Origin of the sequence: Microbacterium sp. LBN7 (assembly GCF_045690345.1) — a bacterium.
Taxonomy (GTDB): Bacteria; Actinomycetota; Actinomycetes; order Actinomycetales; family Microbacteriaceae; genus Microbacterium.
On sequence record NZ_CP147856.1, the window covers coordinates 336,570 to 393,250 of the forward strand.

General features: G+C 69.9%; 52 protein-coding genes (2 of these 52 cut by a window edge). 23 read left to right on the forward strand and 29 right to left on the reverse strand.

The window, feature by feature from the left end; all coding sequences use genetic code 11:
* On the forward strand, positions 1-108 hold the 3' portion of the coding sequence (locus tag LBN7_RS01680) for a hypothetical protein (protein ID WP_116635338.1). The gene continues 504 nt to the left of window position 1, outside the view; only the last 108 of its 612 coding nucleotides appear in the window; its start codon lies off the left edge, out of view; it ends in the stop codon at positions 106-108.
* Here LBN7_RS01680 and LBN7_RS01685 read toward each other — a convergent pair.
* Positions 96-374, reverse strand: coding sequence for a helix-turn-helix domain-containing protein (locus LBN7_RS01685; RefSeq protein WP_116635339.1), 279 nt, complete (start codon positions 372-374; stop codon positions 96-98). The genes LBN7_RS01680 and LBN7_RS01685 overlap by 13 nt on opposite strands.
* Positions 375-471: 97 nt before the next feature.
* On the opposite strand from LBN7_RS01685, the gene LBN7_RS01690 reads away from it, so the two are divergent.
* Positions 472-1,092: an SAF domain-containing protein gene (locus LBN7_RS01690; protein ID WP_341945743.1), complete on the forward strand. Its 621-nt coding sequence runs from the start codon at positions 472-474 to the stop codon at positions 1,090-1,092.
* The gene (locus tag LBN7_RS01695) at positions 1,089-2,330 is read left to right on the forward strand and encodes a CpaE family protein (RefSeq protein WP_407360775.1); all 1,242 of its coding nucleotides are present in this window, start codon (positions 1,089-1,091) and stop codon (positions 2,328-2,330) included. Before LBN7_RS01690 ends, LBN7_RS01695 begins: the two co-directional genes overlap by 4 nt.
* Here the strand turns inward: LBN7_RS01695 and LBN7_RS01700 are convergent.
* Entirely contained in the window at positions 2,254-3,480 is a 1,227-nt protein-coding gene (locus LBN7_RS01700) for a pyridoxal phosphate-dependent aminotransferase (protein ID WP_116635342.1), read from the reverse strand. The genes LBN7_RS01695 and LBN7_RS01700 overlap by 77 nt on opposite strands.
* A gap of 76 nt (positions 3,481-3,556) precedes the next feature.
* The gene (secA, locus tag LBN7_RS01705) at positions 3,557-6,361 is read right to left on the reverse strand and encodes a preprotein translocase subunit SecA (RefSeq protein ID WP_407360776.1); all 2,805 of its coding nucleotides are present in this window, start codon (positions 6,359-6,361) and stop codon (positions 3,557-3,559) included.
* Positions 6,362-6,549: 188 nt separating this feature from the next.
* Between secA and LBN7_RS01710 the strand changes: the two genes are divergently transcribed.
* Positions 6,550-7,152 (forward strand): PadR family transcriptional regulator, encoded by a 603-nt coding sequence (locus tag LBN7_RS01710; RefSeq protein WP_407360777.1) that lies wholly within the window; start codon positions 6,550-6,552, stop codon positions 7,150-7,152.
* Between the two features lie 74 nt (positions 7,153-7,226).
* Positions 7,227-8,564, forward strand: coding sequence for a hypothetical protein (locus LBN7_RS01715; protein ID WP_116635344.1), 1,338 nt, complete (start codon positions 7,227-7,229; stop codon positions 8,562-8,564).
* 64 nt (positions 8,565-8,628) lie between these two features.
* Here the strand turns inward: LBN7_RS01715 and hpf are convergent, their stop codons facing one another.
* The 5 genes from hpf to mtrA all read right to left on the reverse strand — a co-directional run bounded on the left by hpf (position 8,629) and on the right by mtrA (position 14,243).
* Positions 8,629-9,285, reverse strand: coding sequence for a ribosome hibernation-promoting factor, HPF/YfiA family (gene hpf / locus LBN7_RS01720; RefSeq protein ID WP_116635345.1), 657 nt, complete (start codon positions 9,283-9,285; stop codon positions 8,629-8,631).
* Between the two features lie 87 nt (positions 9,286-9,372).
* A complete protein-coding gene (locus LBN7_RS01725) occupies positions 9,373-10,065 on the reverse strand; it encodes a ComF family protein (protein ID WP_407360778.1) in 693 nt (230 codons plus the stop codon).
* Positions 10,066-10,161: 96 nt separating this feature from the next.
* A complete protein-coding gene (locus LBN7_RS01730) occupies positions 10,162-11,880 on the reverse strand; it encodes an LpqB family beta-propeller domain-containing protein (RefSeq protein WP_407360779.1) in 1,719 nt (572 codons plus the stop codon).
* Positions 11,873-13,555, reverse strand: coding sequence for an MtrAB system histidine kinase MtrB (mtrB, locus tag LBN7_RS01735; protein ID WP_116635348.1), 1,683 nt, complete (start codon positions 13,553-13,555; stop codon positions 11,873-11,875). The genes LBN7_RS01730 and mtrB overlap by 8 nt, the downstream gene beginning before the upstream one ends.
* Before the next feature lie 7 nt (positions 13,556-13,562).
* Complete coding sequence (gene mtrA / locus LBN7_RS01740; protein WP_116635349.1) at positions 13,563-14,243, reverse strand: MtrAB system response regulator MtrA; 681 nt, start codon at positions 14,241-14,243, stop codon at positions 13,563-13,565.
* A gap of 96 nt (positions 14,244-14,339) precedes the next feature.
* Between mtrA and LBN7_RS01745 the strand changes: the two genes are divergently transcribed.
* The 5 genes from LBN7_RS01745 (at position 14,340) to LBN7_RS01765 (ending at position 19,968) form a co-directional block, all read left to right on the forward strand.
* On the forward strand, positions 14,340-15,818 hold the full coding sequence (locus LBN7_RS01745) for a glycerophosphoryl diester phosphodiesterase membrane domain-containing protein (RefSeq protein ID WP_407360780.1): 1,479 nt from the start codon (positions 14,340-14,342) through the stop codon (positions 15,816-15,818).
* A complete protein-coding gene (locus LBN7_RS01750) occupies positions 15,815-16,456 on the forward strand; it encodes a DUF4129 domain-containing protein (protein ID WP_407360781.1) in 642 nt (213 codons plus the stop codon). The genes LBN7_RS01745 and LBN7_RS01750 overlap by 4 nt, the downstream gene beginning before the upstream one ends.
* On the forward strand, positions 16,453-17,637 hold the full coding sequence (locus LBN7_RS01755) for a DUF4350 domain-containing protein (RefSeq protein ID WP_116635352.1): 1,185 nt from the start codon (positions 16,453-16,455) through the stop codon (positions 17,635-17,637). The genes LBN7_RS01750 and LBN7_RS01755 overlap by 4 nt, the downstream gene beginning before the upstream one ends.
* A 99-nt stretch (positions 17,638-17,736) precedes the next feature.
* Entirely contained in the window at positions 17,737-18,660 is a 924-nt protein-coding gene (locus tag LBN7_RS01760; protein WP_243408905.1) for a MoxR family ATPase, read from the forward strand.
* A complete protein-coding gene (locus LBN7_RS01765) occupies positions 18,661-19,968 on the forward strand; it encodes a DUF58 domain-containing protein (RefSeq protein ID WP_407360782.1) in 1,308 nt (435 codons plus the stop codon). It abuts the gene before it with no gap.
* A 15-nt stretch (positions 19,969-19,983) separates the two neighbouring features.
* Here the strand turns inward: LBN7_RS01765 and LBN7_RS01770 are convergent, their stop codons facing one another.
* Positions 19,984-20,976, reverse strand: a complete 993-nt coding sequence (locus LBN7_RS01770) for a stage II sporulation protein M (RefSeq protein ID WP_116635355.1) — start codon at positions 20,974-20,976, stop codon at positions 19,984-19,986.
* A gap of 16 nt (positions 20,977-20,992) precedes the next feature.
* Between LBN7_RS01770 and LBN7_RS01775 the strand changes: the two genes are divergently transcribed.
* Entirely contained in the window at positions 20,993-21,802 is an 810-nt protein-coding gene (locus tag LBN7_RS01775) for an RDD family protein (protein WP_116635356.1), read from the forward strand.
* A 30-nt stretch (positions 21,803-21,832) separates the two neighbouring features.
* Here LBN7_RS01775 and ahcY read toward each other — a convergent pair whose 3' ends face one another.
* The 5 genes from ahcY to LBN7_RS01800 all read right to left on the reverse strand — a co-directional run bounded on the left by ahcY (position 21,833) and on the right by LBN7_RS01800 (position 26,513).
* The gene (gene ahcY, locus LBN7_RS01780) at positions 21,833-23,278 is read right to left on the reverse strand and encodes an adenosylhomocysteinase (protein ID WP_407360783.1); all 1,446 of its coding nucleotides are present in this window, start codon (positions 23,276-23,278) and stop codon (positions 21,833-21,835) included.
* Between the two features lie 40 nt (positions 23,279-23,318).
* A complete protein-coding gene (locus LBN7_RS01785; RefSeq protein WP_341945755.1) occupies positions 23,319-24,533 on the reverse strand; it encodes an ABC transporter permease in 1,215 nt (404 codons plus the stop codon).
* Entirely contained in the window at positions 24,530-25,282 is a 753-nt protein-coding gene (locus LBN7_RS01790) for an ABC transporter ATP-binding protein (protein ID WP_341945756.1), read from the reverse strand. The genes LBN7_RS01785 and LBN7_RS01790 overlap by 4 nt, the downstream gene beginning before the upstream one ends.
* Positions 25,279-26,205, reverse strand: coding sequence for an efflux RND transporter periplasmic adaptor subunit (locus tag LBN7_RS01795; protein ID WP_407360784.1), 927 nt, complete (start codon positions 26,203-26,205; stop codon positions 25,279-25,281). The genes LBN7_RS01790 and LBN7_RS01795 overlap by 4 nt, the downstream gene beginning before the upstream one ends.
* A gap of 101 nt (positions 26,206-26,306) precedes the next feature.
* On the reverse strand, positions 26,307-26,513 hold the full coding sequence (locus LBN7_RS01800) for a DUF3499 family protein (RefSeq protein WP_116635361.1): 207 nt from the start codon (positions 26,511-26,513) through the stop codon (positions 26,307-26,309).
* Between the two features lie 77 nt (positions 26,514-26,590).
* Here LBN7_RS01800 and LBN7_RS01805 point away from each other — a divergent pair, with 77 nt between their 5' ends.
* Positions 26,591-27,019, forward strand: coding sequence for a hypothetical protein (locus LBN7_RS01805; RefSeq protein ID WP_341945758.1), 429 nt, complete (start codon positions 26,591-26,593; stop codon positions 27,017-27,019).
* Positions 27,020-27,054: 35 nt separating this feature from the next.
* Here LBN7_RS01805 and LBN7_RS01810 read toward each other — a convergent pair whose 3' ends face one another.
* The 4 genes from LBN7_RS01810 to manA all read right to left on the reverse strand — a co-directional run bounded on the left by LBN7_RS01810 (position 27,055) and on the right by manA (position 33,292).
* On the reverse strand, positions 27,055-28,437 hold the full coding sequence (locus LBN7_RS01810; RefSeq protein ID WP_407360785.1) for a DUF5719 family protein: 1,383 nt from the start codon (positions 28,435-28,437) through the stop codon (positions 27,055-27,057).
* Positions 28,434-31,637 carry a glycosyltransferase gene (locus tag LBN7_RS01815; RefSeq protein ID WP_407360786.1) on the reverse strand — a complete coding sequence of 1,068 codons (3,204 nt, stop codon included), beginning with the start codon at positions 31,635-31,637 and terminating at the stop codon, positions 28,434-28,436. Before LBN7_RS01815 ends, LBN7_RS01810 begins: the two co-directional genes overlap by 4 nt.
* Before the next feature lie 74 nt (positions 31,638-31,711).
* On the reverse strand, positions 31,712-32,029 hold the full coding sequence (locus LBN7_RS01820) for a WhiB family transcriptional regulator (RefSeq protein WP_116635434.1): 318 nt from the start codon (positions 32,027-32,029) through the stop codon (positions 31,712-31,714).
* Between the two features lie 108 nt (positions 32,030-32,137).
* Positions 32,138-33,292, reverse strand: coding sequence for a mannose-6-phosphate isomerase, class I (gene manA / locus LBN7_RS01825; protein WP_407360787.1), 1,155 nt, complete (start codon positions 33,290-33,292; stop codon positions 32,138-32,140).
* Between the two features lie 69 nt (positions 33,293-33,361).
* Here manA and LBN7_RS01830 point away from each other — a divergent pair, with 69 nt between their 5' ends.
* Complete coding sequence (locus LBN7_RS01830; RefSeq protein WP_116635364.1) at positions 33,362-34,777, forward strand: O-antigen ligase; 1,416 nt, start codon at positions 33,362-33,364, stop codon at positions 34,775-34,777.
* Positions 34,774-36,072, forward strand: coding sequence for an O-antigen ligase (locus LBN7_RS01835; protein WP_116635365.1), 1,299 nt, complete (start codon positions 34,774-34,776; stop codon positions 36,070-36,072). The genes LBN7_RS01830 and LBN7_RS01835 overlap by 4 nt, the downstream gene beginning before the upstream one ends.
* A 35-nt stretch (positions 36,073-36,107) precedes the next feature.
* Here the strand turns inward: LBN7_RS01835 and galE are convergent, their stop codons facing one another.
* A complete protein-coding gene (gene galE, locus LBN7_RS01840) occupies positions 36,108-37,097 on the reverse strand; it encodes a UDP-glucose 4-epimerase GalE (protein ID WP_116635366.1) in 990 nt (329 codons plus the stop codon).
* Positions 37,098-37,247: 150 nt separating this feature from the next.
* Between galE and LBN7_RS01845 the strand changes: the two genes are divergently transcribed.
* The 3 genes from LBN7_RS01845 to LBN7_RS01855 are packed head-to-tail and all read left to right on the forward strand — an operon-like array spanning position 37,248 to position 40,713.
* Positions 37,248-39,158, forward strand: a complete 1,911-nt coding sequence (locus LBN7_RS01845; RefSeq protein WP_407360788.1) for a glycosyltransferase — start codon at positions 37,248-37,250, stop codon at positions 39,156-39,158.
* The gene (locus LBN7_RS01850) at positions 39,155-40,117 is read left to right on the forward strand and encodes a glycosyltransferase (protein ID WP_407360789.1); all 963 of its coding nucleotides are present in this window, start codon (positions 39,155-39,157) and stop codon (positions 40,115-40,117) included. The genes LBN7_RS01845 and LBN7_RS01850 overlap by 4 nt, the downstream gene beginning before the upstream one ends.
* A 2-nt stretch (positions 40,118-40,119) precedes the next feature.
* Positions 40,120-40,713 carry a hypothetical protein gene (locus LBN7_RS01855; protein WP_407360790.1) on the forward strand — a complete coding sequence of 198 codons (594 nt, stop codon included), beginning with the start codon at positions 40,120-40,122 and terminating at the stop codon, positions 40,711-40,713.
* 15 nt (positions 40,714-40,728) lie between these two features.
* Here the strand turns inward: LBN7_RS01855 and LBN7_RS01860 are convergent, their stop codons facing one another.
* The 10 genes from LBN7_RS01860 to LBN7_RS01905 form a co-directional block, all read right to left on the reverse strand.
* A complete protein-coding gene (locus LBN7_RS01860) occupies positions 40,729-41,280 on the reverse strand; it encodes a hypothetical protein (RefSeq protein WP_407360791.1) in 552 nt (183 codons plus the stop codon).
* On the reverse strand, positions 41,277-41,879 hold the full coding sequence (locus LBN7_RS01865; protein ID WP_407360792.1) for an RNA polymerase sigma factor: 603 nt from the start codon (positions 41,877-41,879) through the stop codon (positions 41,277-41,279). The genes LBN7_RS01860 and LBN7_RS01865 overlap by 4 nt, the downstream gene beginning before the upstream one ends.
* A gap of 7 nt (positions 41,880-41,886) precedes the next feature.
* Positions 41,887-42,816: a hypothetical protein gene (locus LBN7_RS01870; protein WP_341945765.1), complete on the reverse strand. Its 930-nt coding sequence runs from the start codon at positions 42,814-42,816 to the stop codon at positions 41,887-41,889.
* Positions 42,817-42,905: 89 nt separating this feature from the next.
* On the reverse strand, positions 42,906-43,640 hold the full coding sequence (locus tag LBN7_RS01875; protein ID WP_116635373.1) for an ABC transporter ATP-binding protein: 735 nt from the start codon (positions 43,638-43,640) through the stop codon (positions 42,906-42,908).
* On the reverse strand, positions 43,640-44,431 hold the full coding sequence (locus LBN7_RS01880; protein ID WP_116635374.1) for an ABC transporter permease: 792 nt from the start codon (positions 44,429-44,431) through the stop codon (positions 43,640-43,642). The genes LBN7_RS01875 and LBN7_RS01880 overlap by 1 nt, the downstream gene beginning before the upstream one ends.
* Before the next feature lie 10 nt (positions 44,432-44,441).
* Positions 44,442-45,578 carry a UDP-galactopyranose mutase gene (gene glf / locus LBN7_RS01885; protein WP_116636492.1) on the reverse strand — a complete coding sequence of 379 codons (1,137 nt, stop codon included), beginning with the start codon at positions 45,576-45,578 and terminating at the stop codon, positions 44,442-44,444.
* Between the two features lie 32 nt (positions 45,579-45,610).
* The gene (locus LBN7_RS01890; RefSeq protein ID WP_407361691.1) at positions 45,611-47,770 is read right to left on the reverse strand and encodes an acyltransferase family protein; all 2,160 of its coding nucleotides are present in this window, start codon (positions 47,768-47,770) and stop codon (positions 45,611-45,613) included.
* A complete protein-coding gene (locus tag LBN7_RS01895) occupies positions 47,698-49,023 on the reverse strand; it encodes a nucleotide sugar dehydrogenase (protein WP_407360793.1) in 1,326 nt (441 codons plus the stop codon). Before LBN7_RS01895 ends, LBN7_RS01890 begins: the two co-directional genes overlap by 73 nt.
* A 108-nt stretch (positions 49,024-49,131) precedes the next feature.
* Positions 49,132-50,199: a non-hydrolyzing UDP-N-acetylglucosamine 2-epimerase gene (gene wecB / locus LBN7_RS01900; RefSeq protein ID WP_116636625.1), complete on the reverse strand. Its 1,068-nt coding sequence runs from the start codon at positions 50,197-50,199 to the stop codon at positions 49,132-49,134.
* Between the two features lie 40 nt (positions 50,200-50,239).
* Positions 50,240-50,692: an acyltransferase gene (locus LBN7_RS01905; protein ID WP_243408987.1), complete on the reverse strand. Its 453-nt coding sequence runs from the start codon at positions 50,690-50,692 to the stop codon at positions 50,240-50,242.
* A 91-nt stretch (positions 50,693-50,783) separates the two neighbouring features.
* On the opposite strand from LBN7_RS01905, the gene LBN7_RS01910 reads away from it, so the two are divergent.
* The 6 genes in view from LBN7_RS01910 to LBN7_RS01935 are tightly spaced (each overlapping or abutting the next) and all read left to right on the forward strand, a layout consistent with a single transcriptional unit that may run on beyond the window.
* Positions 50,784-51,749 carry a dTDP-glucose 4,6-dehydratase gene (locus tag LBN7_RS01910; RefSeq protein ID WP_116636496.1) on the forward strand — a complete coding sequence of 322 codons (966 nt, stop codon included), beginning with the start codon at positions 50,784-50,786 and terminating at the stop codon, positions 51,747-51,749.
* On the forward strand, positions 51,746-52,858 hold the full coding sequence (locus LBN7_RS01915) for a DegT/DnrJ/EryC1/StrS family aminotransferase (protein WP_407360794.1): 1,113 nt from the start codon (positions 51,746-51,748) through the stop codon (positions 52,856-52,858). Before LBN7_RS01910 ends, LBN7_RS01915 begins: the two co-directional genes overlap by 4 nt.
* The gene (hisH, locus tag LBN7_RS01920; protein WP_407360795.1) at positions 52,855-53,487 is read left to right on the forward strand and encodes an imidazole glycerol phosphate synthase subunit HisH; all 633 of its coding nucleotides are present in this window, start codon (positions 52,855-52,857) and stop codon (positions 53,485-53,487) included. The genes LBN7_RS01915 and hisH overlap by 4 nt, the downstream gene beginning before the upstream one ends.
* A complete protein-coding gene (locus LBN7_RS01925) occupies positions 53,487-55,472 on the forward strand; it encodes an N-acetyl sugar amidotransferase (protein WP_407360796.1) in 1,986 nt (661 codons plus the stop codon). Before hisH ends, LBN7_RS01925 begins: the two co-directional genes overlap by 1 nt.
* Complete coding sequence (locus LBN7_RS01930) at positions 55,472-56,659, forward strand: glycosyltransferase (protein WP_407360797.1); 1,188 nt, start codon at positions 55,472-55,474, stop codon at positions 56,657-56,659. The genes LBN7_RS01925 and LBN7_RS01930 overlap by 1 nt, the downstream gene beginning before the upstream one ends.
* Positions 56,656-56,681 carry the 5' portion of a D-glucuronyl C5-epimerase family protein gene (locus LBN7_RS01935; RefSeq protein ID WP_407360798.1) on the forward strand. The gene runs 985 nt beyond the window's last position, so the window shows 26 of its 1,011 coding nt (coding positions 1-26); its start codon is at positions 56,656-56,658; its stop codon lies beyond the right edge, outside the window. The genes LBN7_RS01930 and LBN7_RS01935 overlap by 4 nt, the downstream gene beginning before the upstream one ends.

Consider the following 56,681-nt stretch of genomic DNA (forward strand, 5'->3'; position numbering starts at 1 on the left):
GTGCACGACAGGGGAGACGCCCGACGTGCGTCCGCGGTCCATGGGTTTCGCGTCATCCCGTTCTCGCGGCTGGTCGCGGTGCGGACGCCGGGGACTCAGATGCCGTGAGCAGACGATGTTCCCCAGACCTCGGGGAAGCTCGCGGTCTGGGACTGACGCCACAGCGCCATGCGACGAGAGGTCTCGGACTGCTCGGCCAGGTAGTCCTGCAGGCTGGCTTCCTCGACGCGCCAGCGCGGCGGCGTTCCGAGCTGCGACCCGCGCAGGCGGCCTTCGTGGACGAGGGTGATCACCTCGTCGACGCCGATGCTCAGCAGCTCGGCGACCTGCGCAGGTGCGAGGAATCGCGGAGCGGACGCGAGCGGATCTGCCATGGCCCCATTGTCCCGCACTCCCCCGTGCCCGCATCGGCCGATCCGGCCCTGTGGATAACTCGACGGGCGTCGGCCGGATTTCTGTGACGATGTCGCCATGGCTGTCCTCTCCCGTCCTCGGCGCGCATTCTGGGGCGACGTGCGCTTCCTCGTCGGCATCGCCCTGGTCGTCGTCTCCATCACGGGCGTCTGGCTCATCGTCTCCGCCGCCGACGACGCCGCGCCCGTGCTTCAGGCCGGCCGCACCATCACCGAGGGCGAGGTCCTGACGTCGGGTGACTTCCAGGTCGTCGAGATCGGGCTCGGCGCACTCGCGGACGAATACCTCGGTCCCCAGGACCTCCAGCCGGGGCAGGTGGCATCCCGAACGCTGGAGAGAGGCGAGATCGTGCCCATCTCGGCGACGGCCGATGCCGCCGAGAGTCGCAGCACCACCATCGTGATCGAGAGCAGCACGGGCATCCCCGACGACGTGGAGAGCGGAGCGGTGGTCGAGGTATGGCAGGCGCCTCGACTCGAGGACGGGCGCTCGTTCGATGCTCCGCGCATCCTCGTCGCCGAGGCGAGCGTCCGCGAGGTGTTCGAGGACGACACCATGCTCGCCGACGCGGGCACCCGGGTCGAGATCGTGATCGCCCGCTCCGATGTCGCGGATGTCCTCGCCGCCGTCACGGGCGGCTCCTCGCTCTCGGTCGTCCCGATCCGGTCCGTACGATGACGTCGGTGATCCTCGCCATCCCTGAGCCGCGGGCCGCCGCACTCGCCGCAGAGCTCGATGCAGAGGAGATCCGCGTCGCCGCGATCGTGCCCCCGACCGCGGCGATCGATCTGCTGCCCGGCGTCGAAGCCATCGTGGTCCCCGCCACACGTGCGGTGCTGACCGCGAGCCTGATCGCCGCCTGCGATCGCGCCGGCGTGCGCATCCTCGCGCTCGGAGGCACGGAGACCCGCCTGCTCAGCCGACTCGGACTCGCCGCGGCGCTTCCGGCGGACGCCGCCGGATGGGAGGTCGCCGCAGCTCTGGCGGCGGAGACGCCTCGCCCGGCCCGTGTCCCCGACGCTGCTCCGCGTCGCGTCATCGCCGTGTGGGGCCCGCAGGGCGCACCAGGGCGATCGACCGTCGCGATCCAGCTCGCGGTCGAGCTCTCCCGTGCCGGTCGCACCACCGCGCTCGTCGACGCGGACTCGACGGCGCCCTCCCTCGCCCTGCTGCTCGGGCTCAGCGACGAGTCTCCCGGAATCGCGGCTGCGTGTCGGCGCGCCCAGCTCGGCGGTCTCGATGCGACGGAGCTGACGCGTCTGGCGACCACGATCTCCACCAGCGCCGGCGAGATCGAGGTCCTGCCGGGACTCAACCGTCCGAGTCGCTGGCCGGAGCTCTCAGCGGCGCGTCTCGGCGCCGCCCTGCGCGCCTGCCGCGAATGGGTCGACGAGACGGTCGTCGACGTCGCGGCGTCCTTCGACGCCGACGACGAGGTGACCAGCGATCTGGCAGGCCCGCGTCGCCACGCCGCCACGTCGACGGCGCTGCAGGAGGCCGACCTCATCGTCGCGGTCGCGTCGGCCGACCCGGTCGGGATCAGCCGATTCCTGCGCGACCATGCCGAGCTACGACGCCTGGTGTCGCCGACGCCCGTGACCGTCGTCGTGAACCAGATCCGCCCGGGGCCTCTGGGCCTCGACGCACGCGGTCAGGTGCGACGCACCCTCGAGCGGTTCGCCGGCATCACCGATCTGGAGTTCCTGCCTTTCGATCGACGCGCCGCCGACGCCGCCCTCCTGCATGCAAGGCCCCTCTGCGACGTCACACCACGATCCGCGCTCGTCGCCGCGGTGCGCCGGCTCGCAGTCTCTCTCGCGGGAGAAGGCCGGGGACCGGCTACTGCCGGTAGCTCGCGAGGAAGTTCCCCAGTCGCTCGACGGCTTCGCTCAGCACTCGCGGCTCGGGCAGAGTGACCAGGCGCAGGTGATCCGGCGTCGGCCAGTTGAATCCCGTTCCCTGCACCAGCAGGATGTGCTCCGAGACGAGCAGATCGTAGACGAGCTTCGCGTCGTCGCGGATCTCGTGGACGTTCGGGTCGAGTCGCGGGAAGGCGTACAGCGCCCCCTCCGGTTTGACGCACGAGACACCAGGGATGGCTTCCAAGCCCTCCCAGGCGATGTCGCGCTGCTCATGCAGGCGCCCGGTCGGCGCGATCAGCGCATCGATCGACTGCACTCCGGAGAGAGCCGCCTGCACGGCGTGCTGCGCAGGGACGTTCGGGCACAGCCGGGTCGACGCCAGCAGCGTGATCCCCTCGAGGAAGCCCTTGGCGTGATCCTGCGGCCCCGTGATCACCATCCAGCCCGAGCGGTAGCCGGCGACGCGGTAGGTCTTGGAGAGTCCGTTGAACGTCAGGCAGAGCAGATCGGGGGCGAGCGTCGCCGTCGGGATGTGCACGGCGCCGTCGAACAGGATGCGGTCGTAGATCTCGTCGGAGAGCAGCAGCAGCTGGTGCTCCCGCGCGATCTGCACGAGCCCCTCGAGGATCTCTCGGGAGTAGACGACACCCGTGGGGTTGTTGGGATTGATGATGACCATCGCCTTGGTGCGCGGCGTGATCTTCGAGCGGATGTCCTCGAGGTCGGGCTGCCAGCCGTCGTCCTCGTCGCACAGGTAGTGCACGGGCGTGCCGCCGGCGAGGCTCGTCATGGCCGTCCACAGCGGGTAGTCGGGCGCGGGGATGAGCACCTCGTCGCCCTCGTCGAGCAGCGCCTGCATCGTCATCGTGATCAGCTCGGACACGCCGTTGCCGAGGTAGACGTCGTCCGGATCGAATCGCGGGAAGCCCTCGATCTGCTCGTAGCGGCTGACGACGGCGCGGCGGGCCGAGATGATGCCCTTGCTGTCGCTGTAGCCGTGCGCCGTGGGAAGAGCTGCAAGCATGTCGTGCACGATCTGGTGCGGAGCGTCGAAGCCGAAGATCGCCGGATTGCCGGTGTTCAGCTTGAGGATCTTGTGCCCCTCGGCCTCCAGCCGCGCCGCCTCGACGAGCGCGTTTCCGCGGATCTCGTACAGGACGTTCTTGAGCTTCGACGACTGGTCGAAGTTGCGCGTTGGGGTCATCGACCAAGCCTACAGCGACGAAGAGAGGGCCAATCCACACGGAATGGCCCTCTCTTCGTCGCTACGGCGGACCGCGCTACTTCTTCTTCTTCTTCTCCTGCGCACGACGCTGCTCGCGGTTGCCCGCTGCCGGAGCGGCGGCATCCGTCCGCTGGCCGAAGGCACCGCGCGGTGCCTCCTCCGGCTCCTCCTGCGGAGCCTGGGCGCGTGCTGCCGCCGCCTGGCGGAGACGTTCGGTGGCGGCCTGCTGCACCTGGCCGCGGTCGTTGCGGACCTCGACCTCGCCGGCGTCGTTCGCGGCCGAGTACTCCAGACGCTGCTCGCCGCCGTCGGTCGCGAGGCCCTTGGCCTCGACCTCTGCGGTCTGCGAGTCCGCACGACGGACCTCGACCTCGAGGTTGTAGAGGTAGCCGACGGACTCCTCCTTGATCTGCCCCATCATCGACTGGAACATCGCGTAACCCTCGCGCTGATACTCGATCAGCGGGTCGCGCTGCGCCATCGCACGAAGGCCGATGCCGTCCTTGAGGTAGTCCATCTCGTACAGGTGGTCGCGCCAGCGGCGGTCCAGCACCTGCAGCACGACGCGACGCTCGAGCTCGCGCGTCGCGGCCTCGCCGAGCGACTCCTCGCGCTTCTCGTAGGCGATCTTCGCGTCGGAGAGCAGCTCGCGGGTGAGTCCGTCCGCGGTGATGCCGCCCTTGCGGCCTGCCGCCTCCGACACGACCTCGTCGATCGTGACGCCGACCGGGTAGAGCGTCTTCAGCTCGGTCCACAGGGCGTCGAAGTCCCAGCTCTCGTTGTGCCCCTCGCCGGTGTGGTCTCCCACGACTCCGCCGATGGCGTCCTCGATGAAGTGCTGCACGCGGCCGGCGATGTCGTCGCCCTGCAGGATGTGGCGGCGGTCGGCGTAGATCGCCTCGCGCTGGCGGTTCAGGACGTCGTCGTACTTGAGGACGTTCTTGCGCATCTCGGCGTTGCGGGACTCGACCTGGGACTGCGCGCTGCGGATCGCCCGCGAGACGAGACCCGATTCGATCGGCACGTCGTCCGGGAAGTTCGTACGCGACAGGATCGCCTCGGCCGCACCCGACTGGAACAGGCGCATCAGGTCGTCGGTGAGGCTCAGGTAGAAGCGGCTCTCACCGGGGTCGCCCTGACGTCCGGAGCGCCCGCGGAGCTGGTTGTCGATGCGACGGGACTCGTGACGCTCGGTCCCGAGCACGTAGAGTCCGCCGGCCTCGATGACCTTCTCGGACTCCTCCGCGACGACATCCTTCATCGCCTGGTAGGTCTCGTCCCAGGCGACCTCGTACTCCTCGGGCGTCTCGACCGGGTCGAGCCCCTTGCCCTTGAGCTCCTGCACGGCGAGGAACTCGGCATTGCCGCCGAGCATGATGTCGGTTCCACGACCGGCCATGTTGGTGGCGACGGTCACGGCGCCGAGGCGACCGGCGCGGGCCACGATCTCGGCCTCGCGCGCGTGGTTCTTCGCGTTGAGCACCTCGTGCTTGATGCCCTTCTTGGCGAGGAGGCGCGAGAGGTACTCGCTCTTCTCGACGCTCACCGTGCCGACCAGCACCGGCTGGCCGCTGTTGTGGCGCTCCGCGATGTCCTCGACGACCTGGGTGAACTTCGCCGTCTCGTTCTTGTAGACGAGGTCGGACTGGTCCTTGCGGATCATCGGCCGGTTGGTCGGGATCGGGATGACGCCGAGCTTGTAGGTCGACATGAACTCGGCGGCCTCGGTCTCGGCCGTTCCCGTCATGCCGGCGAGCTTGTCGTAGAGACGGAAGTAGTTCTGCAGCGTCACGGTGGCGAGGGTCTGGTTCTCGGCCTTGACCGGAACGCCCTCCTTGGCCTCGATCGCCTGGTGGATGCCCTCGTTGTAGCGACGACCGACCAGGATGCGGCCGGTGTGCTCGTCGACGATCATGACCTCGTCGTTCATGACGACGTAGTCGGTGTCCTTCTTGAAGAGGGCGAGCGCCTTGATCGAGTTGTTGAGGAACGAGATCAGCGGGGTGTTCGCGGACTCGTACAGGTTCTCGATGCCGAGATAGTCCTCGACCTTCTCGATGCCCGGCTCGAGCACGCCGACCGTGCGCTTCTTCTCGTCGACCTCGTAGTCCTCACCGGCCTCGAGCGTGCGCGCGATCTTGGCGAACTCGGCGAACCAGCGGTTGGCCTCGCCCGACGAGGGACCGGAGATGATCAGCGGGGTGCGGGCCTCGTCGATGAGGATCGAGTCCACCTCGTCGACGATCGCGAAGAAGTGCTCGCGCTGGACGAGGTCCTCCTTGCGCCACGCCATGTTGTCGCGCAGGTAGTCGAAGCCGAACTCGTTGTTCGTGCCGTAGGTGATGTCCGCGGCGTACTGCTCGCGGCGGACGGCCGGGGTCTGCCCGGAGACGATGATGCCGGTGGTCATTCCGAGGGCACGGAACACACGGCCCATCAGCTCCGCCTGGTAGCTCGCGAGGAAGTCGTTCACCGTGATGATGTGGACGCCCTTGCCGGCGATCGCGTTGAGGTAGGCCGGGAACGTCGCGACGAGGGTCTTGCCCTCACCGGTCTTCATCTCGGCGATGTTGCCGAGGTGCAGGGCGGCTCCACCCATGATCTGCACGTCGTAGGCGCGCATGCCGAGCGTGCGCTTGGCCGCCTCGCGCACAGCGGCGAACGCCTCGGGCATCAGCTGATCGAGCGTCTCGCCCTTTTCGAAGCGGGCGCGGAGCTCGGTCGTCTCGTTCCGCAGCTCGTCGTCGGTGAGCTTGGAGATGTCCTCTTCCAGCGCCCCCACTGCCTTGACCACCTGGTTCAGGCGACGGATGACCCGCCCCTCACCAGCACGCAGCAGCTTCTCAAGAGGATTGGCCACGGATGTCATCTCCCTGTCAGTGGGTAAATCGCCGGCCACCGGAAGGCGGTCGCCAGGCATACTTTGCCATGTTACCGGGCTGTGACCTGCACGTCGCCTGCACGCGCGGTCTGCGCGTCGGTCCGGATGGTTGCCCGGTATCCATATACTCGGTATCGCGTTCGACAACACGCGGTCGGGAGATCACCATGTCGGTCCGTCAGAGCCTGCTCGCCATCCTCGATCAGGGTCCGTGCTACGGCTATCAGCTGCGGCACGAGTTCGACCGTCGCACCGGTTCGACGTGGCCCCTCAACGTGGGCCAGATCTACAACACGCTCGAACGGCTCGAGCGCGACGGACTCGTGCAGCGCGGCGACACCGACGAGCACGGCCACGTCTACTGGCAGATCACGGATGCCGGATCGGCCGAGGTCGCGCAGTGGCTCTCCTCCCCCGTGGTCCGGACGCCGGCGACCCGCGACGAGCTGGCGATCAAGCTCGCGGTCGCCGCGACCCTGCCGGGAGTCGACGTGGCCGCCGCCCTCCAGGCGCAGCGCGAGGCCTCGCTGCGGCAGCTGCACGCGCTCCGGCACACACCCCGCCCCGAGATCGCAACCGACGGCCCTGAGGATCTGGCCTGGTCCCTCGTGCGGGACTCGATGATCTTCGCCGCCGAGGCCGAGCTGCGCTGGCTCGATCACGCCGGAGAACTGCTCGCACAGCATCCGCAGCATGCGATGGCTCTGGAGCTGGCCACCGAACGCCCCAAGCGCGGCCGACCCGCGACCCGCACTCCTGCGATCGCCTGACGCCGTCATCGAACCCCGTTCGCCCGGAGCGGATGCTCAGCCACCGCGACCGCAGGGGAAACTAGGATCGATCCATGGCTGGATTTTGGGGCAGACGCAAACGCGAACAGGAAGAACTCGCCGCACAGGACGCCGATCTGGCGCGTCGCGCGGAGCAGGCCCTGGTCGGCGCCGACGAGAGGATCCGCACCACCTCCGACGAGCTCGACTTCGCCGAAGCCGAGCTCGGAGCGTCGCTGACCGCCGACCTGCGCAAGGCCCTCGCCGCCGTGCGCACGCATCTGCGCGAGGCGTTCCAGCTGCACCAGCTGAACCACGACGAGATCCCCGACACGGCCGAGGAGCTGCGCACCCGCAACGCGCGCATCCTCCAGCTGTGCGACTGGGCACAGGACCTGCTCGATGAGAAGACGTCGGTGCTCGCCGCATCCGTCGCCAAGGTGCGCAGGGCGCCAGAGGTGATCGCACAGGTGCGAGCGGATGCCGCGGCGCTGAGCGCGCGCATCCCGCAGACGAACGAATCCGTCTCGCGGCTCTCGGCCCGCTACGCCGAGTCGGCCATGCACCAGATCACGGCCAGCGCCGCCGAGGCCGAGCAGCTGATCGCCTTCGCGACGCACAGCGCCGACATCTCCGAGCGCCGCCGCGCGGCCAAGCAGAACGAAGAGGCCAACCTCGCTCTCGAGACGGCGACCGAGGCCACCCGCCGCGCGTCCGCGCTGCTCGACGCCGTCGAGGACTTCGAGATCGAGGCTCTGCGCGCCGAGTCCACCCTCGCCGAGGTCGTGGCAGACTCCCGCGGCGATCTGATCGCCGCCCGCACCGCCCCGCAGGCTCCCGCGGTCGCCGAAGCGGTCTCCGCTCTCCAGGCCGCGCTGAGCGCGCTGACACCGTCCGGCACCCCCAACGACCCCTTCGCGGAGCTGTCGCAGCTCCGCACCGCGAACTCCGCGCTCGACGACGCGATCGCGAAGGCCCGCCACCGCGCCGAGAACCCCCTTCCGAGCATCCCTCAGGTGCAGCACGCGATCGACGACGCCGACCGGCAGCTGGGCGTGGCACGCGGACTCATCTCCGGCCACCGCGGGTGGATCGGTGCCGACGCGCGGACACGCCTCGCGGAGGCGGAACGGCTGCGAGTCGACCTGTCCGATCTGCTCCCGGCCGAGGACACGAGAGAAGAGGCGCTCGTCCAGGCCCGCCGTGTCGCGCACCTGGCATCCGAGGCCCTGCAGCTCGCGCAGCGCGACATCGACTCCTCCCGTCCCGACGACCAGGGCTGGGGTGGTGGCGGCGGCTACGGAGGCGGCGGCTGGGGCGGACGGCCGCGCGGAGGCGGTGGAGGCGACATCGCCTCGGGCATCCTCGGCGGGCTCGTGATCGGCAGCCTCCTCGACGGCATGTTCGACTGACCTCTCACGACCCAACGTCAGAACGGCCCGTCCCCTCAGGGACGGGCCGTTCTCTGGTCTCAGCTCAGGAAGCCAGTGCCTCCGACGGCGGCGCCTGCGTGCTCAGCGCGATCACACCGTAGTCCCAGCCCTTGCGGCGGTAGACGACGCTCGGGTGATCCGTGCGGACGTCGACGAAGAGGAAGAAGTCGTGGCCGACCAGCTCCATGCGGTCGACGGCCTCTTCGACCGTCATCCACTCCGCGTCGAAGCTCTTCGTGCGGATGACGACCGGCGAGTAGCTCTCCTCGTCATCGTTCTGCACCGGGATGGTGCCGGTGGCGACAGCGTGCAGGATGTCGGCGGATGCCGGCTGCACATCGATCCCCTCGAGCTCACCGGTGCCCTTCTCGAAGTGGGCACCGCGCGGGTGCTGGCGTCCGTCGACGCGCTTCTCCTTGGCACGACGCAGCTGCTCGGACATCTTGTCGATCGCGAGATCGAGTGCGACGAACTTGTCACCGTCCGTCGCCTCAGCGCGGACGACCGGACCCTTTCCGACGAGCGTGAGCTCGACCGTCTCCTCGGGGACGTGGCCGTTGCGGAAGACGCGGTGCGTGACCTTCACGTCCAGCCGTTGCGCTCGACCCGCGAGCGTCTCGACCCTGGCGATCTTCTCCTCGACAACGGTTCGGAAGCGATCGGTGATTCCCACTCCGACGCCGACGATGCTCGTTTCCATTGCTGTCTCCTTGTCCCGGTCCTCCCGGCCAAGGGCGGACCGTTGTCGCCTTGTGGTCCCCAACCGTAGTCCGCCTGCGAGTCGATGTCACTGGTGACTTTCGTCGTGTCGTCGATGAGTTCCCGATGAGTCTCCTTCGAATCCGGCGCGCCGCGGCGTGGCGGCGAGCGCGACCGCCGCGTTCACCCTGAACCCTGCCGCGCGGAGTGCGCGAGCCGCCTCGTCGAGCGTCGCCCCGGTCGTCACGACGTCGTCCACCAGAATCGCCTCGGCTCCGCGGCCGGCCCGTCGCGCACGCATCGCACCGCGGACGTTCAGTGTCCGCTCGCGCACCCCGAGACCGCGCTGATCGGCGGGTCTCGCCACGAGGGAGAGCACGCGCTGCGGCATGTGCCCGGCACGGCGGATGAGCATGTCGGGCACACGGTAGCCGCGCCGGCGGAACGCACTCCTCGCGGTGGGCACCGGCACGATCCACGTCGAGGACGACAGGACGGGCGCCAGGACGATGGCGAGCGCCGACCCGAGAGGACGGGCGAGCTGGGTCTCCCCTTCGCCCTTGAGGCGGCGGATGCAACGCGCTGCGACCCCCTCGTATCGGAGGGCGGCGTGCACGGGCAGTCCGCCCGGCGTCATCCCCCGTTGCGGCGTCGGCGCCAGCCGGTCATGACAGGACGGGCAGAGCAGCCGACCCGGCTCGTCGCACCCCGCGCACGAGGCGGCGAGCAGGAACGCGGCGATCTCGGCGCCGAGGGTGCGAAGAGCGGAAGCGGGCAGCATCCGCCGATCCTCTCGGATCAGGACAGCTCGACGAACGCACGCACGCCGCAGCCGGGGAGAACCGAACGGATCAGCCCGCCGTGCAGGAGGGGCGATTCACTCGCCCGCCCGGGTCGCGAGGACCGAGATCTCCGCGGCGATCTCCCGCCACGCCGAGCCCGCGTGGGCGAAGAGCTGTCCGCCGACGCCGACGACCCGGAGCCCGCCGACCGTCCGCGCGCCGGCGATCGACACGGCATCCTCCGGTGCTGCCTCAGCGGTCCCCGGCCCGCCCACCATCTGGGTGAGCACCTGCGGGCTCTGCGGATCGATGAGGATCCCCAGTCGCTCCGACCCGAGCCACGCCAGCCCGATCGCCGGAGCCGAGAGCTGCGTCACCTGCTTCACGTCGCCGAGCTCGACGGGGATTCCCGCCGGATCGCGCACCACCGCGGCGACCACGACCCAGCGCTGCTGCCCGACCGTGACCACGGCGGCCACCCTCGCCCCGTCCGCAGAGACCCGAAGATCGGAGATCGCCGAGGCCGTCGGCCAGGCGTTCGCCACCGGGTGTTCCACGACGTCGCTCCCCCGGGCGTGCACGGCGGTCGGAGCGCCTGCAGGAACCGTCCAGGTGTAGCCGTAGGGGTCCATCGACGGCTCGATCAGGCCCTGCCGCGCGTCGAGCTCGTCGACGCTCCCCTCGCTGACGAGGTAGACGTGATTGTCGGCCAGCTGCACCGCCGCCTGAGAGTCGTCGGTCGCGACGTCGATCGACACGATGGGCTGATCGATCGCGACGATGCCCTGGGTGATCCCGGGGATCGCGGTGACCTCGTCCCCGACGATCCTCCCGAACGCCCCGTTCTGCAGGACGAGCGTCCCGACGTCCGGCGGCGCGTCCACCAGCTCGACGACGCCGGCGTCGAGCGTGCGTCCGTCCACGGAGAAGCGCACCTGCGAGACGGACACGCCCGCGGCTTTGAGCGTGGCCTGCAGCTGTGTGCGCATGCGGGACAGGGTGAGCTGGTCGAGTCCGATCGCCGGGCGCGTGAGCGCGACCTCGGCCACCTGGTCGGTGATCAGCACGGCGTCCTGCGCCAGCTGCACGTCGGCCGGGAACGCGGTCTGGACGGCGGGGTCGAGCCAGGCGCTGGGCGATCCGTCGATCAGCGCCTGGGTGACGGTGGTCGCGGGACTCTGCCGACGCGGGAACCACCGCACATCCGGCACGAGCCGAGACCACTCTCCGTCGAAGTACTGCAGCGGGTACCCCTCGAAGACGTTCGAGAACCGGGGCTGGTCGATGACGATGCCGTCGGGCGCCTGCGTGATGCGCCACTCCCCGTCGTCCGTCCGCTCGAGGCTGAACTTCACGGGTGACGGCCCGAGGGCCTCCGCATACGCACCGGATTCGTCGACGCTCGCGACGAGGTCGAGGCGCACCTGCACCTCGGCGCTCTCCGCCTCCTCGACGGCATCCGCCGGGACGGAGGAGGTGAGCACGCGGGTCTCCGTGCCGACGTCGATCGACACTCCCGCGGCCGGACGCCAGGCGCGCTGCAGCGCAGGTGCGAGGAACTCGCGCGCCGTCGCCCAGTTCTCCGACGTGGTGATCCCCGCCTCGAGGAAGCCCTCGACGATCTCCTCCGGACCGGCGCCCGCGATCGGTCCCGACGCCACCGGGAGGAAGTCGACGTCCTGCGGCGACTCGCCGAGCACGAGTCCGACCGTGACGTCGCCGCTCGTCGGCAGCCCGGCGCACGCGGGCAGCAGCAGCGCCGCGACGATCAGCGCGATGCCGCGCAGCACCCGCGTGCCTCTCCGCTCAGTCATCGTCGTCCGGCTCCTTCAGCAGTCCGGGGAGCTCCGCCCAGGAGATGGGCTGGGTCGCGTCGCCGAGCTCGGCGAGCGGCTCCTGCGGCTCGATCGGGATCGGGCTCGGCCCGTCCAGGACCGCGCCGTGCCGCGGGATCGTGAGGACGAAGTTGGTCCCGACCCCGAGCTCCGACCACACCGCGAGGGTGCCGCCGTGCAGAGTCGCGTCGCCGAGCGCGATCGAGAGCCCCAGCCCCGTGCCCCCGAGGGTGCGCTGGCGCGAGGGATCGGCGCGCCAGAAGCGGTCGAAGACGCGTTCGGCGTCGGCGGGCTCCATGCCCAGACCGAAGTCCCGCACACCGGCGGCCACCGCGTGCTGGTTGCTGTCGACCGTCACCACGATCGGTCGTCCTTCACCGTGCTCGATCGCGTTCCCGATGAGATTGCGCAGCACACGGCGGACCCGACGAGGATCCATGTCCACCGGCGAGTAGCCGCCGGGGCCGACGAGTCTCAGCTCGGAACCGCGCCCCTCGGCGAGCGGACGCATCTGCTCGATGATGTCCTCGGCGAGGTGGGCGAGGCTCGTCGCCTCCAGCTCGAGCTGCACGGACCCCGCGTCGTAGCGGCTGATCTCGAGGAGATCGGCGAGCAGCGTGTCGAACCGCTGCACCTGGGTGTGCAGCAGCTCGGTCGTACGGGCGGTCGTCGGATCGAACTCCTCGCGCTGATCGTTGAGCATGTCCGCGGCGAGGCGGATCGTCGTCAGAGGCGTGCGCAGCTCGTGCGACACGTCGGACACGAAGCGCTGCTGCACCATCGACAGCTCGCCGAGCTCCTTGATCTGGGCCTCGATACTGTCGGCCATGGCGTTGAAGGACCGCCCGAGGGTGGCCAGCTCGTCCTCGCCGTGCACCTCCAGACGCACGCCGAGATCGCCCGCCGCGAGGCGCGCGCTCGTCTCGGCGGCCTGCACGATCGGCGTCGCCACCGCGCGGAGCACGATCCAGGAGATCGCCGCGACGATCGCGACGAGACCGATCCCGGCGATCCACAGCGTCCGCTGCACGAACACGAGGGTCTGATCCGCATCGGCGAGGTCGTAGGCGAAGTAGATCGCGAACGGTCCCGCCTCGGGCACGTTCAGCTGCTGTCCGACCACGATCCCCGGCACCTCGCCGCCATCCGCGACGGGAAGGGCCACCGACTGCCAGGCCTGACGATCGGCGAACTCCTCGACACGCGCCTCGATCTCCGGGCTGAGCCGGTTCCTGCTCAGCCCCGCGGTGAAGCCGTTCAGGCGCACGCCGTCCGACTCCGTGTCGATGCGGAAGCCGGCGAGCTGATCGGTGCTCGAGGTTCGCGCCAGGTTCGCCTGGATGCTGCTCCACAGATCGGCGAGAGCAGCCGGGTCGTCGCTCACCTCGGCGACGTCGAGGATGTCCTGCGCCTGGTCGACGGCGCGGCGGGCATCCTGGAGGGCGACGTTCTTGCGCGACACGAAGAGGTCGTTCTGGATGACGAGGGCCATCGTGACGCAGGTGATGAAGATCGCCAGCGACGTCGCGATCAGGGTGATGGTGAGCGTGCGAAACCGCAGCGACCGGCGCCAGAGCGCGGAGAGCACGGTCGGCCATCCGCGCCAGTCGCGGATGACAGCGACGGCCGTGGTGGTCGCTGTCGTCGCGTCCATCGTGCGCCTAACCGACGCTCCCGGCGCGATAGCCGACGCCACGCACCGTCATGACGATCTTGGGGTTGTCGGGGTCGAGCTCGACCTTGGCGCGCAGGCGCTGCACGTGCACGTTCACGAGTCGGGTGTCGGCCTTGTAGTGGTAGCCCCAGACCTGCTCGAGCAGCATCTCGCGGGAGAACACCTGCTGCGGCTTCGAGGCGAGCGCGACGAGCAGTTGGAACTCCAGCGGGGTGAGAGCGATGGGCGTCGTGCCACGACGCACCTCGTGCGCGTCGACGTCGACCGTGAGGTCGCCGACCTTCAGCTGCTCGCTCGTGGCCTGCGGCGTCGGACGCAGCCGGGTGCGGATGCGCGCGACCAGCTCCTTCGGGTTGAAGGGCTTCACCATGTAGTCGTCCGCCCCGACCTCGAGGCCGCGGACCACATCGGCGGTGTCGCTGCGCGCCGTCAGCATGAGGATGGGGACGCCCGACTCCGCTCTGATGCGCGTGCAGATCTCGATGCCGTCCATGCCGGGGAGCATGAGGTCGAGCAGCACCAGGTCGGGACGCTGCGTGCGCCACTCGTCGACCGCACGTGCGCCGTCGGCGCAGAAGACCGGCTCGAAACCCTCCGTGCGCAGCACGATGCCGATCATCTCGGCGAGCGCGGTGTCGTCGTCGACCACAAGAATGCGTGAGGTCATAACTGTTACCTTATGGCACCGAGTCCCGCGGTCCCCAGGTCTGCGCACCACGTACAGGGATATGACACGATGGGAGCGCTCGATGGAGGGAGTGCTGTGAGTGGTGCGACGTGGACCCCTGCCCCGAAGAAGGGTGTCATCCCCCTTCATCCGCTGACCTTCGGGATGCTGCTGGGGAAGGCCTTCGCTGCCCTCCGGCACAACCCGAAGGTGCTCTTCGGCTTCGCCGTCGTGATCCAGCTCGTCGTCGTGGTCGCCACGGCCGGCGTGATGGGTGTGGTGTTCTTCACCACGTTCTCGCGTCTGGAGACCGTGTCGCCGTCCTCCGCCGACTTCGAGGCCGTGCTCGCCGGCACGATCGCGATAAACATCATCGCGGGGCTCGCGGTCGGTCTGACCTCGATCGCCTTCACGGCGATGATGCAGGGAGTGGTCGCCGCAGAGATCGGCTATGCGTCGATCGGAGTGAAGGCGACGCTCGGGATGCTGTGGCGCAAGATGGCGCCCGCGTTCTGGCGTCTCGCCGGCTTCGCCTCGCTGTCGGTGATCGCGGTGTTCGGGTTCTTCGCGATCGTCGCCCTGATCATCGGGGCCTTCATCGCCGGCGGACTCGGCGGCAGCGTCGAGCTCATCGGGGTCGTCGTGCTGGTGGTCGTGCTCATCGGGCTGGCCTCGATCCCGCTGATCGTCTGGCTGAGCACCAAGCTGCTGCTGGTGCCCTCGATCCTCGTGCTCGAGAAGGCGCGCTTCCGCGAGGCGCTCGTGCGTTCCTGGCGCCTCACGCGCGGCCGGTTCTGGGTCGCGTTCGGCGTCACGTTCCTCATCAGCTTCATCATGGGTCTGGCGATGCAGGTCGTGAGCTTCCCCGTCGCGATGCTCAGCTCGCTCCTCGGGTCCGTGGTCGCTCCCACCGGCGAGTACGAGCCCGGCGCGGTCATCGGCTTCATCTTCACGCTCATCGCACCGCAGATCCTGCTCCTCGTGCTCCAGGCCATCACCCTGGTCGTGCAGAGCACGGGATCCGCCCTCGTGTACCTGGACTGCCGGATGCGCTACGAGGGGCTCGATCAGACGCTCATCTCGCACGTGGAGCGTCGTGAGCTCGGCTGGACCGAGGAGCAGCTGGGCGACCCCTTCGCCGTCGATCCGTCGCGGGCCGTGTCCAGCGCTCCTCCTCCCCGGCAGGTGCCGGAGCACGTGATGATGTCCCAGACGCCCGGCTACGCCCCGTACGGAGCGCCGCCTGCCCCGCAGGGCTACCCGCCGCAGCCGTACGCCGCGCAGCCCGGCGGCATGCCTCCCTACGCCGGACAGCCCTCCGCGCCGCCGCCGTACGTTCCATCGGCGTACACGCCACAGCCGTACGCACCGCAGCAGCCGGCCGGCGCGCCTCCCGCCGCGTTCGCGCCCGCGCCGCCTCCCGCTCCTGCCGCGCCTCCCGCTCCTGCCGCGCCTCCCGCTCCTGCGGCGCCTCCGGCGGCCTCCGCCCCTCCGGCGCCTCCGACCGACAGCCCGTGGGCCACTCCCGCGGACGGCGGCTGGGCCGCCCCGGGAAGCGGCGACGGCACGGCATGATCCGACCGTCCGACGATCTGTTCGTCCCCGACGGGGACGAGGCGCGGCGCTGGGCCGAGGAGGAGCTCTCCAATCCCCGCTACGCCGATGCGAAGCCGACCTGGTTCGATCTCGTCGCCCGCGACATCGGGAGATTCATCGCCGACCTCTTCACCTCCGACAACGGCGCGAACGTCGGGCCCTGGGCGCTCATCATCGTGACGACGATCATCGTCGCGGCACTCATCACCGCGCTCATCATCTGGGGACGCCCGCGGAGCTCGAGGGCCGTGCGCCGGGCGCGGACCGACCTCCTGGGCGAGCAGGACGACCGCACCGCCGCGCAGCTCAGAGCGGATGCCGAGCGCAGCGCCCGCGACGGAGACTGGGACACCGCCACGATCCTCCGTTACCGCGCGATCGCGCGCAGCCTGCTGGAGCGCGACCTCATCGATCCGGCGCCCGGGGCGACCGCGCAATCGATCGCCCGGGAGGCCAGCGCGGTGTTCGCCGACGAGGCCGGCGCGATGCGTCGCGCAGCGGTGTCCTTCGACGACGTGCGCTATCTGCGCCACCCCGCGACCGAGGAGAGCTACCGCGACCTCGCGGCCACGGATGAGCGACTGCGCGCGCGACGCCTCGAGGCGGTGCCCGCGTGACCTCGATCGAGCAGGCGAGTGCGGAGTCCACCGCAGACGCCCGACCCCGGCGCGTGCGCACGATCGTGGGATGGGTGATCGTCGTCGCGCTCGTCCTGCTCGTCGCGTTCGTCGCCCTCCGCGTGAGCGCGAGCGGCCCTGGCGCCCGCGGCACGCTCGATCCGGAAGGGCGCGACGACTCCGGCGCTCTCGCCCTCGCCGAGATCCTGCGCGACCAGGGTGTGGAGGTGTCGGTCGCCCGATCCCGTGCCGAGGCCCGCGCGGCGGTCGGCGACGACACGACCCTGGTGATGACGAACCCCTACACGCTGAGCGACGACGCCCTCGCCGAGCTGCTGGAGCCCGCCGACCGGATCGTCTTCCTCTCGACGGGCACGCACCTGCTGAACGTCCTCGACATCGGCGAGAACGCCCCGGGAAGCTCCGCGCCCGCGGATGCGGAGTGCGACGTCCCGGAGTTCGCCGAGGTCGGGACGATCCGCGCCGACCGGTTCTTCTCCCCCGCCGACGGCGTCGAGGCCTGCTTCGGCGACGCCGACGGCGCCGCGGTCCTCGTCGATGACCGCGCGGACCGCGACGTCCTCGTCGTGGAGGGCACGAAGCTCTTCAGCAACGCCTACCTCGCCGAGAACGGCAACGCCGCCCTCGCCCTCGCGCTCCTCGGTCAGACCGAGCGGGTCGTCTGGTACGTGCCGTCGTTCGGCGACACCGACATCGAGGGCCAGTCGCCCGACACGCTGGGCAGCCTCACACCTCCGTGGGTCACGCCCGTCATCCTGCTGCTCCTCGCCGCCGGGGTCGCCGCCGCGATCTGGCGCGGCCAGCGCTTCGGACCGCTCGTCGCCGAGACTCTTCCGGTGACCGTGCGCGCGTCCGAGACCATGCACGGGCGCGCGCGTCTCACGGCGAAGGCCGGCGACGCCCCCCACGCGGGACAGGCGCTCCGCGACGGTGCGCAGCGCCGTCTCGCCCGCCGCCTCGGGCTCGCGGTCCACGCCGGATCCGATGAGGTCGCCGACGCGGCATCCGATCGCCTCCGGATCCCCCGCGGCACGCTGCAGGCGCTGCTCGCGGGCCCGCTCCCCGCAGACGACGCCGCCCTCGTCGAGCTCGCCCGACGGCTCGACGAGCTCGAGGCCGCCGTGGAGGCGAGCATGCACACCACCAGGGGCGAGTCGTGATCCGCATCCGAACCGCCGTCCATCCATCCCCACGGAAGCCGAGGCCACCACGTGACCGTTGACAACCACTCCGCCGACGACGCCGCGCTGCGTCAGGCAATGCACCGGGTGCGCACCGAGGTCGACAAGGCCGTCGTCGGTCAGGCCGGCACAGTGACGGGCCTGCTCGTCTCGCTGCTCGCCCGAGGGCACGTGCTGCTCGAAGGCGTACCCGGTGTCGCGAAGACCCTGGTCGTGCGCTCGTTCGCGCGGGCTCTCGGGCTCGACACGAAGCGCGTGCAGTTCACGCCCGACCTCATGCCCGGCGACGTGACCGGCTCCCTCGTGTACGACGCGCGCACCGGGGAGTTCGACTTCCGTGCGGGCCCGGTGTTCACGAACATCCTGCTCGCCGACGAGATCAACCGCACGCCGCCGAAGACGCAGGCAGCTCTCCTCGAGGCGATGGAGGAACGCCAGGTCTCCGCTGACGGCGTGAGCCGGCCGCTGCCCGATCCGTTCCTCGTCGCGGCCACGCAGAACCCGATCGAGCACGAGGGGACGTACTCGCTGCCCGAGGCGCAGCTCGACCGCTTCCTCATGAAGCTCGTCGTCGGCATGCCGGAGCGCGATGCCGAGGTCTCCGTGCTGCGCCGGCACGCGGAGGGCTTCTCACCGCGCGACCTGACCGGCGTCGAGTCCGTCGTCACGGCAGACGAGATCCGCGCGGCGCAGGCGGCCGCGGGGCGCGTCGAGGTCACCGACGACGTCCTCGGCTACGTCGTCGATCTCGCCAGGGCGACGCGTCAGTCCCCGTCCGTCGAGCTCGGGGCGAGCCCGCGCGCGTCGACCGGGCTTCTCGCCGCCGCGAAGGCGTGGGCATGGCTCAACGCCTCCTCCGCCGTCACCCCCGACCACGTCCAGACCATGCTGGTGCCGGTCTGGCGCCATCGCCTGCAGCTGCGCCCTGACGCCCAGATGGAGGGCGTGTCGGCGGATGCCGTGCTCACCTCGGTCGTGCAGCAGACCAGGGTGCCGATCTAGGTGTTCGTCACCGGCCGCCTCGCTTTCGCCCTCGCCGTGGGCGTGATCCCGCTCGTCCTGGCCGGACTCGCGGGCTATCCGGCGTACGCGGTGCTCGGCGGATGGATCGCGCTCTGCCTCCTGCTGTCCGGGATCGACATCGCCCTCGCGGCCAGTCCTCGAAGTGTCACGGTGACGCGCCGCGTGCCGAAGCGCACGCGGATCGGCGAGCCGGTGCCGGTGAGCGTCGCCCTGCAGAATCACGGTGAGCGCACGCTGCACGCGGTGATCCGCGACGCCTGGCAGCCGACGGCCGGGGCATCGCCCGCGCGCCCGCAGCTGAGCATCCCTCCCGGGGAACGCGCACGGGTCGCGATCCCGCTGCTGCCTCGCCGCCGCGGCGAGCTGGTGAGCGAGTTCGTCATGATCCGCTCCCGCGGTCCGCTCGGCCTGGCCGGTCGGCAGACGCGGCACCGGGTGCGCGGGGCGATCCGTGTGCTGCCCGCCTTCTCCTCCCGCAAGCATCTCCCCTCGCGACTCGCGAGACTGCGCGAACTCGACGGCAACACGAGCATCCAGGTCCGCGGCCAGGGCACCGAGTTCGACTCGCTGCGCGAGTACGTGCGCGGCGACGACGTGCGGTCGATCGACTGGCGAGCGACCGCGCGCGCCGGAACGACCATGCTGCGCACCTGGCGGCCGGAGCGCGACCGTCACGTGGTCATCATCATCGACACCGGACGTACGGCGGCCGCACGGGTGGGCGACGGCACGCGCGTCGACGCGTCGCTCGAGGCGGCGCTCCTGCTCGCCGCGCTCGCCTCGCGCGCCGGGGATCACGTGCACCTGCTGATGTACGACCGTGTGGTGCGCGGCCGCGTCACCGGCGTCGACGGCACGGCCCTGCTCCCCGCCATGACCGACGCGATGGCCCCCGTGCATGCACGTCTGGTCGACACCGACTGGCACGGCGCATTCGCCGCCGTCCGCACGCTCACGACGCGCCCCTCGCTCATCGTCGTGCTCACCGCGCAGGACGCCGCGGAGTCCGCCAGGGCGTTCCTCGGTGCCTTCCCCGACGCATCTCGTGCGACGACGGTGCTGGTCGGATCGGTGACGGATGACGACATCGCGGATCTCGCCCGTCGGCGAGGCTCACGCGAGGAGATCTATCTCGCCGCGGCCGCCGAGCGCACGCTCAGGGATGCGGAGAACGTCGCGGACGCGATCCGTCGCGCCGGGGGCGAAGCGATCGCCGCAGACCCGGAGGAGCTTCCGCCGCGCATCGCCGACCGCTACCTCGAGCTCAAGGCCGCCGGCCGGCTCTGATCCGTCGGACCGGGGTCACCCGGCCACGAGTCGCGGCGTGCCGGCCTCGTACTCCACCAGATCGCCGGTCGCGCCTCGGCGGTGGGCCCGACCGCCGATCACGATCATGTAGATGAGGAACACGGCGAGCGCGGCCGCACCGATGCCGATCTTCACCGGCCAGGGCAGCGACCAGCCGGTGATGAAGCCCTCGACCAGGCCTGCGAGGAACAGCGCGAACACCAGCCCGAGCGCCACCGTCGCCAGCGACCTGCCCTCTTCCGCGAGCGCCTCGCCGCGGGAGCGGGGCCCTGGCGCGACCCAGGCCCAGAAGATGTGCAGACCGGCGGCCGCGGCGACGAAGATGCAGGTCAGCTCGAGCATGCCGTGCGGGAGGATGTAGAGCAGCATGACATCGGCCTTGTCGTGCGCGGCCATCACGGCGCCCGACAGACCGAGGCCCATCGCGTTCTGCACGAGCACGGCGATCGGCCAGATGCCGGTCACGCCGAAGAGCACGCACTGCATCGCGATCCAGGCGTTGTTCGTCCAGACCATCCCCATGAACTCGGCGGCGGGGTTCTCGGTGTAGTAGCCCGTGAAGCTCTCGTCCGCATACTGTTCGAGCGCATCCGGCGGACCGAGCGTCGCGATGAGCGCCGGATCGTTCGCGATCCACGCGGCGGTGCCGACGCCGATCGCGATGAACGACACGGCGATGATGGCCGTGGTCCAGCGCAGCCGGTACAGGGCTGCGGGCAGCTGGAGGCTGAAGAACCGCGCGGTCTGCGTCAGGATGCTGTCCGAGGCCCCGGTGAGGCGGAGCCGCGCGCGCACGAGGATCGTGGAGAGGTAGGCCCCCTGGGGCGACTCCCCCACCGAGGTCTTGAGCTCGGCGAGGTCCGCGGACGCCGCGCGGTAGCGCACGATCAGCTCGTCGACACCCGCCCCGTCCAGGCGGGCGCGGCTCAGCTCGTCCAAGCGCTCCCATTCGGCGCGGCGTGCATCAGACAGCGCATCGGCATCCACCTGATTTACTGTACTCATGTCCGTCCCGATCGATGCGTCCGACGAGGTGCTCTCCGGCGAGGCCGTCGCGATCGACGTGCAGCCGGTCGGCTTCCTGCTCCGCGCCTTGGGCGCCCTGATCGACATGGTGGTCGGGTTCGCCGTCTTCATCCTGTGGCTGTTCCTGCGCATCTGGCTGCTCGACGCCGGTGTGCTCGACGACGCCACGGACCGCATCGCGACGGTCGCCGCACTGGTGGTCAGCTTCGTGGTGCTGCCGATCACCGTGGAGGTCGCCACGAAGGGCCGCAGCCTCGGAAAACTCGCGGTCGGCGGGCGCATCGTGCGTGTCGACGGTGGCGCTGCGGGCTTCCGCCACGCGTTCATCCGCGCCCTGCTGGGTGTGCTGGAGATCTACGGCACGTTCGGCGGCGTCGCCGTCCTCACGGGCGCCTTCAACTCCCGTTCCCAGCGCCTGGGCGATCTGGTCGCGGGAACGTACAGCCAGCGTGTGCGCACCCCACGGCTCATCCCGATCGTGCCGGTCCTTCCGCCGGAGCTCGGCGGCTGGGCGCAGATCGCCGACGTGGCGCGACTTCCCGACCGGCTCGCGCGGCGCATCTCCCAGTTCCTGCAGAGCGCTCCTCGCCTGGTCCCTGCAGCGCGGGCCAGGGTCGCCCAGGACCTGCTCGCCGAGGCGACCCCCTACGTGTCGCCGATGCCTCCCGCGCATCCGGAGGCCGTGCTGATCGGCATCACCGTGCTGCGCAGGGAGCGGGAGCGCCGCGCGCTGGAGAACTCCGATCGGCGGGCCGAGAAGCTCACCGGTCGTCGCGTCGGGGTCTGAGCGGCTCTCGTCACCCGCCGCGCCGCGCGCTCAGTAGCGGTAGTGATCGAGCTTGTAGGGCCCGTCGACGGGAACCCCGATGTATGCGGCCTGTCCGTCGGTCAAGGTGGTCAGCTGCACGCCCAGGGCGTCGAGGTGCAGGCGCGCGACCTTCTCGTCCAGTGCCTTCGGCAGCGTGTACACGCCGGTCGGATACGCCTCGATGTTCGTGAACAGCTCGAGCTGCGCCAGCACCTGATTCGTGAACGACGCGCTCATCACGAACGATGGGTGGCCGGTGGCGTTGCCGAGGTTCATCAGGCGTCCCTCGCTGAGGACGAGCACGCTGCGACCGTTCGGCATCCGCCATTCGTGCACCTGCGGCTTGATCTCGATCTTCTCCGCGCCGGGCAGCGCCTCGAGCCCCGCCATGTCGATCTCGTTGTCGAAGTGGCCGACGTTCGCGACGATCGCCAGGTGCTTCAGCGCCTGCAGGTGCTCGGTGGTGACCACGTCGCGGTTCCCCGTGCCGGTCACGACGATGTCGACCTCGCCGGCCACATCGAGCAGCCGCGCCACCTGGAAGCCGTCCATCGCGGCCTGCAGCGCGCAGATCGGATCGACCTCGCTGACGATGACGCGCGCGCCCTGTCCGCGCAGCGCCTCGGCCGCTCCCTTGCCGACGTCGCCGTAGCCGCAGACGAAGGCGACCTTGCCGCCGATGAGCACGTCCGTGGCGCGGTTCAGTCCGTCGGGGAGGGAGTGGCGGATGCCGTACTTGTTGTCGAACTTGCTCTTGGTCACCGAGTCGTTGACGTTGATGGCCGGGAACAGCAGTCCGCCGGCCGCTGCGAGCTCGTACAGGCGGTGCACGCCCGTCGTGGTCTCCTCCGTGACGCCGAGGAGACCAGCGGCGACCTTGGTCCAGCGGTCCGGCGACGAGGCGAGCGAACGACGCAGCAGGTCGAGGATGATCGTGTACTCGTGCGAGTCGTCCGCTGTCGTCGCGGGAACAGCGCCCGCCTTCTCGGATTCCGCGCCCTTGTGCACGAGCAGTGTGGCGTCGCCGCCGTCGTCGAGGATCAGGTTCGGACCGTCGAAGCCCTCGGCGGACCAGTCGAAGATGCGCTCGGTGCAGGCCCAGTACTCCTCGAGGCTCTCACCCTTCCAGGCGAAGACGGGCACGCCGGCGGGGGCGTCGACCGTTCCGTCGGGCCCGACCACCACCGCGGCCGCGGCCTCGTCCTGCGTGGAGAAGATGTTGCAGCTGGCCCAGCGCACCTGCGCACCGAGCGCGACGAGCGTCTCGATCAGCACCGCGGTCTGCACGGTCATGTGCAGGGACCCGGCGATGCGGGCGCCCGTCAAGGGCTGCGCCGCGCCGAACTCCTCCCGGAGCGCCACGAGGCCAGGCATCTCGTTCTCCGCGAGTCGCAGCTGGTGCCGGCCGGCTTCGGCGAGGGACAGGTCGGCGACGCGGTACTCGAGCTCTGGCATGCCCCCATTGTTCCAGTCCCCCGCGGCGGACCGCCATGTGTCAGAAGCGGATCGCGTCGATCACCTTCACCCGCAGCGCGACGAGGGCGGGGATGAAGCCGGACACCGCACCGACGATGACCGAGGCGACGAGGCCGATCACCGCCGCCCGCATCGGGAACGGCGGCACATCCTGCATCCCGATGAACATCGTCGTGAGCAGCCAGTCCGAGCGGAGCACGGCGACGACGATCGCGATCCCGATCGCTCCCGCGACGGTCGTGGCCACGAGGCTCTCCAGGAACACCGAGAAGAACACCCGTCCCGAACTCGCTCCGAACGCACGACGGACGCCGATCTCGCGCACGCGCTGACGCATCGCCACGAGCTGGATGTTGATGAGGCTCAGTGCGCCGAGGGCGAGGATCACGGCGGCGATTCCGCCCGTCACCATCTCGAAGGTCGCCTGCGCATCCATCGTCCCCGGCTGAGCAGCCCAGTCCGACCGGCTCACCGAGACCGTCTGTCCCTCGGGGAGCCCGGCACGCAGGTCCATCGCGAGCACCGGACCGATCTCGTTCGCCTGTTCCGGGCCGACCCAGATCTCGTACTGCGACCAGGCGTCCTCGGGGAGCGCGTCGACGCGCTCGCGGTACGCGTCGTACAGCAGATCGATGCGGAGCTCCTCGTCGCCGAATCCCTGCCGCGGGACCACGCCGACGACCTGGTAGGTGCCGCCGCCCGCCCCGGTGAGCGTCACGATCGGATGCTCGGCGAGCGGCACGCGCCCGATGCGGTCCCACAGCGGCTCGGAGATGACGGCCGCGGGTGCCAGCGCCTCGATGTCGGAGTCGCGAAGCCAGCGCCCCTCCAGGAGCTTCTCGCGATGGATCTCCGAGTACACCGGATCCATCAATCGTGCGTTGACGTCGGTGATGCCCTCCGGGAGCCGGATTCCCACGGTCATCCCCTGCACGATGCGCGCGGTATGGCTGAAGGAGAATCGCTCGCCGACTCGTGCGAAGCGCTCGTCGAAGTCGTCTATGTCGACCGGGGCGCCCTCGTCTCCGCTCACGCCGACGACGATGGTCGCCGCCCTGCCGCCCCAGCGATCGGACTGCTCGGCCTGGTACTGGCGCTGATACTCGGAGATCGCGACGACCGCGGTGAGGGCGCCGACGGAGACGGCGATGCCGATCAGGCTGAGGAGGACGCGGAGCTTGTGGACGCGGATCTCGGCCCAGGCGTCGGCGAGCGCGCCGAGGAAGCCGGTCATGCGCGCGGTCCGTCCGGCGGGGCCGGCACTGCTGCGGCGAGTGTGGACGCCTCGAAGGCCCGACTGAGGTCGGCCGGTGCGAGAGCTCCGGCATCCAGTCGGTAGTGGCGCCGTGCGCGCGCGGCGACGTGCAGGTCGTGCGTGATCGTGACCAGCGCCGCCTCCGTCTCAGTGGCCACCTCGTCGAGGAGCGACATGACGGATGCTCCGGTGTCGATGTCGAGCGCACCGGTGGGCTCGTCGGCGAGGATCAGCACGGGCCTGCGCACCAGAGCGCGGGCGATCGCGACGCGCTGCTGCTCACCGCCCGACAGCCGATCAGCGACCTGGTCGACGCGATGCCCGAGCCCCACGCGCTCCAGCATGTCCGCGGCGATCTGCCGGCGGTTCCAGAACATCCGCCCCTTCGCGTGGCCGAGAGGCATCATGACGTTGTCGATCGCGGTGCGTCCCGGCAGCAGATTGAACTGCTGGAACACGAACCCGACGTTGTCACCCCGCAGCCGGTCGAGCCGTCCCGAACGCATGCGGCGCACCTCGCGGCCCTCGAAGGCGACCGTGCCCGACGTGGGCGCGTCGAGCATGCCGAGGATGTTGAGCAGTGTGGACTTGCCCGAGCCGGAGCGGCCGACGATCGAGACGTGGTCTCCTGCGCTCACCTCGAGATCGATGCCGCGGAGGATCTCGAGCCGCGAGTCGTCGGCCAGCAGCACGCTCTTCTCGACGTCCTGCAGAGCGACGAGCGTCACCAGTTCATCCCGCTGTCGCACTGCTCGACCCCGGGAGAGACCTCGTAGCAGAACTCCTCGACCGGAGCCACGAACCCCGGCACGAACTGCCGGATGCTGTCGCCCTCCTCGAGCCCCTCGACGACCTCGACCATGACGCCGTCGTTGACCCCGAGCTTCACCGCGCGTTCCTCCGGCTCGGTGCCGTCGCCGGCATCGACCCAGACGTTCCCGGTTCCGGCGCCGCCCTGCACGGCCGTGACGGGGATCACGAGCGCGTCCTCGACCTGGCCGAGGGCGAGATCCATGGTCGCGGGAAGACCGGCGAAGACCGTCTGATCGCCGGGGATGGCGCAGCGGACGCTCGCCGTGCCCTCAGCGCTGACCTGCACCCCCACGCCCGTGCAGACGAAGGGTGCCGGGCCGCCGGCGATCGTCACGGTGCCCTCGGTCGGCGCGTTCACCAGGCGGTACAGCTGGACGGGCTCCACGGTGGCCAGCAGGTGATAGCGCGCCGGGGTGAGGGTGTAGGACTCGGTGCCGACGGATACCGTCTGCCCCTTGACCAGGGCGATCTCCGACACGTCGCCGCCCTCCGGAGCGAGCACGTCGATGTCCGCGCGGGGGTCCTCCTGGCGCACGGTGAAGAGCGCCTGCCCCGCCGCGACCGTGGCTCCTTCCCCGACATGGACGGCCGTGACCGTGCCGTTCAGCTCGCTCCGCACACCGTACTTGTCATCCCGCGCGACGTTCCCGCTCAGGCTCAGCGCGTTGACGACAGAACCACGCTCCACCGCCACGACGGGATCCGTGATCCCCGCCTCCGGGCTGACGACGCTCTCGGCGCGGTCGGGGAAGAAGGCGATCTTGACGAGCGCCGCGGCGCACGCTCCGAACACGAGCACGAGGAGGAGGGGGAAGATCCAGCGACGCCAGACGATCACGGCAGCCTTTCCGAACGCGCCGCTCTGACGGGCCCGCGGCCAGAGTACTCAGACGTCCTCTCCGGCCATCGCGATCTCTCCCGCGTGTCGTCGGGATGCGGTCAGGCGCGAAGGGCCTCGTGCCGGACGACGATCCAGCCGGACGGGACCGACATGCGGTCCGCGTGCGGAGAGCACAGGTCGTGCGCCTGCGGATCGTTCGCCGCGCCGAGCGGTCCGAGTGCCGCCATCTGATCGCGGTAGTCGTAGGTGAGCGTGGCCACCGCTTCTCGCGCGCAGCCGACCTTCGAGCAGAGTCGTCCGTCCATCAACGCAACAGTACGGTGCCGCAGTGCCGGCCGCCGGATGCCGCGCCGCGCGCAGCGGCACCGCTTAGACTTTCGTCATGCCCCGTCGCCGATCCGCTCGCACCTCCGCAGCCCCTCGGCGCGGAGCACGGCACGGACGCCACGGGCGGCTCGGACGCAGCGAGGTCGTCCGGCCTCCTCTTGCTCCCCTCGACGGCCGACTCGACCGATTCGACCTGACCGTGGGCACCGCTGTCGAGTTCCTCCGCGGCACCTGGCCGGAACTCCAGGAGGTGCGATTCGAGATCGGTGCGATCCCGGCCTTCGACGCCACCGACGAGGTGCCGCGCTGGTACCTCGACCGTGAGAACCGTCGGATCGTGCTGTTCCGCCTGCCGATCGAACGTCTTCTGCCACCCGGTCACGATGACGCGGCGCATCGCCGGATGGCGATCGAGAGCGCGGTGTTCCGCGCGGCGGCCGAGTACGTCGGGCGAGAGCCCTGGGATCTCGGCCACGACCACTGACCGCGTCCCCGCACAGGGAACGCCGGCACTCGACGTCAGGGGTAGACGGTGATCGTCTGCTCGGCCCCGGCGCCGGCCTGCACGGGCAGCACCGCGAGTGCGCCCGGCTCCGTCATCGTGACGGCGGCGTGAACCGTGGCCGACGTCCGCAGCAGGTACGTCGTCCCCGGCTCCACGTCGGCACTCACCGACTCTCCCGCCCGGACGACGATCTCCTCGGCGCCGCCCCCGTCTGCAGGCTCGAGCGACACCGTGGCATCCTCGTCCGCGGTGTTCGTGATCTGCAGCTGCGCCGTCGGTCCCTCGGGGACGGCGACGAGGACGTCGGCATCGATCTCAGGAGCCGGGGTCACCCAGGCGAAGTCGGATCCCAGGCCGGCGCCGTCCTGCTGACGCACGGCAGCCACCACGGCGACGTCGGCCTCCACCTCGACCGAGTACGTACCGGGTGCCAGTCCGCTCAGCGAGACGTCGGCCGGGGTCGCGGACGACAGCGGGACGGCGAACTCGTTCGCCACGTCGCGTGACCCGGTGGCCCGCACGACGATGCGGGCCTGCCCGTCCGCGTCCGGAGAGAGCAGCCGCATGACGGTCATGTCCGCCTCGTCGCCCTCGACGGGGAACGACTGCACTCCGGAGAACACGAGGTTCTGCTGCGCACCCGCCACTGCGTCCTGCAGATCGATGCCGGCGGGATCGAGAACCCGCACGAGGGAGGACTGCAGGACGGCACGCACCGGCGCGCCCACCGCGTTGACCTTGACGACCGGGGCGTCGTTCCCGGCCGCGATCGACGAGAGGGGAAGAGCGAGCTGCGTGCCGGCCGGCACCACCACGGTGCGCGCGCTGCGCGTGGTGCCGTAGACGGACAGCGTCACCGTGGTCGGAACCTTCCCGGCATTGGCCAGGGTCACGATGTCCTCGGTGCCGGTGCCGACACTCCCGCCGACGAGCCAGGACTCCAGGCGGGGTTCGCCGCACGCCAGAGCGGCGAACCCCGCGAGGTCATCTTCCGCGATGGTCACCGACTCCGCCGCCGCGATCAGCGGCGCGGTGCGGCCCTCGACCGTGCCGGTGAGCACGCGGACCTCGCCGGCATCCGGCAGGTCAGGGCTCTCGAGCGTCGTGGTCGACGGACGCCCCGAGGTGCCGGCGTCGGTGAGGGTCGGCGACGCGGCGGAGCGCATGTCCAGAGGGGCCGACGAGTCCCGCCCGAGCGCGCGCAGATCGCCGTTGCAGACGAGGACGGTGTCGCCGGGCAGCGGTGTGACCTGGACCTGGGCGGGGTCGTGGCTGATCTCGGGCCACGGCGCATGGATCGCCGCGACGACACCGACCGTGCACGCGACCGCGACCGCGACCCCGGTGATGAGGCGGGCGCTGGTGGCGGCGACTCGGAAAGCACGGGTGCCGTTCATCGGTTGTCCTCCTCGGCGGCATCGGCGGGCGACGCCGCATCGGCGGATGGCACTGCCTCGTCGGACGGCACTGCGTCGTCGGACGGCGACGGCTGCTCGGAGGCCGCGGCATCAGAGACTGCCGCCTCATCAGAGGCAGCCTCCTCATCAGAGCGCACATCATCGACAGAAGGAACCTCGTCCGCCGACGGTTCCTCATCGGAGGGAGCGGATGCTTCGTCGGAGATCGCCTCGTCGTCGGGCCCCGGCGCCTCGTCGGGTGATTCCACACCGACGAGCGGATCGTCGGAGATCGCATCCTCGGTCTCGCCGGTCGCGACGGTCGGCACGGTCGCCTCCGCGATCCCGGCGTCGTCGTCCTCCCGATCCTCCGCGTGCCGCGGGAGCACGAGCGGCTCCTCGGGAACCCGGCCGACGATGCGGGACTGCGAGCGAGCGGCGCGGCGCGATGCGCGCGTCGGGACGGACAGCAGCAGGGCGGCGAAGACGAACACGAGCTGCAGGGTGATCACCAGGCGCGCCGTGCCCTGCTGGGTCTGCGTCAGCGCCTTAGGTGCTGCCGCGTCGGCCTCCAGCCGCCACAGCACGCCGCGCTCCGTGGTGCCGGCGTGCACGAATCCGGGACGCTGATCGATCGAGGTGACGGCCGTCGTCCCCAGCGCACGCGCCTTGTCGCTCTGTCCTCCGGGGAGCTGAGCGAGCAGCACATAGCTGATGCCCTGCTTCGCCAGTTCACCCGGAGCATCGAAGTCGCGAGCCGAGAGCAGGTCGACGGCGAGCGTGGTGATGTCGGTCCCCTGCGGTTCGACGGCGGTGGTCATCATGGTCGACTGGGCTCCGAGAGTCTCACTCGCTCCCCAGGCGACATCGACGGCCAGGCCGCCGTCATCCTGAGGAGTGAGGACCAGGGTGGCGATCTGCTGATCCCCGGCGGCCTGCGCCGCGACATAGGCCGGCAGCGTCGAGGTCGGGCCGTTCGTCAGGGCCGACCGGTCGAGGTGGAACGCCGTGAGGGTCGGCACCGCGCACACCACGAGCGCGACGGCCGCGATCGAGGTGGCGACCAGGCGGAGTCGTGGCAGGGTGAGCGCAGTGTCCAGCGTGACCAGCGCCGCGCCCACGAGACCGATCCACGCGAGGCTGAGACCGGCACCGGGCCAGATGGCGACCGGATTGCCCTGCGTGAAGCTCACGGTGATGCCGACAGCGAGGAACGCCGTCGCGAGTCCCGCCAGCGTCACGGTGAGGAGCGTGATGCCGGCGCGCCAGCGGGGGGCGACCGCGGCGGCGAGAGCGAGCAGGGCGATCGGAGCGCACAGCAGTGGCGCCCAGCTGCCGATCACGGCCGGAGCGAAGACCGTCCACCCGGCGAAGTCGCTCGTCGGGAACCCGGTCGCGAGTGCGAGGCGCCCGGCGGCGTCGGCGCTCGCCTGCGGGCCGGCCCAGATGAATCCGGGATCGCCGAGCAGTGCGAGCGGCGAGCCGTGCGCGACCTGCCAGAAGATGAGCGGCGCGAACAGCAGCGCCGTCGGAAGCGGGAGCCAGAGCTGCCGGCCGGCGCCGCGGAACTGCGCCGTCGCGAGGGTGATGCCGATCGCGACGACCCAGAGCAGCGCCAACGCGGGCGCCAGCGACGGTGCGCACGCGACGACCGCGGCGAGCAGGAGCGAGGCGGCGCCCGCAGCTCCCCAAGACCGGTGCGCGACGACAGCCGCGTGGAAGAGCCAGGGAAGCAGGAGATGCACGAGCACGGCGCTCGGCCGTCCGTCGACGAGCGCCGTCAGGAAGGTCGGCGCCATCGCCCAGGCCACGCCGGCGAAGATCCGGAGACCCGCACGGTCGGTGACGCGCGTGGCTGCGAACCATCCCCCGAGAACGGCGAGCGGAAGGGCGAGGATCCAGAGCAGCACGAGTGCGAAGGAGGGACCGGCCGGCCAGAGCGTGCCGAGGATGGCGACGACTCCGGCGAACGGATCGGCGGGGCCGACCAGATCGAGACCGACGCCGCGGAGCCCCCAGGCCGCATCGCTCCACAGAGCGGACACCGTGTCCCGCAGGGGCAGCAGTGCTCCGCCGCCGACGGTCGGCCATGCCAGCACCGTGGTGAAGGAGGCGATGCTCACCACCAGCGCGGCCAGCACGGCCCACGCGCCGCCGCCGGAGAAGAAGCGCAGCTCGCTGACAGCACCGCCCTCGCTGCCGTGTCCGTCGTCGAGACGGCGACGCAGCTGCGACGACGTGACCCGCAGCGGAGCGATGCTCGCCCAGGTGGAGGCGCGGAAGGAGCGGATGCGGGCACGCGAGCGTGCGACGGCGTTGACGCGCAGCATCGCGGTGAGCGCGGCGGCCCACTCGGGGATCACCGCTTCCGGTCGCTTGCCGATGAGGTGCGTGATCGATCGCCAGAGCGCGAGCGGGAGGAGCGCCAGCCAGTGCAGGGGCACCACCGGCGCTGGGGCGTAGGCGAGGCGGCGATGCAGCTGTGCGAGACGTCGGACGTAGGCTCGGCGCGAGCCACCGGAGGGCAGAGCTGCAGGCCCGTCCGGAGCCGCCGAGATGCGCGCACTCGGTGCGAGCACGACGCGGCCGCCCCCGAGGCGGGCGCGGACCCCGAGATCGAGACCTTCATCGGCCCCGGCGAGCGCAGGGTCCGGGCGCAGCGCGTCGCGGACCTCGCCCCGGATGAGGATGCCGCGGATGTCGGACCCGAGCACGTCGTCCATGCCGTCGTGCTGTCCCTGGTCGAGCTCCCCCGCGGCCAGTTCGACCGAGCGTCCGAGTGTCGTCATCGTCACGCCGAGCGAGACGATCTCCCTCTCGTTGTCGGTCGCGACCAGCTTGGGAGCGACGATCACCGCGGAGGGCGAACGCTCCAGCATCCCGCTGAGCCGCTCGAGGGCGCGCGGGTGAGGTGCGGTGTCCTGGCCGAGGAGCCAGATCGCGGTTCCGTCGGCGACGCGGGGGCGTGCGAGTTCCACGGCCTCGGCGAACGACGTCGTCGCGCGCGCCTCGATGATGCCCTCGACCGTGCCGGCGACCGTCTCGCTCTCGCGAGCGGTCGTCGCATCGCCGCACATGACGAGGGTCACCGCGGCAGGAGGTGTCGTCTGGGACCGGACGGCGTCGAGAGTGCGGAGGAGCTGCGCGCGGGCAGAGGATCCGGGGCGCGCGACGATGATGGCGTGAACTCGGGCTGGCATGACGTGGTCAGCCTAAGCGCGCGATCCGCGCCTCTGGAGCAGTGGACGCGGCGCGCCCGCGAAGCCGGATGCGATCAGCTCGCGCGACGCTTGAGCTTGCGGCGCTCGCGCTCGGAGAGTCCGCCCCAGATTCCGAAGCGCTCGTCGTTGTTGAGCGCGTACTCGAGGCATTCCCCTCGGACATCGCACGTGGTGCAGATGCGCTTGGCGTCTCGCGTGGATCCGCCCTTCTCCGGGAAGAAGGCCTCGGGATCGGTCTGCGAGCAGAGAGCGTCGCTCTGCCAGGCGAGGGCGTTGTCGTCTTCGGCGTTCGGCTTCCGAACCCCCGGCACTCCGAGGTTGATCGGATCGACGAACCAGTTCTCCGGTACGTCGGAACGGTATCCCGTCATCTCGATCTCCAACCCTGTCTCCGCCCCCCGGCGGGCCGTGCTCACACTAATTACACCCGTGTCATTCGCTCCGGTCAAGTCGCGGATCGTAAACCCTCAAGCCGCTGTTTAAAGTTCTTGGTCGCGCATCGGCGTGTCGCGCCCGGGCGACGCGATGAACACCTCGCCGGCTCCGGACAGCGTGATCGCGCCCTCATCCGGCGTGGCGAACGCCACCGCACCGACGGCGATGCGTCGGGCCTCTCCTGCGGCGGAGGCGACGGTGACGTCGCCCGCGGTCGCGAGCACCATCGTCGGGCCGGCGACGTCCCGGGTGAGCGGCGTACCGCCCAGCGAGACCCGCTCGAGGGCGAAGTCGGCGATCGGCACCGGATAGACCGTGCTGCCGCTGTCCCCTGAGGGACGCAGCACCGGCACCTCGCCGGCGGAGGTGTCGAGGATCGACAGCAGCTCCGGCACGTCGATGCGCTTGGGGGTGAGACCGCCGCGGAGCACATTGTCGCTCGCAGCCATGATCTCGACTCCGAGCCCCGAGAGGTACGCGTGCAGCAGGCCGGCGCGCAGGAAGACGCCTTCTCCGCGCCGCAGGACCACGTGGTTCATCAGCAGGGCCACGACGACACCGGGGTCCCCCGGGTAGTGCTCCGCCACACCGGAGATCGCCCGGAGCGTGCCGTTCCACTCCCCCGCGTCCGCCGCGGCCGCGGTGCGCACGGCCTCGATGATGTCGTCGACCTCGGTCTGCGCCTCACCGCCGAGCAGCCACCCGATCACCGCGCGGAGGACGTCGCCGTCGCCGCGCAGCCGCTGGCGGAGTGCCTCGACGCCCGCGCTGTCGCCGAGCGCGTCGAGCAGCGACGCGGTGCCCTCCACCGGACGCAGCCCGCTGAGGGATTCGAAGGTGTCGCTGAGCGCCACGATGAGCTCGGGCTTGTGGTTGTCGTCCCGATAGTTGCGCCGCGGGTCGTCCGCCGCGAGACCGTCCTCCCGCGACCACCCCTCACGCGCCTGCGCGATCGTCGGATGCACCTGGATCGAGAGCGGCCGACCGGCCGCGAGCAGCTTCAGCAGGTACGGGAGCGAGCCCCCCGTGATCTGATCGAGCGTGCCGCCGCCCTCCACATCCGCCGGGTCGCCGGGATGGTCGCCGAACCAGACCTCGGCCTCCGGCGCGCCCGAGGGCGTGCGGCCCTCGAGCTCGGCGAGCAGGGAGTCGGATCCCCAGGCGTAGTCGCGGGGCGCGTTCGTGAGGCTGAGCAGCATGGATCCCAGCGTAGAGCCGTGCGGCGGCGCTCAGGGACGCACGAAGCGCGGCGCGGTAGCCTGAACGCGATGGCTCAGTACACCAAGCATCCCGTGGCGCCCCCGCCCACCGCGCCGGAGCGCGAGTCGACGGGGCATCTGCTGCTGCGCGCCTACGTGATCCTGGTGCTCTTCGTCACGTTCGCGCACTCGGCCGTCTACAACCTGCTCGGGATGATCGGCGCCGGGATCGTCCTCGCGGCCTTCACCCTCGCCACGCTCGCGATCGGCATCCCGATGCTCGCTCGCAACCGACCGCAGCCCTTCCGCTGGAGGCGCCTGCCCTGGTCGGCACTCGGCTACACGACGCTCGCGCTCGTCTCCGTCGCCTGGTCGCAGTGGCGCGGACCGACGCTCCTCACCTGGGTGCTGCTCGCCGCTGTCACGATCAACGGCCTGTTCATCGCGCACGTGCTCACCTGGCACGAGATCGTCCGCGCCCTGTCGTCGGCCTTCAAGTGGATCCTCGGGCTCTCGCTGGCTCTCGAGCTCTGGGTCTCCCTCGTCATCCACGGCCCGCTGCTGCCCAACTTCGCCACGCTGCCGGACGGCGAGATCGACCCGCAGTGGTACTGGGTGCGCGACAACCTGTTCGACGGCGGTCGCATCCAGGGCATCGTCGGCAACGCCAACCTGCTGGCGATCATCTCGCTCTTCGCGATCATCACCTTCGGCGTGCTCTTCGCCGCGCGCGCACGCTGGCGGACCACGCTCGCGATGTGGTCGCTCCTGGCCGCCTACTTCCTGTTCCGCACGTCGTCGGCGACCGCGCTGGTCTGCGCCGCTGCGGCCGCCGTGGTGCTCGTGGTCGCCCTGCTCATGCGGCGAGCCGGTACTCCGGGAGCGCGCACCCGCGTCTACGTGATCGCGATCGGCGGCACGGTCCTGGGCGTCGCGGCGGTGTGGCTGGTGCGGGAGCCGCTGCTCGCGCTTCTGGGCCGGAGCTCCGACCTCACGGGCCGATCCGACCTGATCTGGTCGAAGGTGCTCGAGCGCGCCGGCGAGCATCCGCTCTTCGGCAACGGCTTCTCGAGTCCTTGGATCCCGACGGACCCCGCGTTCGACGGCTGGATCACCGACCACGGCATCACCGTCTTCCACGCCCACAACATGTGGCTCGACGTGCTGCTGCAGCTCGGCGCGCTCGGGGTCGTCCTCATGGCGCTCGCCTACGTGAGCCTGCTGTGGCGCTCGTGGTTCTTCGCCGTCGACCGGCCGCGCTGGGACCTCGAGGCCGCCCGGCCGTTCTCGCCGCTCACGCTGCTCCCGAGCCTGTTCACCATCGTCCTCCTCGTGCAGGGGCTCTCCGAGTCGACCCCGATCATGCTCTGGGGATGGATGCTGCTGGTGCTGCTGTCGTTCAAGCTCAAGTCGGTTCCGCTGGTGGGCGTGGGCGAGCGCGACCTCCTCTTCGAACGCGGCGCGCGCCAGCGGCGGGTTCCGTGACACCGGTCCGCCCGATCGTGCGCCTTCTCGGGTCCGTCGAGATGGCACGGGCGTTCACGCTGGCCGCTCTCACCGCGGTGTTCGGATCGTTCGCGATCGAGCAGATGACGTCGGCCGTCACCCTGGCCGCGGTCATCACGGCGCTGTGCCTTCTCGGCGGCGCGATCCTCTGGGTCCGCCGGGAGGAGCTGTCGCCGCTGCGCATCGCGCCCTCCTCGCTCTTCGCGTTCCTCTGCTGGGCCCTGGTGAGCCTCGTCTGGACGACCGACCGCTCCGACACGGTGTTCGGCTGGCTCTCCCTGTTCGGGTTCGCCTTCCTGGCGATCACCGTCGGCCACATCCGCGACACGCTGCAGACGGTCCGCGCGATCGGTGACACGCTGCGCGGGCTGCTGGCCGTCTCGCTCGGCATCGAGATCCTGTCCGGCATCCTGCTCGACGTCCCGTTCGCCTTCCTCGGCGTCCAGGGGAATCTGGCCGCCGGCGGCCCCATCCAGGGTCTCTTCGGCAGTCGCAACATGCTGGGGTTCATCGCGGTCATCGCGCTGATCACGTTCGTGATCGAGTGGCGCACCCAGTCGGTCGACCCTCCACTCGCCGTGGTGTCGGTCGCCCTCGCCGGATCGCTGGCCTTCCTCTCCTCCTCTCCGACCGTTCTGGTGCTCGCCGTCGCCGTCGGCATCGTGACGGTCGCGCTGACGATCGTCCGGCACGCGTCGCCGGAACGGCGCAACCTCGTGCAGTGGATGCTGGGAATCCTCGTCGCTCTGGCGCTCACCGTGGCGTTCGCGCTGCGGCATCAGATCATCGCGCTCCTCGACGCCGGTTCCGACTTCTCGATCCGCGCCACGCTCTGGAACACGATCCTGGACTTCGTCGCCGTCAAGCCGATCCAGGGCTGGGGATGGTTCGGAGACTGGGCGCGCGGCGAGTATCCGTTCACCTACATCAACTTCCAGCTCGACGACCGCCATCAGAGCGCGCTGAACGCGTTCTTCGACGTGCTCCTGCAGCTGGGCTCGATCGGACTCGTGCTCTTCCTGCTGCTCGGCGGCGTGGCGCTGGTGCGCTCGTGGCTGGTGGCCAGCGTGCGGCGGTCCGTCGTCTACGCGTGGACGCCGATCACCCTCGTCACGCTCGCGGTCGACTCGATGTTCGAGAGCTTCACGATCGTCGGGGCCGGCTGGTTCATGCTCGTGCTCTGCGCCCTGCGCGCCGGCCAGTCCCGGTCCTGGCGCGAGAACATCGACGCCGCGCACACGAGCTCGATCCCGACGCTCCGCCCGCAGGAGTGATGCGGCCGGGGCGAGCCCGGTTCAGAGCACGACCTTCAGCGCAGGGTACCGAGCTTCTCGGCCCAGGCGATGGCGTCGCGCACACCGTCGTCGACGGAGCGCTCCGCCTGCCAGTCGAGGACCTCACCCGCACGATCGACGATCGCGAAGGCGCCGGCCTGATCGCCGGGACGGCGACCGGTCTCGACGACGGCGAGGGGCTCACCGGTCACGCGTTCGAATGCGGCGACCAGCTCGCGCACCGTCACGCCGTCGCCGGTGCCGAGATTGATCACCCGGTACGGCTCGTCCGCGGTGGCGACCTCGTCGAACCGCTGCACGGCCGCGACATGCGCGAGCGCGAGGTCCCAGACGTGGATGTAGTCCCGCAGCCCCGATCCGTCGCGCGTCGCCCAGTCGGTGCCGGTGATCGTGAACGGCTCGCCGGCGGCATGCGCCTGCATGATCTTGCCCAGCGCGTGCGAGGGCCTCGGGTTCTGCTGCCCGGTCCGGAGCTGGGGGTCGGCGCCGATGGGGTTGAAGTAGCGGAGCGCGATCGCACGGAAATCGCCGGCGGCGGCCGCGTCGCGCAGGATCTCCTCGACCATCGCCTTGGTGGTCGCGTAGGGGCTGGAGGGCGCGAGGACACCGTTCTCATCGACGCCTTCCCCGGTCTCCCCCGCGTAGACGGAGGCGGACGAGCTGAACACGATGCGGGCGATGCCGGCGTCGCGGAGTCGCTGGAGCAGGAGCACCGTCTTGCCGACGTTGGAGTCGTAGTAGCCGAGCGGGTCGGCGACGGAATCCGGCACCACCGCGCGGGCCGCGCAGTGGACGACCGCATCGATGTCCGGGTGGTCCGACAGCAGACGGTCGAGAAGGGCCGCATCGGCGATGTCGCCCTCGTAGAGGTTGCGGCCTTCGCCGAAGGCGCGGAGGCCCGTCGACAGGTCGTCGAGGATGACGACCTCGATGCCGGCCTCGATGCATGCCGTCGCGACGGTGGACCCGATGTAGCCGGCGCCGCCGGTGATCAATACCTTCATCGCCCTCAGTCTAGCCAGACGCCCGGGCGGCACGTGGAGCCGACTCTCCGCAGATCCGAAGGCGACGGACGGTAGGCTACTCACTGCTCGTCGCGTCGCGCGCTGTCCCGCCACAGCGGTCTGCGACACCAACATCGGAGAACTTACCCAGTGGCCCACGTCCTTCAGAACGTCGTCTTCCCACTTGATCGCGACCCCGATCTGCTTCCCCTGTACGCCGATCCCGAGACGTGGTCGGTCATCGAGGACGTGCCCGTGCGCGTGTCCAACCGTGCGCACCTCGGCAATATCCTCGGCCGTCACCGCGCGCGCATCGTCGCCGGGCGGCGTGTGTCGCTCGGCACCTACTTCAACGCTTTCCCCGCCTCCTACTGGCAGCACTGGACCAGCGTCCGAGAGGTCCGGCTGACCGTCCGCACGACGGGGCCCGCGACGATCCTCGTCTACCGCTCCAACGGCTCCGGCATCCGCCAGCGCGTCGCGACCCGTGAGGTGACCGGCGAGGCGACGACCTCGTTCGACCTCGACCTCACGCAGTACAGCGACGGCGGCTGGATCTGGTTCGACATCGTCGCCGACGAGAAGCCCGCGGTGCTCGAGGGCGCGGAGTGGACGACCGAGCAGGAGCCAGCGCGGTCCGGCAAGGCGTCGCTCGGCATCACCACGTACAACAAGCCGGACTACTGCGTCGAGACGCTGCGCGCCCTGGCCGCCTCCCCCGACGCGCTCGAGTTCGTCGACCGCATCTTCCTGGTCGACCAGGGGTCGCAGCTCGTCTCCGCGCAGGACGGCTTCGACGAGGTCGCCCAGAGCCTCGGGGAGACGCTGCAGGTCATCCGGCAGGAGAACCTGGGCGGATCCGGCGGGTTCGCCCGCGCCATGCACGAGACGCTGCAGCGCCCGGAGAGCGACTTCGTGCAGCTGCTCGACGACGACGTGCGCCTCGAGCCCGAGTCGCTGCGCCGCTCGATCGTGTTCGGCCAGTACGCGACGACGCCGGTGCTCGTCGGCGGGCACATGTTCGACCTGCTCGATCGCCCCAAGCTCCACGGCTGGGCCGAGGTCGTCGACGAAGACCCGTTCATGTGGCGCAACCTCTATCAGGAGAAGATGCCGCACGACTTCGGCGTGTCGAACCTGCGCCAGTCGACGCTGCTCCACATCCGGATGGACGCCGACTACAACGGCTGGTGGATGTGCCTGATCCCCCTCGACGTGATCCGCAAGGTCGGCCTCGCGCTCCCCGCGTTCATCAAGTGGGACGACGCCGAGTTCTGCCTGCGCGCCGGAGAGGCCGGGTTCCCGACGGTCTCGATGCCGGGCGTCGCCCTGTGGCACGTCTCCTGGGTCAACAAGGACGACACGATCGACTGGCAGGCGTACTTCCATGCCCGCAACCGGATCGTCGCCGGTCTCCTGCACTCCGGCGCCCCACGCGGAGGGGCGCTGCTGAAGCACAGCAGACGCGTCGACCTCAAGCACCTGATGATGATGCAGTACTACCCGGTGGCTCTGCGCGCCCGCGCTCTGCGCGACATCCTGTCGGGGCCCGACCACATGCGGCAGAACCTCGCCACGGCCATGCCCGCGGCGCGCGCTCTCGCTCCCGAGTTCCCGGAGACGGTCGTGCACCGCGATCCGGCGAGGGTGCTGCACTCCCGACGCGGCCGCCGCGTGTTCCAGCAGCTGTCGAAGAACGATCTGGACAACCCGACAGGCATCCGGCTGCGGGTGTTCACGCTCCGCACGCTGCTGTCCCACTGGCTGCACCGGCCGCACCCCGCGAACATCGCGCAGCCCGAGGTCGAGTTCGGCAAGGAGGACGCCCTGTGGTGGCGCGTCCCCGCCTTCGACAGCGCGCTCGTGAGCGCCGCGGACGGATCCGGCAAGAACATCTACACGCGCGACCGCGGACAGTACCGCCGCATGCTGCGCGAGAGCATCCGACTGCACTCCGAGCTGCGCCGCCGGTGGCCGCAGCTGCAGAAGCAGTACCGCGAGGCGCTCCCCGAGCTCGTCTCACCCCAGTCCTGGCAGCAGATCTTCGAGGAGAAGGCATGACCGCGGCGCCCGCTGCATTCGACCCCACGGCCGCGACGATCGTCATCGTCACCTTCAACCGCTCTCACCTGCTCTCGGGCCTGCTCACGAGCATCACCGGGATGGACCCGAAGCCCGGCCATGTCGTGATCATCGACAACGCGTCCGCCGACGACACCACCGCCGTCGTCGAGTCCTTCCGCGAGGGCATCGGCACCGAGATCGTCTACCGCCGCCTGGAGACGAACACCGGCGGTTCCGGCGGATTCAGCGAAGGCATGCGCACCGCGTACGAGCTCGGCTCCGAGTGGATCTGGATGATGGACGACGACGTCGAGGTCCTCACCGACGGCCTGGCGAAGATGGGCAAGTGGGCGCCGCGGTTCAAGAGCATCCAGGGCCGCCGCATCGACTACGACGGCAGCGAGTTCTACTGGCAGTACCGCATCGCGGAGCGCATGGGGATCCCGATCCCGTTCGCGCCGTCCGGATTCGACGACTCCGGATTCAAGGAGATGAACAGCGGATGCTTCGAGGGCATGTTCATCCACCGCTCGATCGTCGCGCAGATCGGCCTCCCCGACCCGAGGTTCTTCATCTACTGGGATGACCAGATGTACGGGTGGCTCGCCTCGCGCCGGACCACCGCCGTCATCGTGGACGAGTTCGTCCTGCGGCGCACGCGCGAGATCAAGCAGTGGGACATGGGCATCCGCCACATGAACGCGTCGAGCAACGCGTATCGCTACTACATCATGCGCAATCGCGGGTTCATCAAGCAGTACTACCGTGTGCACGGGGTCTACAACCCGGTCCTGTTCGGGCTGGGCACCGCGGCGACATTCGCGAAGGAGCTGATCCGGCTCGTGTTCGTGGAGAGGACCGTGCGCGGGACCAGCAACCTCTTCCGCGGAATCCGTGACGGCGGCAAGGCCGGACGCGACCGCACCTGGCAGCCGATGGAACCGCTGGAGGCATGACGATGGACGAGCAGCAGCCGGAACTGCGGTGGGCCCCGCTCCCCGCTCCCCCGAAGCGCACCGGCCGGATCTGGCTGATCGTCGGCCTCTCGGTCGCCGCTCTGGCGATCGTGGGCGTGCTGCTCTTCCTCTTCCTCCCTCGAGGTGACGGCCCCACCCCCGGCGCGAGCCCGTCGTCCACGCCGTCGGCCTCCGCGAGTGCGACGCCGACGCCGACACCGACGCCGTCCGCGACGCCGGCTCCGAGCCAGACTCCGATCGTCGACCCTCCGCCGGCGACCGACCCGACGATCGAGGCCTTCCGCGGTCAGGTGAGCGGCTGGCTCAACGACGCTCCGCGCGGACTCGACATCATCACCGGAGCGAACGGACCCGACGCGCTCCCGGTCGTCGAGACGCTCCAGCAGGACGTGCAGCGACTCTCCGACGCGCAGCCGCCCGCCTCGATCGCCGACGGATGGCGTGACGGGCTCTCGGTGTACTCGCAGCGGCTGACCGACCTGCAGTCCGCGCTGACCGTCGGCGCCGCTCCCGCCGAGACGATCGATGCCGCCCGTGCGGCCGTGCAGGACCTGCGCGCCCTCGTCGGACTCTGACGTCGTCGGGTCGGATCAGGACCCGGATCGATCCTCTTCCGTCCAGTCGACCATGCCCGCAGAGGCGCAGTCGGGTGCCGGGATCACGACGGGTGCGCCGTCGGCGAGGCTGCACAGCGCCAGTGCGGGCCTGCCCACCGGGGCGCTCTGCGGGCTGCCGCTCTGGAACTCCACACTCATGAGCAGCCCTTCATCCCATAGTCGCGCACATTCCTCGATCAGTTCGGGCGACGGGTTGGCTCCGCTCGGGACGGGGACAGACACCGCGATGCCGCGCGGATCCGAGAGCGCACCCCCGGACCCGGACAGGGAATCGACAGATCCGGCGACGGCAGCGCAGACCACATCCACCGACCGCGTCTCGAGGCCGCCGGCGACGGGCTCCGACCCCCGATCGGCTAGCGCCCAGGCGGTCCCGGCCCCGGCGAGCAGACACACCCCGGCGACCAGACCCCACGCGAGGCGCGTTCCACGCCTCACCGGTCGCGCGTCGGTCGCCTGCGTGACCAGGGCTCGTCGGAGCCGTGCGCGGAACTCCGGATCGATCCCTCCCGTGCTTCCGCTCATGTCGTCCCCTTTCCGCCTACCCGGGCGTCCGGGGTGAGCTCGGTCATCGCGACGCGCAGCCGCTGCTTCGCGCGACTGAGTCGCGTGCGGACCGTTCCGGCGGGCACGCGCAGCAGCCTGGCCGCATCGGCAGGCGCGACCTCCTCGATCACGCACAGCGCGAGGATCTCCTGATCCGACGCGCTCAGCCGCGCGAAGGCCGTCTCCACCTCACCTCGGCGATGCGAGCGCGTCTCGGCATCGAGCACCTCCTCCGCATGATCGGGGACGACGTCGGGCCGCAGTCGTCGGAGGAGGCGTTCGTGCCGCGTCCGGGTCCGGGCGCTGTTCCGCGCGATGTTGGCCGCCGTCACGAGCAGCCATCCGATCACGGAGCCGTTCACGACTCTCACCCGAGAGCGCAGCCGCCACGCCTCGAGGAACACCATCGCCGTGACGTCCTCGGCGTCCTCACGCGAATGGGCGAATCGCCGCGCCTGTCGATGCACACGGTCGACGTGCCGATCGAAGACAGCGGCGAAGGCGTCGGCGTCGCCGGCGCAGGCCTGCGCCCAGAGGTCGGCGTCGCTGCAGTCCATGCTCTGCCCGGGGTCAGTCACAGGTAGCTCAGCGCGGAACGAGGATCGATGAGACCACGACCGCGCCGGGTCCGTACTCCTGGTCCATCTCCCGCTGCAGTGCACCGTCCACGTCGTGGACGACCTGGATCGTGATCACGCCTGTCAATGCGTCCGGACCTGTCGTCATGACCTGATGCTCCGTCATCCTCTGATGATCCGCCATGATCTCCTGAACCCGCGCATTCAGCTCCGCATCGGTGAAGTCGACCGAGAACACGCAGAGCGCTCCTCCCCATACTTCGCGGATCCGTGCCTCCGCCCCCGCAGGATCCGACCGTACCCCGACGTTGATGATCGAGAGCCCGGCGTGCACGGCGTTGAGCCGCAACGCCTCGAGGGGATCCGTCCCGGGCGGCACGGTCGGGATCTCGCTGCGGTCGATCCACATGGTGCCGTATCCCTCCACGCTCGCGATCAGGCCGAACGCAGCGTTCAACGATTCATAGGACGCTCTGGTCTCGTCGACGATCTTCCATCCGCCATCCGGCGCGGGGCAGCGAGAAGGCAGGATCGGACCTGTCGGATGGGCGGGCGGTGTCGCGGCGATCGGTCCCGTGGAGACGACGGCGAGGGTCTCGGCGTCCGAGTCGTAGACTCCCGTCACCGTGAAGTCGCCCCAGCGCACGCCTGCGTGCTCCTCGTACTGCCCCTCGACGGCTTCCCAGTCCCACCCGGCGAGCTCCACCCCGCCGGCGCATGCAGGAGGATATGGCTGGAGTACTCCGAAGCAGAGATTCGTCTGTCCGTCGCGTTCGATGACCGCCCCCGAGGCTTCGGTCATGAACGTCGACGATATCCCGGCGCCGAGAGCTCCCCCTTCTCGCACCTCTTCCGCGCGTGGTGTGGCGCACCCCGTGGCGGCCAGGGCCAGCACCAGCACCACCGCCCCGCGCGCACGCCCTGCGATCGACCTCACCACACCGACCTCCCCCTTGAACTCCGGGATCCGCTGATGCGGCCCTCACCAGGGAGTGTCGCGAGGACGCCCAACGTTACAAGAAGGGTTCAGGCGTTGTAGTCGGCGTTGTACTGCGCCAGCACGTCGGCGATCGGCGCGTCGAGCACGAGCTCGCCTTTGTCGAGGTAGAGGCCCCGCGTGCAGAAGCGACGGAGGTCGCGCTCGTTGTGGCTCACGAAGAACAGCGTGCGCCCTTCGGCCAGCAGCTCGTCGATGCGGGTGTAGCACTTCTCGCGAAAGGCCTTGTCCCCCACCGCGAGCACCTCGTCGACCAGGAGGATCGGCTCGTCGAGCTGCGACACGACCGAGAACGCCAGGCGCACCTTCATGCCGTTGGAGAGGTGCTTGTAGGGGGTCTCCTCGAAGCCGGCCAGCTCGGCGAACGCGATGATGCCGTCGTATCGACGGGAGACCTCCTCGCGCGACATCCCGTGCAATCCGGCCGTGAGCCGCACGTTCTCGCGCACCGTGAGGTCGCCGACGAAGCCGCCCGTGATCTCGATCAGCGGGGCGACTCCCCCGTTGACCGTGACCGTTCCCGTGTCGGGCAGGAGGACCTTGGCGACCAGGCGGAGGAGCGTCGACTTGCCCTGGCCGTTGCGCCCGACCACGCCGATCGACTCGCCCGGCTGCACGGTGAACGAGACGTCGCGCAGCGCCCAGAACTCCCCGGGACGCGAGCGTCGCGAGGCCCCGGAGAAGAGATCCTTGAAGCTGCGTCGTCCTCGACGGTTCCGTCGGAAGTGGACGCCGAGTCCCTGGACTTCGATGGCCGCGGACATCACAGCTCCTTCAGCACGGGACGCTCCAGGCTCCGGAACGTCCAGACGCCCAGCGCGAGGATGACGATGCACATCACCGCACTGATCACGACGGGGGTCGTCTGCCAGAGCTCCGGGAAGAATCCGACGCGGTAGAGGGTGAAGATACCCGCCAGCGGATTGAAGGCGCCGATGGTGTCGAACGGCGCCGGCAGGTCCTGGAAGCTGTAGATCACGGGCGAGGCGTAGAAGAGCGCGCGCAGGATCAGCGCCGTCGTCCGCTCGAGGTCGGCGTAGAGCACACAGAGCGGAGCCACCAGCAGCCCGAGGCCGACGAGCAGCGTCACCTGCATGAGCATCGCCACGGGGAACCAGAGCAGCATCCAGTTGACGGTCGCGCCGCTGAACACCGCGAAGAGCACCAGCACCGGAATCGAGAAGAGGAACTCGATCCCCTTGCTCAGCACGATGCGGTTCACCCAGATCGATCGCGGGATGGCCGTCGACCGCACCAGGCGCGAGTCCTTCTTGAACGCCCTCGTGAAGTCGGACACCGAGGTGTTGAACCACACCCACGGCAGGAGCGCCACGATGAGGAACACGATGTAGGGATCCTCGCCGACGGTGCGGTGGAAGACCTGCGTGAAGACGAACCAGTAGATCGCGCTCATCACGAGCGGATCGAGGACGGACCAGAGGTAGCCGAGGAAGCTCGTCGCGTACCGGACCTTGAGGTCGCGGGCCGACAGCAGCCACAGCGAATGCAGATAGCGCCGGGGCGTCCCGGGCGCCCCGACAGCAGCGTGACTCACGATGTCGAGTCTAGGAGAGAGTGTTGTTCCAGAGCGACAGCGCCGAGCCGATGGCCATGTGCATGTCGAGGTACTGGTACGTGCCGAGGCGTCCGCCGAAGTGCACGTCCTTCTCGCCCTTCGCCAGGTCGCGGTAAGCCAGCAGCCCCTCACGATCCGACGGCGTGTTCACCGGGTAGTACGGCTCGTCCTCGCGGTTCGCGAAACGCGAGAACTCGCGCATGATGACCGTCTTGTCCTGCTCGAACACGTCCTTGCGCTCCGGGTGGAAGTGCTTGAACTCGTGGATGCGCGTGTAGGGCACGTCCATGTCGGGGTAGTTCATCACGCTCGTGCCCTGGAAGTCGCCGACATTCAGCACCTCCTGCTCGAAATCGAGCGTGCGCCAGCTGAGCGCGCCCTCCGCGTAGTCGAAGTAGCGGTCGACAGGGCCCGTGTAGACGACGGGCACCTGCCCGACCGTGGCCTTCTTGCTCAGAGGCTGCGACTCGTCGAAGTAGTCGACGTTCAGCTTCACCTCGATGTTCGGGTGATCCGCCATCCGCTCGATCCACGCGGTGTAGCCGTCGGTCGGCAGACCTTCCCAGGTGTCGTTGAAGTACCGGTTGTCGTAGGTGTAGCGCACCGGGAGGCGGCTGATGATGTCACCGGAGAGCTTGTGCGGATCGGTCTGCCACTGCTTCGCGGTGTAGTCCCGGAAGAACGCCTCGAACAGCGGGCGGCCGACGAGGGCGATGCCCTTCTCCTCGAAGTTCGCCGCCGTCTTGGCGTCGAACTCCCCCGCCTGCTCCTTGACCAGCGCACGCGCCTGGTCGGGGGTGTACGCGGACTGGAAGAACTGGTTGATCGTCCCCAGGTTCACGGGCATCGGGAAGACCGTGCCCTTGTGCGTCGTGTACACCCGGTGCACGTAGTTCGTGAAGGTCGTGAACCGGTTCACGTACTCCCACACCGTCGCGTTGGACGTGTGGAAGAGGTGCGCACCGTAGCGGTGGACCTCGATCCCGGTCTCGGACTCCGCCTCGCTGTAGGCGTTGCCGCCGATGTGGTGACGACGATCGATGACGGTGACTTTGCGGCCCGCTTCTGCTGCGCGCTCCGCGATGGTGAGGCCGAAGAAGCCCGACCCGACGACGAGAAGATCCATACCTGCAATCGTATCGGCGTGTACCTGGGAGCTCAGTCGCCCACGATCGGCCCGATGACGTCGGCCAGCATCGGAGCGAATCGGCGGACGTAGTCGAGGTTCAGATGGTCCGCGTCGTAGAAGACCGCCGTGCCGCCGATCGCGGCGTAGCACCGCGTCTCGTCGCAGAAGTACGGTCCGGCGTCGAAGGACCGGATCGATGGATCGTCCGCCGTGGATGCCGCGAGCAGATAGGGATCGGCCGGCTGCGCCTCGGCTATCGGCACCGCGCACGCGAGCGGGTTGCGCGCGTTGACGAGGAGGCAGTCGGGCGAGCGCACCTCACCGTTGAACGGTACGCCGCCGAGGGCGATCACCGTCACACCGGCATCCGCCCAGGCGCGCCAGGTGCTCTGCAGGCCGTCCGCGAACTGGTCGATCTGCGGGCGGTCGGTGCCGTCGTCCACGAGCTGCACCCGGCCCGCCGACGACGTGAGGACGACGTCGGGAGCCGCCTCCACGACCGCGGCCTGTACGGCGGCCGACCACTCCCGGCAGCGCGCCTGCTCCGCGGCACTCGCCGGCGTGCGGAACCCCACGAAGGGGGCGTCGATCACCGGGCACCCTCCGCCGAACGACGTGGTCACGATCCACCCCTCGGTGCGGGCGAGGTCGAACACCGCGCCCTGCCACTGCTGTGCGTGCGAATCGCCGACGAGCCACACCGTCGGCGCATCCGCGGCTCCCGCGCTGAAATCGCACACCACCGTCGCCGTCGTGTCGCCGAAAGGCAGCAGCGCCGGATCGGCCCCGCACTCGTCGGGCACGTCGAAATAGGCGTTCCCCGGGCCCATCACCACGTCGGCCGCCGGCCCGAACCGGTCAGGACACTCCGCGCCGGGATCCATCGCCTGGGGTCCGACGCATTCCTCGATCGTGACGGTCACGGGCGGCACGTCCGCCGCGGACGCCGCTCGGCCGGCCAGGACGAGCCCGCCGCCGACGAGAGCCACGGTGACGACGGCGCCCAGCATCGCGAGGAGGGTCCGACGCGGAGAGGCGGCGAGGACCTTCCAGCGCTGACCGGGCCGCTCCACGAAACGGGCTGTCGCCCAGGCCAGCAGCAGGGAGAGCGCCAGGATGCCGAGCTTCATGACGGTCGACGCAGCTGCTCCGACGAGGAACGGCACGAGCACGATCAGCGGCCAGTGCCAGAGGTAGAGCGAATAGGAGACGTCGCCGATCCACTGCACCGGCCTGGTCCCGGTCACCGCGGTGTGCCAGAGGCGCTCGCGTCCGGTTCCGGCGAGGATCACCGCCGCCGTGCCGAGCACGGGCAGCAGCGCCACGTATCCGGGGAACGGCGTCGCGGGGCCGAAGAACACGGCGGCCAGCGCGATCATGACGAGGCCCCCGAGCGCGAGCACATCGGCCCCCACGCGCGGGAGACGTCGTGTCGCGGTCAGCGCCAGCAGGCCGCCGACGCCGAACTCCCAGGCGCGGGTGTAGGTCGCGAAGTAGGCCTGGCTCGGGATGAGCGTCGTGGCGATCACGCTCGCCGCGAGCGAGGTGACGACGAGGACGGCCAGCACGACGACCGCGACGACCCGCGGGCGCGCCGACCGCCTGGCCGCCCACCAGGCCGCGGCCAGCAGGAGCAGCGGCCAGAGCAGATAGAACTGCTCTTCGACCGACAGGGACCAGTAGTGCTGCGCGACGGTCGCCTGGTCGTTGAGCGCCGAGTAGTTCACCGACATGGCGCTGAGGAACCAGTTCTCGACGTAGCCGGCGCTCGCCGCGATCTCGGCGCCGGCCCGCGGCCAGCGAGGGTACGGCAGGAGCAGCAGGGTGCCGATCGCGCTGACGATCAGCACCAGGAGCGCGGCGGGAAGGAGCCGGCGCACCCGGCGTGCGTAGAACGCGGCGAGCGCGATGCGCCCCGTGGCGGCCACCTCACGGGTGAGATGACTCGTGATCAGGAACCCGGAGATGACGAAGAACACGTCGACGCCGACGTAGCCCCCGGTCAGGCGGGTCGGCCAGAGGTGGTTGAGCACCACCGCGGCGATGGCGATCGCGCGGAGCGCCTGGATGTCCGCACGGAACGCGGCACGCCGAGGAGGGGCGGGCCGTGCGCGGTTCAGGTCGTGGCCCCTGCGGTGGCCATCAGCTCGACCGCGGTGCCGACGACGATGCGCGGAGTGCCCGCCCAGCGCGCGGCATCCGTCGCGGCGCGACCGTCGACGAGCAGCTTGATGCCGGGAAGCTGCGAAGGCTCGAGCTCACGGTAGGCGGCGTGGTCGGTCTGCAGGATCGCGATGTCGATGTCGTCGCCCAGCGTGTACGGCTCGAATCCGAGTCGGCGCAGCTCCTCATCGCTGTACAGCGGATCATGCACCTGGACGGCTGCCCCGCGCGCCTGCAGAGCAGCCACGGTCGGGAACACACCAGAGAAGGCCGTCTCCTTCACACCGCCGCGGTAGCTGGCGCCGAGGACGACAGCTCGCAGCCCGGACAGCGATCCGAGGATGCCCTCGGCCTGGGCGACCAGTCGCTCCGGCATGGATTCGTTCACGCGACGCGCGGTCCGCACGATGTCGGCGCCGGGGTCCGTCGAGAGGTAGAGCTTCGGATACACCGGGATGCAGTGACCGCCGACGGCGATGCCCGGGCGGTGGATGTGGCTGAAGACCTGGGAGTTGCAGGCCTCGATCACCTGGTAGACGTCGATCCCGTTGGCCCCCGCGAACAGGGCGAACTCGTTCGCGAGCCCGATGTTCACATCGCGGTACGTGGTCTCGGCGAGCTTGGCCATCTCCGCGGCTTCCGCGCTGCCCAGGTCCCACACGCCGTTGGCCCGCGCGAGATCCGGACGATCGTCGAACTCGAGGACGGCCTCGTAGAACTCCACGGCGCGACGCGCACCCTCGTCGGACAGCGCGCCGACCAGCTTCGGGTACTTGCGGAGGTCCGCGAAGATGCGGCCGGAGTACACGCGCTCCGGCGAGAAGACGACATGGAAGTCCTCGCCCTCGGTCAGCCCGGAGACCTCCTCGAGCATCGGCTTCCACCGACCGCGGGTGATGCCCACGGGGAGCGTCGTCTCGTACGAGACCAGGGTGCCGGGGCGGAGATGCTGCGCGAGCGACCTCGTGGCCTGGTCCATCCAGCCGAACTCGGGCTCCGCGGTCTCCTCGTTGACGAAGAGCGGGACCACCACGACGACGGCCTCCGCCGACGGGATCGCCTCGGCGTAGTCGGTCGTGGCGCGCAGGCGTCCGGCTGCCAGAGCTGCGGTGAGCCTCTCCTGCAGCTGCGCCTCACCGGGGAACGGCTCGACCCCGCTGTTGACGGCCTCGACGAGCGCCGGGTTCACATCGACCCCGATCACCTCATGTCCACGGTCGGCGAACTGCAGAGCGAGAGGGAGGCCGATCTTTCCGAGGGCCACGACGGCGATACGCATGAGCGATATTCTATGGCGCGGACGGAGGTCGGCCTCGCGCTCCCCCTCTCCCCCGCGTACCCGCGCAGACTGTTCACGGGATGTGCGCGGAGTGTGCGGAGGCTCCGGTCAGCGGCGCTGCCCCTCGAGCACGGAGATGACGCGGGTGGCCGCGTGACCGTCGCCGTAGGGCGCCTGGTCCGTGTCGGCGGGCCGTGGGCGCGTCACGCCGGCGGCGATCTCCTGCGCCGTGTTCGCGAGCACGTTCCAGCCCAGCTGCACGGTCTCGACCCATTCCGTCTCCGTGCGCACCGTCGTGCACGGCACGCGCAGGAGGAACGCCTCCTTCTGCAGACCGCCCGAGTCGGTGACGACGCCGGCGCTCGAGACGGCCGCGGCGATGAGGTCGGCGTACGCCAGCGGCGCATGCGCGATGAGAGATCCCTGGGTGAGCGCGATGCCGTGGGCGGCGGCCTTCGCGACGACGCGCGGATGAGCCAGCAGGACCACGGGCTTGTCGAGGTCCGCGAGACCGGCGGCGATCTCCGCCAGGCGCGCGGGGTCGTCGGTGTTCTCGGCGCGATGGATGGTCGCGACGTAGAACGCTCCCGCCTCCAGGCCGAGCTCCTCGATCAGGGCGGAGGGAGCCCCCGCCACCTGGTCGCGGACCTCGAACAGCACGTCGGTCATGACGTCCCCCACGAGCACCGTGCGCTCGGCGAGCCCCTCGTTCGCGAGGTGCTCGACCGCGACCTCGGTGGGAGCCAGCAGGAGGTCAGCCGCGTGGTCGGTCAGCACCCGGTTGTGCTCCTCCGGCATCCGGCGGTTGAAGCTGCGCAGACCGGCCTCGAGGTGCGCGACCGGGATGTGCATCTTCACGGCGCTCAGCGCCGCGGCGACCGTCGAGTTCGTGTCTCCGTAGACGAGGACCCAGTCCGGGCGGTGCTCGTCGAACACGGCGTCGAGCGCAGCCAGCATCGAGCCCGTCTGCACGCCGTGGGATCCGCTTCCCACACCGAGGTGCACGTCGGGAGCGGCGATGCCCAGGTCCTCGAAGAACACGTCGGAGAGCATCGGATCGTAGTGCTGACCGGTGTGCACGATCACGTGCTCCACGCCGGCGGCGAGCGCAGCCTTGTGGATCGGAGCGAGCTTCACGAACTGGGGGCGGGCGCCGACGACGCTGATGATCTTCACGATCACTCAGCCTAGAGCGCGGCGCCGCGCCGCACCCGACTCAGTCCGCGAACCGGCGGGCGGCGTCGGGGAACACGCGTGCCGGCACGCCACGGAGGACGCTGTACGGAGGAGCGACCGTGTTCTCGGTGACGACCGCTCCGGCGGCGATGACGCTGTGGTGGCCGATGTCCGCGCCCATGAGGACCACGGCGTTCGCACCGATATGCACGTGGCCGCCGATCCGACTCGACGCGCGCTGGATGTCTCGGGCGCGTTCGCTGACGCAGCGCTCGACCGTGGAGTGCGTGTAGATCTGCACACCGGCGGAGATGTCGCAGCCGTCGCCGATCACGAGGCCGCCGCTGCCGTCGATGACCGTGAACGCCCCGATCCAGACGCCGTCGCCGATCTCGGGCTCACCGACGATCCACGCGTGCGGATTGAATCTGTTGGCGGGGAGGCCGTGCCACGCGGGCACCTCCTGGTTCGGCGACTCAGCGGGCTCTCTCACGGTTCGGCGCACCTCCATCCCATATGATACTTAGCAGTCTGCCCGCTTCCGTGATGCCACGGGAGCTCGATAACGAGAGAACTCGAAATCCATGTCTGTGCGTTCAAAATCCATCCTTGTCACCGGCGGCGCCGGCTTCATCGGGAGCCACCTGGTCGATCGACTCATCCGTGACGAGCCCCGACGGATCACCGTCGTCGACAACTTCTTCCTCGGCAGCATGGAGAACCTTACGGCCGCGCAGGCCGCGCGCCCGGACATCGACGTCATCCGGCTCGACGCCTCCGACCTCGCCGCCATGCAGGACGTCGTGACGACGCACGAGATCGACACGGTGTTCGACCTCGCCGTCATCCCGCTGCCGACCTCTCTGACCTACCCGGCCTGGACGGTCCAGACGAACGTCGGCATCGCCACGACGTTCTGCGAGATCGCCCGTCGCGGACTCGTGGAGCGCCTGATCCACGTCTCCAGCTCGGAGGCCTACGGCTCCGCCCGCTACATCCCGATGGACGAGGGGCACCCGCACGACGCGATCACCCCGTACGCGGCGAGCAAGTCCGCCGCGGATCACATCATCGAGTCCTACGTGCAGACGTTCGGGATCGACGCCACCGTGATCCGGCCCTTCAACAACATCGGTCCTCGCCAGAACCCCGGCTCGTACGCCGGCATCGTGCCGATCATCGTCCGCCGCGTGCTCGACGGCGAGCCGATCGAGATCTTCGGCGACGGCGAGCAGACCCGCGACTTCATCTTCGTCAAGGACAGCGCCGACCTGATCGCCCAGGTCCACGACTCCGACGAGTGCCGTGGCAAGGTGCTGAACCTCGCCACCGGCGTCGAGACCTCGGTCAACGAGCTCGTCTCGCGCATCCTCGGCCTGATGGGACGCCCCGACCACCCGGTCATCCACACGGAGGAGCGCCCCGGCGACGTCCGCCGCCACCTCGCCGACGTGTCGCAGCTCGAGTCGCTCCTGGGTCACCAGTCGCCGCGCCTCACCGACGACGCGCTCGGCCAGACCGTCGAGTGGTACACCTCGGTCCTGTCATGAGGCTCAACATCCCGCTGACCGGCGCCCCGGAGGTCGACGCGGTCCGCGAGGTCATCGAGTCCGGCTACCTGACGCAGGGTGCGAAGACGGCGGCGTTCGAGGAGGCGGTGCGCGGATACACGGCCGCCCGCCACGCCGCCGCCGTCAGCTCCGCCACGACCGGTCTGCACCTCGCCCTCGTCGCGCTCGGCGTCCAGCCGGGAGACGAGGTCGTGATCCCGGGCTTCAGCTTCCCGGCGACGGCGAACGCCGTGATCCAGCAGGGCGCCACGCCCGTGTTCGTCGACATCGACGAGGCGACGTTCAACCTCGACCCCGCGCTCCTCGACGCAGCCGTCACCGATCGGACCCGCGCCATCATGCCGGTGCACGCCTTCGGCCTCTGCGCGGACATGGATGCCATCAACGCCGTCGCCGCGCGGCACGAGCTGCCGGTGCTGGAAGACGCCGCCTGCGCTCTCGGCGGCACGTACGGGGGCCGTCACGCCGGCACGCTCGGCACCGCCGGCGTCTACTCGTTCCACCCTCGCAAGATCATCACGACCGCCGAGGGCGGGATGATCACGACCGATGACGACGAGCTCGCGAAGCGCATCGCCGTGCTGCGTGCGCACGGCGCCGTCCGCGGCGAGCTGTACATGGAGTTCGTCGAGGCCGGATTCAACTACCGGCTCAGCGACGTCCACGCGGCGATCGGCCTCGCCCAGATGACCCGCATCGACGACATCGTCTCGGGTCGCCGACGCGCGGCATCCGAGCTCACCAGCCGTGTCTCCGGCATCGAGGGCGTGCAGGTGCCGACGGAACCCGCAGGCACCGCCCACACCTTCCAGTCGTACGTCGTGCTCCTCGATGACGGCATCGATCGGGACGAGGTCATCCGTCGCATGCGAACGCGCGACATCGAGACGACGCTGGGGACGTACGGGATGCACCTGCAGCCGTATTTCCGCGAGCGGTTCGGCATCCCGGACGAGGCGCTCCCCCACACGACGCGCGCCCACCACCAGGCGCTCACGCTCCCGCTGTATCCGCAGCTGACCGAGGGCGACATGGATGCGATCGCCGACGCGCTGCGACTGAGCATCGAGGAGAGCACGACACGATGACCCGACCTGATGTCACGATCGTCGACTACGGCGTGGGGAACCTCGGCTCGCTGCGCAATGCGCTGGCGAAGGTCGGGCGCTCCTCCGAGGTCACCAGCGACCCGCAGGCCGTGATCGATGCCGCGCGCATCATCCTCCCCGGGGTCGGCTCCTTCGACCACGCCGTCGACCGCCTGACCGAGAGCGGCCTCGGCGAGGCCGTCGTGACGGCGGCCCGCGACAAGGGCACGCCGCTCGCGGGTGTGTGCCTCGGCATGCAGTTGATCATGGACGGCAGCGACGAAGGCGAGCGACCGGGTCTGGGCCTGATCCCCGGACGCGCCCACCGCTTCCCCGACGAGTTCGACGGTGCGCGCCTGCTCGTCCCGCACATGGGATGGAGCGCGGCCGTCGCGGCGAAGCCGTCGCGACTCGCACCGTCGCTGGGCAGCGGCGGACGGTTCTACTTCGTCCATTCCTATGCCGTCACCCCCGATGACGAGGCCGACGTCCTCACCTGGACGGAGTACGGCGAGCGCTATGCGTCGTCGGTGGAGCGCGACAACGTGATCGGGATCCAGTTCCACCCCGAGAAGAGCCACCGCTTCGGACTGACGCTCCTCGGCGAGTTCGCGGTGGCGGAGGCCTGATGCACGTCTATCCCCGGCTGATCCCCGTCCTGCTGCTCGAGGGCGACCGTCTCGTGAAGACCAAGGGCTTCGAGGACCCCCGCTACGTCGGCGACCCGGTCAACGTCATCAGCATCTTCAACGACCTCGAGGTCGACGAACTGGTGATCCTCGACATCGGCGCCGCGAAGAGCCGCGTGCCCGCCCGGATGGAGCTGCTGAACCGCATCGCCACCGAGGCGTTCATCCCTCTCGCCTACGGCGGCGGCGTCGAGACCGCCGCGCAGGCGCAGGCGATCATCGCCGCGGGCTTCGAGAAGATCATCGTGAACACCGCGCTGGTCACGCACACCGACGCCGTCCGCGAGATGGTCCGCGCCCTCGGGTCGCAGGCCATCGTCGCGAGCCTCGACGTGCGCGGGACCGACGACGGCTACGTCGTCCACACCGGCGGAGGAGCGGATGCCGCGGCCTTCACGGTCGACGAGTGGGTCGCGCTGGCGACCGATGTCGGGGTCGGCGAGATCCTCGTCACGAACATCGACCACGAGGGCACCCGCGAGGGCATCGACCTCGACCTCGTCCGCACGGTGGCGGCGACCGCGGCCGTCCCGGTGATCGCGCACGGCGGCGTGGGCGGACGCGGCGACCTCGTCGCACCGATCGAGCATGCCGGTGCGTCGGCCGTCGCCGCCGGAACCGCGTTCGTGATGCAGTCCGGGCGCGAGAGCGTGCTCATCAACTACCCGACGCGCCCGCAGATCGACGCGCTCTTCGGCCACCTCTTCGACGGCCGCGGGGAGCCCATCGCCGCGCAGCAGTTCGGGCTGGACCTGGATGCCGCCACCTCCGACGAGTTCCTGAGCTCGCCGGACGTGTGCCGCCGCTGCATCATCACCTCCGGCGTTCCCGGTGCGGCGTTCGACGCCGACGGCGTCTGCTACTACTGCCACCTGCACGACTCGCTCGACAAGCAGTACCCGATCGGGCTCGAGAGCGAGAAGGCGCTGGACAAGTTCGTCGCCGAGCTCAAGGCCGCGGGCCGTGGCAAGAAGTACGACTGCATCATGGGGGTGAGCGGCGGCACCGATTCGTCGTACCTCGCCCACCTGCTGGTGAAGAAGGGCGTGCGCCCGCTCGCCGTGCACTTCGACAACACCTGGAACTCCCCCACGGCGACGTCGAACATCTTCGCCGTGCTCGACAAGCTCGGGGTCGACCTCGAGACCTACGTCGTGGACAACGCGGAGTACGACGACATCTACCGCTCGTTCATGCTCGCGGGAGTGAAGGACATCGAGGCTCCGACCGACATCGGCTTCATGGGCGTGCTGTATCGCGCCGCCGAGAAGCACGGCATCCGCCACATCGTCGAGGGCCACTCGTTCCGCACCGAGGGCATCTCCCCCATGGGCTGGCTGTACATGGACGGCGGCTACATCAAGGGCGTCCACAAGCGCTTCGGCACGGTGCCGATGAAGACCTATCCGAACCTCGACTTCACGAACTTCGTCAAGTGGTCGGCGTTCAGCAGGATCCAGCGCACCCGCCCGCTGTACTGGATCGACTACAACAAGGAGGCCGCGAAGCGCTTCCTCGCCGACGAGTACGGATGGCAGTGGTACGGCGGCCACCACCTGGAGAACCGCTTCACGGCGTTCTACCACACGTACTTCCTGCCGACCCGCTTCGGGATCAACTTCCGTCAGATCGAGCTCTCGGCGCTGGTGCGCTCCGGCCAGATGGACCGGAGGCTCGCCGCCGCCCAGTTCATCGAGCCCCGCCACGGCGATCCCGAGCTCATCGCGATGGTGAAGAAGCGCATCGGCTTCGATGACGCGGGCTTCGAGCACGTGATGACGATGCCGAAGAAGGACTACACGGACTACCCGACGTACAAGCGGCGTTTCGAACTGCTCCGCCCGTTCTTCTGGCTCATGTGGAAGCTCGATCGCGTTCCCAAGAGCTTCTACGTGAAGTTCTGCATCCCGCGCAAGAAGCGATGATGGCCGCGTCGACCTCGGTGGTGTTCCGTCGCCAGCAGGCGCTGCTGCGCACCCTCTTCTGGGTGTTCAAGCCGTTCGCGTTGTTCACGAGGCGGATCGACTGGGTCGTCGGCCCCGAAGACATCGCGCTCATGGCCACCCACATCGCGGAGGCGCTGCCGAACAGCTACACCGCGATCCACGCGAGGAATCCGTTCTACTCCGTGGAGTACGACGCCGTGATCCAGACGACGTCCACCGCCCTCGGCGGCCGCCTCGCGACCTGGCGCCGCCTGTACGGCGGACCGATCCTGCTGGCCTGGCTCGTCAACCGTGCGCGCGGATTCATCTACGTCGGCGGAGGGGCCTTCCTCGAGGGGCACCACGACGAGCGGGAGTTCGAGTTCGCGTTCATCCGGCGGCACGGGCGACGTCTGGTCTGCTACTTCACCGGCAACGACATCCGCTCGCCCCGATTGTCGCAGCAGCGCGCGGAGGAGACGGGACGTCCCAACATCGGATCGATACTCGCCACGATCGACCCGATCTTCGCCGCACCCGAGTACGACCTGGCCCGGCGGACACGCGCGCAGGTGGCCGAGCGCCATGCGGAGGCGATCTTCAACGCCCGCAACGACCAGCTCTCCTACCTCGAGGGGCACACGCACCCGTTCCTGTACTTCTACCCGGATGAGCAGTTCGTCGACAGCACCGTCAAGTTCGATGCGCCGGAGCGCATCGTCGTGGTGCATGCCCCCTCGAACCCGCTGCTGAAGGGCACGGATGCCGTGCGCGAGGTCATGGCTCGGATCACGCAGTCCCATCCGCACGTCGAGTACCGCGAGCTGATCGGCGTCCCGCACGAGCAGGTGCTGGCGGCTCTCGACGATGCGCACGTCGCCCTCAACGAGTTCTACGCCTCGGTGCCCGGTGTGTTCGGCGTCGAGGCCATGGCGCGCCGCTGCGTGCTGGTCACCAGCGCCCGCGCGTCCGACGAGCCCGATCTGGGCGAGGATGCCGACGAGGCCTGGGTGATCGCCGACGTGCACACGCTCCACGACGCACTGCTGACGGTGCTCGCGCACCCCGAGGAGATGGCCGCGCAGGCCGCACGCGGACACGCGTGGGCGATGGCCAACGCCTCGGCTAGCGCGAGCGCACGAGCGCTGGCGCTGGCACTGGCCCCGGCGACAGAGCCTGCGCGATGACATCGCGGCGTCAGACGCTCCT

What these genes read in the sequence shown, in the direction of transcription:
- LBN7_RS01685 (WP_116635339.1), bottom strand. Translation starts at nt 374, where the DNA reads ATGGCAGATCCGCTCGCGTCCGCTCCGCGATTCCTCGCACCTGCGCAG.
- LBN7_RS01775 (WP_116635356.1), top strand. Translation starts at nt 20,993, where the DNA reads ATGTCCGTCCCGATCGATGCGTCCGACGAGGTGCTCTCCGGCGAGGCC.
- LBN7_RS01785 (WP_341945755.1), bottom strand. Translation starts at nt 24,533, where the DNA reads ATGACCGGCTTCCTCGGCGCGCTCGCCGACGCCTGGGCCGAGATCCGC.
- LBN7_RS01690 (WP_341945743.1), top strand. Translation starts at nt 472, where the DNA reads ATGGCTGTCCTCTCCCGTCCTCGGCGCGCATTCTGGGGCGACGTGCGC.
- LBN7_RS01710 (WP_407360777.1), top strand. Translation starts at nt 6,550, where the DNA reads ATGTCGGTCCGTCAGAGCCTGCTCGCCATCCTCGATCAGGGTCCGTGC.
- LBN7_RS01910 (WP_116636496.1), top strand. Translation starts at nt 50,784, where the DNA reads ATGTCTGTGCGTTCAAAATCCATCCTTGTCACCGGCGGCGCCGGCTTC.
- LBN7_RS01805 (WP_341945758.1), top strand. Translation starts at nt 26,591, where the DNA reads ATGCCCCGTCGCCGATCCGCTCGCACCTCCGCAGCCCCTCGGCGCGGA.
- LBN7_RS01730 (WP_407360779.1), bottom strand. Translation starts at nt 11,880, where the DNA reads ATGACTGAGCGGAGAGGCACGCGGGTGCTGCGCGGCATCGCGCTGATC.
- LBN7_RS01895 (WP_407360793.1), bottom strand. Translation starts at nt 49,023, where the DNA reads ATGCGTATCGCCGTCGTGGCCCTCGGAAAGATCGGCCTCCCTCTCGCT.
- LBN7_RS01850 (WP_407360789.1), top strand. Translation starts at nt 39,155, where the DNA reads ATGACCGCGGCGCCCGCTGCATTCGACCCCACGGCCGCGACGATCGTC.
- LBN7_RS01930 (WP_407360797.1), top strand. Translation starts at nt 55,472, where the DNA reads ATGGCCGCGTCGACCTCGGTGGTGTTCCGTCGCCAGCAGGCGCTGCTG.
- LBN7_RS01750 (WP_407360781.1), top strand. Translation starts at nt 15,815, where the DNA reads ATGATCCGACCGTCCGACGATCTGTTCGTCCCCGACGGGGACGAGGCG.
- LBN7_RS01800 (WP_116635361.1), bottom strand. Translation starts at nt 26,513, where the DNA reads ATGGACGGACGACTCTGCTCGAAGGTCGGCTGCGCGCGAGAAGCGGTG.
- LBN7_RS01725 (WP_407360778.1), bottom strand. Translation starts at nt 10,065, where the DNA reads ATGCTGCCCGCTTCCGCTCTTCGCACCCTCGGCGCCGAGATCGCCGCG.
- manA (WP_407360787.1), bottom strand. Translation starts at nt 33,292, where the DNA reads ATGCTGCTCAGCCTCACGAACGCGCCCCGCGACTACGCCTGGGGATCC.
- mtrB (WP_116635348.1), bottom strand. Translation starts at nt 13,555, where the DNA reads ATGGACGCGACGACAGCGACCACCACGGCCGTCGCTGTCATCCGCGAC.
- galE (WP_116635366.1), bottom strand. Translation starts at nt 37,097, where the DNA reads ATGAAGGTATTGATCACCGGCGGCGCCGGCTACATCGGGTCCACCGTC.
- ahcY (WP_407360783.1), bottom strand. Translation starts at nt 23,278, where the DNA reads ATGCCAGAGCTCGAGTACCGCGTCGCCGACCTGTCCCTCGCCGAAGCC.
- hpf (WP_116635345.1), bottom strand. Translation starts at nt 9,285, where the DNA reads ATGGAAACGAGCATCGTCGGCGTCGGAGTGGGAATCACCGATCGCTTC.
- glf (WP_116636492.1), bottom strand. Translation starts at nt 45,578, where the DNA reads ATGGATCTTCTCGTCGTCGGGTCGGGCTTCTTCGGCCTCACCATCGCG.
- LBN7_RS01700 (WP_116635342.1), bottom strand. Translation starts at nt 3,480, where the DNA reads ATGACCCCAACGCGCAACTTCGACCAGTCGTCGAAGCTCAAGAACGTC.
- LBN7_RS01810 (WP_407360785.1), bottom strand. Translation starts at nt 28,437, where the DNA reads ATGAACGGCACCCGTGCTTTCCGAGTCGCCGCCACCAGCGCCCGCCTC.
- LBN7_RS01915 (WP_407360794.1), top strand. Translation starts at nt 51,746, where the DNA reads ATGAGGCTCAACATCCCGCTGACCGGCGCCCCGGAGGTCGACGCGGTC.
- LBN7_RS01760 (WP_243408905.1), top strand. Translation starts at nt 17,737, where the DNA reads ATGCACCGGGTGCGCACCGAGGTCGACAAGGCCGTCGTCGGTCAGGCC.
- LBN7_RS01830 (WP_116635364.1), top strand. Translation starts at nt 33,362, where the DNA reads ATGGCTCAGTACACCAAGCATCCCGTGGCGCCCCCGCCCACCGCGCCG.
- LBN7_RS01860 (WP_407360791.1), bottom strand. Translation starts at nt 41,280, where the DNA reads ATGAGCGGAAGCACGGGAGGGATCGATCCGGAGTTCCGCGCACGGCTC.
- LBN7_RS01815 (WP_407360786.1), bottom strand. Translation starts at nt 31,637, where the DNA reads ATGCCAGCCCGAGTTCACGCCATCATCGTCGCGCGCCCCGGATCCTCT.
- LBN7_RS01875 (WP_116635373.1), bottom strand. Translation starts at nt 43,640, where the DNA reads ATGTCCGCGGCCATCGAAGTCCAGGGACTCGGCGTCCACTTCCGACGG.
- LBN7_RS01695 (WP_407360775.1), top strand. Translation starts at nt 1,089, where the DNA reads ATGACGTCGGTGATCCTCGCCATCCCTGAGCCGCGGGCCGCCGCACTC.
- mtrA (WP_116635349.1), bottom strand. Translation starts at nt 14,243, where the DNA reads ATGACCTCACGCATTCTTGTGGTCGACGACGACACCGCGCTCGCCGAG.
- hisH (WP_407360795.1), top strand. Translation starts at nt 52,855, where the DNA reads ATGACCCGACCTGATGTCACGATCGTCGACTACGGCGTGGGGAACCTC.
- LBN7_RS01820 (WP_116635434.1), bottom strand. Translation starts at nt 32,029, where the DNA reads ATGACGGGATACCGTTCCGACGTACCGGAGAACTGGTTCGTCGATCCG.
- LBN7_RS01715 (WP_116635344.1), top strand. Translation starts at nt 7,227, where the DNA reads ATGGCTGGATTTTGGGGCAGACGCAAACGCGAACAGGAAGAACTCGCC.
- LBN7_RS01855 (WP_407360790.1), top strand. Translation starts at nt 40,120, where the DNA reads ATGGACGAGCAGCAGCCGGAACTGCGGTGGGCCCCGCTCCCCGCTCCC.
- LBN7_RS01925 (WP_407360796.1), top strand. Translation starts at nt 53,487, where the DNA reads ATGCACGTCTATCCCCGGCTGATCCCCGTCCTGCTGCTCGAGGGCGAC.